Origin of the sequence: Apibacter sp. B2912 (assembly GCF_009827835.1) — a bacterium.
Classification (GTDB): Bacteria; Bacteroidota; Bacteroidia; order Flavobacteriales; family Weeksellaceae; genus Apibacter.
The window spans coordinates 115,343-160,413 of sequence record NZ_WINV01000005.1; the positions used below are offsets into that span (position 1 = coordinate 115,343).

At 30.2% G+C, this 45,071-nt stretch carries 39 protein-coding genes (1 of these 39 cut by a window edge); 14 read left to right on the forward strand and 25 right to left on the reverse strand.

Annotated features, from left to right (window positions below; all coding sequences use genetic code 11):
* From GFV01_RS08855 to GFV01_RS08865, 3 genes are all read left to right on the forward strand, one after another.
* On the forward strand, window positions 1–516 hold the end of the coding sequence (locus GFV01_RS08855) for a branched-chain amino acid aminotransferase (protein ID WP_160566631.1). The gene continues 534 nt to the left of window position 1, outside the view; 516 of the gene's 1,050 nt are visible here — the last part of the coding sequence; its start codon lies off the left edge, out of view; the stop codon is at window positions 514–516.
* A 130-nt stretch (window positions 517–646) separates the two neighbouring features.
* Window positions 647–2,308: a glycosyltransferase family 39 protein gene (locus tag GFV01_RS08860; RefSeq protein WP_160566634.1), complete on the forward strand. Its 1,662-nt coding sequence runs from the start codon at window positions 647–649 to the stop codon at window positions 2,306–2,308.
* A gap of 28 nt (window positions 2,309–2,336) precedes the next feature.
* A complete protein-coding gene (locus GFV01_RS08865; protein WP_160566637.1) occupies window positions 2,337–3,008 on the forward strand; it encodes an ABC transporter ATP-binding protein in 672 nt (223 codons plus the stop codon).
* Window positions 3,009–3,227: 219 nt separating this feature from the next.
* On the opposite strand, the gene GFV01_RS08870 is transcribed toward GFV01_RS08865, so the two are convergent.
* From GFV01_RS08870 to GFV01_RS08915, 10 genes are all read right to left on the reverse strand, one after another.
* On the reverse strand, window positions 3,228–3,548 hold the full coding sequence (locus tag GFV01_RS08870) for a DUF493 domain-containing protein (RefSeq protein ID WP_160566640.1): 321 nt from the start codon (window positions 3,546–3,548) through the stop codon (window positions 3,228–3,230).
* Between the two features lie 70 nt (window positions 3,549–3,618).
* Window positions 3,619–5,388, reverse strand: coding sequence for a long-chain fatty acid--CoA ligase (locus GFV01_RS08875; RefSeq protein ID WP_160566643.1), 1,770 nt, complete (start codon window positions 5,386–5,388; stop codon window positions 3,619–3,621).
* A gap of 193 nt (window positions 5,389–5,581) precedes the next feature.
* Complete coding sequence (gene glyA / locus GFV01_RS08880; RefSeq protein WP_160557395.1) at window positions 5,582–6,853, reverse strand: serine hydroxymethyltransferase; 1,272 nt, start codon at window positions 6,851–6,853, stop codon at window positions 5,582–5,584.
* Between the two features lie 13 nt (window positions 6,854–6,866).
* Window positions 6,867–7,889, reverse strand: a complete 1,023-nt coding sequence (galE, locus tag GFV01_RS08885) for a UDP-glucose 4-epimerase GalE (RefSeq protein ID WP_160566646.1) — start codon at window positions 7,887–7,889, stop codon at window positions 6,867–6,869.
* A 24-nt stretch (window positions 7,890–7,913) separates the two neighbouring features.
* A complete protein-coding gene (locus tag GFV01_RS08890) occupies window positions 7,914–9,908 on the reverse strand; it encodes a KUP/HAK/KT family potassium transporter (protein WP_255466928.1) in 1,995 nt (664 codons plus the stop codon).
* Between the two features lie 107 nt (window positions 9,909–10,015).
* Window positions 10,016–10,966: an endonuclease/exonuclease/phosphatase family protein gene (locus GFV01_RS08895; RefSeq protein ID WP_160566649.1), complete on the reverse strand. Its 951-nt coding sequence runs from the start codon at window positions 10,964–10,966 to the stop codon at window positions 10,016–10,018.
* A 79-nt stretch (window positions 10,967–11,045) separates the two neighbouring features.
* Entirely contained in the window at window positions 11,046–11,951 is a 906-nt protein-coding gene (locus GFV01_RS08900) for a DUF6576 domain-containing protein (RefSeq protein WP_160566652.1), read from the reverse strand.
* 9 nt (window positions 11,952–11,960) lie between these two features.
* Entirely contained in the window at window positions 11,961–12,740 is a 780-nt protein-coding gene (locus tag GFV01_RS08905) for a rhomboid family intramembrane serine protease (protein ID WP_160542676.1), read from the reverse strand.
* Window positions 12,741–12,775: 35 nt separating this feature from the next.
* Window positions 12,776–14,533, reverse strand: a complete 1,758-nt coding sequence (mutL, locus tag GFV01_RS08910) for a DNA mismatch repair endonuclease MutL (protein WP_160566655.1) — start codon at window positions 14,531–14,533, stop codon at window positions 12,776–12,778.
* Between the two features lie 137 nt (window positions 14,534–14,670).
* Window positions 14,671–14,982, reverse strand: a complete 312-nt coding sequence (locus GFV01_RS08915; RefSeq protein WP_160557400.1) for a hypothetical protein — start codon at window positions 14,980–14,982, stop codon at window positions 14,671–14,673.
* Window positions 14,983–15,335: 353 nt separating this feature from the next.
* On the opposite strand from GFV01_RS08915, the gene GFV01_RS08920 reads away from it, so the two are divergent.
* From GFV01_RS08920 to GFV01_RS08930, 3 genes are all read left to right on the forward strand, one after another.
* Entirely contained in the window at window positions 15,336–15,728 is a 393-nt protein-coding gene (locus tag GFV01_RS08920; protein WP_160566658.1) for a hypothetical protein, read from the forward strand.
* A 205-nt stretch (window positions 15,729–15,933) separates the two neighbouring features.
* Window positions 15,934–17,757 (forward strand): hypothetical protein, encoded by a 1,824-nt coding sequence (locus tag GFV01_RS08925; RefSeq protein ID WP_160566661.1) that lies wholly within the window; start codon window positions 15,934–15,936, stop codon window positions 17,755–17,757.
* A 9-nt stretch (window positions 17,758–17,766) separates the two neighbouring features.
* Window positions 17,767–18,429: a response regulator transcription factor gene (locus tag GFV01_RS08930; protein WP_160557403.1), complete on the forward strand. Its 663-nt coding sequence runs from the start codon at window positions 17,767–17,769 to the stop codon at window positions 18,427–18,429.
* A gap of 311 nt (window positions 18,430–18,740) precedes the next feature.
* Here GFV01_RS08930 and dinB read toward each other — a convergent pair whose 3' ends face one another.
* Window positions 18,741–19,832 carry a DNA polymerase IV gene (dinB, locus tag GFV01_RS08935; protein WP_160557404.1) on the reverse strand — a complete coding sequence of 364 codons (1,092 nt, stop codon included), beginning with the start codon at window positions 19,830–19,832 and terminating at the stop codon, window positions 18,741–18,743.
* A 563-nt stretch (window positions 19,833–20,395) separates the two neighbouring features.
* On the opposite strand from dinB, the gene GFV01_RS08940 reads away from it, so the two are divergent.
* On the forward strand, window positions 20,396–21,385 hold the full coding sequence (locus GFV01_RS08940; protein ID WP_160566664.1) for a polysaccharide deacetylase family protein: 990 nt from the start codon (window positions 20,396–20,398) through the stop codon (window positions 21,383–21,385).
* A gap of 135 nt (window positions 21,386–21,520) precedes the next feature.
* Here the strand turns inward: GFV01_RS08940 and pth are convergent, their stop codons facing one another.
* From pth to mfd, 4 genes are all read right to left on the reverse strand, one after another.
* Complete coding sequence (gene pth / locus GFV01_RS08945; protein WP_160566667.1) at window positions 21,521–22,087, reverse strand: aminoacyl-tRNA hydrolase; 567 nt, start codon at window positions 22,085–22,087, stop codon at window positions 21,521–21,523.
* Between the two features lie 37 nt (window positions 22,088–22,124).
* On the reverse strand, window positions 22,125–22,862 hold the full coding sequence (locus tag GFV01_RS08950; protein ID WP_160566670.1) for a glycosyltransferase: 738 nt from the start codon (window positions 22,860–22,862) through the stop codon (window positions 22,125–22,127).
* Window positions 22,863–22,884: 22 nt separating this feature from the next.
* Window positions 22,885–24,270, reverse strand: a complete 1,386-nt coding sequence (locus GFV01_RS08955; protein WP_160566673.1) for a DUF6056 family protein — start codon at window positions 24,268–24,270, stop codon at window positions 22,885–22,887.
* A 64-nt stretch (window positions 24,271–24,334) separates the two neighbouring features.
* Complete coding sequence (gene mfd, locus GFV01_RS08960; protein WP_160566676.1) at window positions 24,335–27,700, reverse strand: transcription-repair coupling factor; 3,366 nt, start codon at window positions 27,698–27,700, stop codon at window positions 24,335–24,337.
* A gap of 115 nt (window positions 27,701–27,815) precedes the next feature.
* Here mfd and GFV01_RS08965 point away from each other — a divergent pair, with 115 nt between their 5' ends.
* Window positions 27,816–28,676 carry a beta-1,6-N-acetylglucosaminyltransferase gene (locus GFV01_RS08965; RefSeq protein WP_160566679.1) on the forward strand — a complete coding sequence of 287 codons (861 nt, stop codon included), beginning with the start codon at window positions 27,816–27,818 and terminating at the stop codon, window positions 28,674–28,676.
* A 3-nt stretch (window positions 28,677–28,679) separates the two neighbouring features.
* Window positions 28,680–29,006, forward strand: a complete 327-nt coding sequence (locus GFV01_RS10210) for a hypothetical protein (protein WP_255448971.1) — start codon at window positions 28,680–28,682, stop codon at window positions 29,004–29,006.
* A gap of 71 nt (window positions 29,007–29,077) precedes the next feature.
* On the opposite strand, the gene GFV01_RS08970 is transcribed toward GFV01_RS10210, so the two are convergent.
* From GFV01_RS08970 to GFV01_RS08990, 5 genes are all read right to left on the reverse strand, one after another.
* A complete protein-coding gene (locus tag GFV01_RS08970; protein ID WP_160566682.1) occupies window positions 29,078–30,403 on the reverse strand; it encodes a S9 family peptidase in 1,326 nt (441 codons plus the stop codon).
* A gap of 420 nt (window positions 30,404–30,823) precedes the next feature.
* Window positions 30,824–32,143 carry an alpha/beta hydrolase gene (locus GFV01_RS08975; RefSeq protein ID WP_160566685.1) on the reverse strand — a complete coding sequence of 440 codons (1,320 nt, stop codon included), beginning with the start codon at window positions 32,141–32,143 and terminating at the stop codon, window positions 30,824–30,826.
* 233 nt (window positions 32,144–32,376) lie between these two features.
* Window positions 32,377–33,447 carry an endonuclease gene (locus GFV01_RS08980; protein ID WP_160566688.1) on the reverse strand — a complete coding sequence of 357 codons (1,071 nt, stop codon included), beginning with the start codon at window positions 33,445–33,447 and terminating at the stop codon, window positions 32,377–32,379.
* A 302-nt stretch (window positions 33,448–33,749) separates the two neighbouring features.
* A complete protein-coding gene (locus tag GFV01_RS08985; protein WP_160566691.1) occupies window positions 33,750–34,859 on the reverse strand; it encodes a CapA family protein in 1,110 nt (369 codons plus the stop codon).
* A gap of 44 nt (window positions 34,860–34,903) precedes the next feature.
* Window positions 34,904–35,086, reverse strand: coding sequence for a hypothetical protein (locus GFV01_RS08990; RefSeq protein ID WP_160557414.1), 183 nt, complete (start codon window positions 35,084–35,086; stop codon window positions 34,904–34,906).
* 47 nt (window positions 35,087–35,133) lie between these two features.
* Here GFV01_RS08990 and GFV01_RS08995 point away from each other — a divergent pair, with 47 nt between their 5' ends.
* Complete coding sequence (locus GFV01_RS08995; protein WP_160566694.1) at window positions 35,134–35,952, forward strand: DUF6427 family protein; 819 nt, start codon at window positions 35,134–35,136, stop codon at window positions 35,950–35,952.
* Window positions 35,953–36,090: 138 nt separating this feature from the next.
* Here GFV01_RS08995 and GFV01_RS09000 read toward each other — a convergent pair whose 3' ends face one another.
* Complete coding sequence (locus GFV01_RS09000; protein ID WP_160566697.1) at window positions 36,091–36,441, reverse strand: helix-turn-helix domain-containing protein; 351 nt, start codon at window positions 36,439–36,441, stop codon at window positions 36,091–36,093.
* Between the two features lie 159 nt (window positions 36,442–36,600).
* Here GFV01_RS09000 and GFV01_RS09005 point away from each other — a divergent pair, with 159 nt between their 5' ends.
* From GFV01_RS09005 to GFV01_RS09020, 4 genes are all read left to right on the forward strand, one after another.
* Window positions 36,601–37,128 (forward strand): NAD(P)H-dependent oxidoreductase, encoded by a 528-nt coding sequence (locus GFV01_RS09005; protein ID WP_160566700.1) that lies wholly within the window; start codon window positions 36,601–36,603, stop codon window positions 37,126–37,128.
* A 214-nt stretch (window positions 37,129–37,342) separates the two neighbouring features.
* Window positions 37,343–39,928 carry a DNA mismatch repair protein MutS gene (mutS, locus tag GFV01_RS09010; protein ID WP_160566703.1) on the forward strand — a complete coding sequence of 862 codons (2,586 nt, stop codon included), beginning with the start codon at window positions 37,343–37,345 and terminating at the stop codon, window positions 39,926–39,928.
* A gap of 250 nt (window positions 39,929–40,178) precedes the next feature.
* Window positions 40,179–41,750: an FGGY-family carbohydrate kinase gene (locus GFV01_RS09015; protein WP_160566707.1), complete on the forward strand. Its 1,572-nt coding sequence runs from the start codon at window positions 40,179–40,181 to the stop codon at window positions 41,748–41,750.
* A 33-nt stretch (window positions 41,751–41,783) separates the two neighbouring features.
* On the forward strand, window positions 41,784–42,830 hold the full coding sequence (locus GFV01_RS09020; RefSeq protein WP_160566710.1) for a glycerol-3-phosphate dehydrogenase: 1,047 nt from the start codon (window positions 41,784–41,786) through the stop codon (window positions 42,828–42,830).
* A gap of 153 nt (window positions 42,831–42,983) precedes the next feature.
* Here GFV01_RS09020 and GFV01_RS09025 read toward each other — a convergent pair whose 3' ends face one another.
* From GFV01_RS09025 to GFV01_RS09035, 4 genes are all read right to left on the reverse strand, one after another.
* A complete protein-coding gene (locus GFV01_RS09025; protein WP_160566713.1) occupies window positions 42,984–43,850 on the reverse strand; it encodes a hypothetical protein in 867 nt (288 codons plus the stop codon).
* 108 nt (window positions 43,851–43,958) lie between these two features.
* A complete protein-coding gene (locus GFV01_RS10215) occupies window positions 43,959–44,090 on the reverse strand; it encodes a hypothetical protein (protein WP_255448972.1) in 132 nt (43 codons plus the stop codon).
* A gap of 247 nt (window positions 44,091–44,337) precedes the next feature.
* Entirely contained in the window at window positions 44,338–44,586 is a 249-nt protein-coding gene (locus GFV01_RS09030) for a hypothetical protein (protein WP_160566718.1), read from the reverse strand.
* 165 nt (window positions 44,587–44,751) lie between these two features.
* On the reverse strand, window positions 44,752–45,071 hold a 320-nt coding region (locus tag GFV01_RS09035), incomplete at its 5' end, for a hypothetical protein (protein ID WP_160566721.1).

Consider the following 45,071-nt stretch of genomic DNA (forward strand, 5'->3'; position numbering starts at 1 on the left):
CGTGCAGTAGACGGAGGGGTTGGATTTACTAAATGCGCCGGTAATTACGGGGCATCTTTTTATCCTACATTTCTAGCTAATCAAAATGGTTTTGATCAGGTAATTTGGACCGATAGTAAAAATCACAGGTATTTTGAGGAATCCGGAACTATGAATGTTATGGTAAGAATCGGAAACACTATTTACACCCCCCCTACTTCCACAACGATTTTAAGCGGTATTACCAGAGACAGCTTAGTACATTTAGCCAAATATCACAATCTGGATATTAAGGAAGAACGGATATCTGTTGACGACATTGTAAATGCATATCAAGAAGGTAATCTAAAAGAAATATTCGGTTGTGGTACTGCCGTGGTAATTTCAAGGTATTCTCATTTGGGCTATCAAGATTCTATCATGGAGTTGCCTCAATTATCGGATGAAGAGAGTTATGCCGTTTTTCTTAAAAAACAGTTAGTGGGTATACAAACTAATGAAATTGATGATCCTTTTGAATGGAGATATAAAATTTAAAATTATAATTATTTATAACCAAAAAATATTTTTTTGCTAACTTCTGGAACAGTCTGTGATTCAGAAGTTTTTTATTACCTATGTATAAACCTATGAATCATTTTAACATTAAATCAATATTTAGTAAATAATGAAAGTTAATTCCATAAAAAACATCCAATTTATATTCATAGGTATTTTATTCATATTTAATATTTTTCAATCGGTAACACTTCCTTTAATTGATGATGAGGCTTATTATTGGGTTTGGTCGAATCATTTGGATTTTGGTTATTATGATCATCCTCCTATGATTGCTTTATTTATCAAGGCGGGATATTTATTTTTCAAAGGAACTTTGGGAGTTCGATTTGTATCGATTATATCTTGGATAGTCGTTTATTGTATTTGGTTGTTGATTCTTAAACCTAAAACGTTAAAAGAAAATTATTTATTTATAGGACTTTTTGGATCTGTCGGATTTTATCAAACGTTAGGATTTATATCTACTCCCGACACTCCTTTGCTTTTATTCTGTTCTTTATTTTTATGGAGATGGAAATCATTTACTGAGAAAAATAATTTACTAAATGCTTTATTTTTGGGCTTATCCATGGCACTTACCATGTATTCTAAATATCAGGGAGCATTATTGATTATTCTAACTTTTATTCCTTTTCTCCCTTCTTTATTAAAAAATAAATGGTTTTACTTCAGTTTGTTGTTTTCTTTGCTTTTATATATTCCTCATTTATATTGGCAGTATGATCACGATTGGGCATCTATAAAATATCATCTTTTTGAAAGGAGCAAACAAAAAGCTGTTACTTATCCATTCATCAAATGGATACTTGGCATACTTATATTAGGTAACCCTTTGCTTCTCTATTTTTACGGTAAAAGTATTTTCAAACGTTTGGATAGAAATAAACCGTGGATAAGATCTTTACAATGGATTAGCTTGGGTGGAATCCTTTTTTTTAGTTTATTTTCATTTAGCAGAGTAATTCAACCGCAATGGAACTTAATTATTTATATTGCGCTCATTCCTTTAACTTATTTAACGTTTAAAGAAAAAAACAATGTTTGGATCACCGGACTTTCTTTTGCTTATATTTTACTATTGTTTTTTGTGAGAATATTATTATTCTTTCCCGCTTTCATACACAAAAGTCCCATGTATAAATTGAAGGAATTTGTTTTAAATGCTAAAGAAGTAACGGAGGGATTGGCTGTTTTTGAACGCTATCAAAAAGCGGCTGCATACAATTTTTATACACAACAACCTTCTTGTTGTTTACAAGTTTATACTCATAGATATTCTCAATATGATATTTGGAATTCCGAACAAAATATTCAAGGAAAAACTATTACATTTTTTGGATTGGAAGAATTATCTCCCGTTTACCTTGTTGATGAGGATGGAAAAAACGAATATTATAAAACTGTAGATAAATTTTATTCTTATTCCCAAATAAAATGTGAAGTACAGCCCACTAGTATTTCATCCAAAGAAGAATCACAAACACTCGATGTTAAGTGGACAAATCCTTATAATAAAGAGATTAGTTTTGGTGATGGTACTCCTCAAGAATTAGCATTTTTATTTTTCAATACTAAAACTTTTGAACCACAAAATATAATTTCAATTAATAAAAAATTAATTCTTCCGCCTAAAAGCTCTACTGACCAAACTTTATTTATTGATGTCTCTCAAATTCCTCCCGGTACTTATAAGGTTTATTTGATTTTGAAACCATTTGGTATATCCGGAAAAATTATCTCTAATGAAATGAGCCTCCATATTCCTTAATTTTTTAGTATTTTTGATAAAATATTATATGGTACTTATTCAAAATATACATAAATCTTTTGGTTCACTTGAAGTTTTAAAAGGTGTTTCTCTCCATATAAAAAAAGGTGAAATAGTTACCATCGTGGGAGAATCAGGTGCCGGTAAATCAACTCTTTTGCAAATCATTGGCACTTTAGACAAACCGTCAAATCCGGAAAGATATCACAGCATTATTGAAATTGATAATTTACCCATTACTCAATTGAGAGATAAGGAACTTTCTTTATTTAGAAACCAGAATATTGGATTTATTTTTCAATTTCATCAGTTATTACCAGAATTTACTGCACTTGAAAACGTGATGTTACCCGGAATGATTGCCGGAAAACCTAAATCCAAATTAGTTAATAAAGCAAAGGAATTATTAAGTTACCTGAAATTATCTCACCGCTTGGAGCATAAACCCGGTGAACTTTCCGGTGGTGAACAGCAAAGGGTTTCCGTTGCAAGGGCATTAATGAATAATCCTAAAATTATTTTAGCGGATGAGCCATCAGGAAATCTTGATTCCGCGAATGCTGAAGATTTACATCAATTATTTTATCAATTAAGAAAAGAATTTAATCAGACTTTTATTATTGTGACGCATAATTCACATTTAGCTTCTATGGCAGATAGAAGTTTACTTATGAAAGACGGGATAATAGCCAATGATTAATGGTAAAATAGTATATTAATTGAATAGATTTAACGATATCAATTTATAACATTTTATTTAGCATTTTCTTTAAAAAAATTTTCAAATAAGATAGTAAGCAGAATGCTCAGTATTTTTGATTCCCTGCTTTAATCCAATTAAAAACTTATTTTAACTATATTCCAATAAAAAAGCATCAGAAAACTATTTTCTGATGCTTTTTTATTTTTAAAATTTTACTTATAACATAACTATTCCTTCAATGGAACTTGCTTCTTTATAATATTCAATAACTGAAATTGAATCCGTTACATACATAGTAATGGTTATGCTTGTATATTTACCGTTTTTACTTTCTTTCGTTGAAAATGAAGCTCCGGCATGATCAAAAATTTTATGCAATTGAGCTACTTTCTTGCTTTCCGTTGGAATTATAAACTTAAACATATAATTCCCCGGAAATGTATGTTCTTTGTCTAACTGTTCTTTAAATCTTGAATAAAAATCTTCAGGATTTTCGCCTTTATTGGCAAATATTTTTATATTGTCATTCCTATTCATGGTTACCCTTAAATCAAATCTAAAGCCAAATAAAATTTATGACAAAATATCATGTTGAAAATTATTTTAGTTATTTATCATACAATTTATTATATAAATTGATGTACTTTTCTTTAATAAATTTTCTTTTTAATTTTAAGGTAGGAGTTAATTCTCCTCCATCTACCGACCATACATTGGGGGTAAGCTCTATTTTTTTAATTTGCTCCCATTTTCCTAAATTTTTATTTACCTTTTCAACATCTTGCATGATTCTATCTTTAATTATCTTATTATTGACAATTTCTTCCGGCGAAGCAGTAGAATTTAATGGTAAATGTTTATAACTAATATATTTAGAAATAAAATCAAAATCAGGCTGTATAAGCGCACAAGGCATTTTTTCTCCGTCACCAACTACCATGGCTTCTCCTATAAACCGTGATTGCTTAAGGTTATTTTCAGTTACTTGAGGAATAATATATTTTCCTCCGGAGGTTTTAAATATTTCTTTTTTTCGATCGGTAATTTTTAAGTATCCATCCTTCATATAACCTATATCTCCTGTCTTAAGCCAACCGTCTTCCGTAAATATTTCTTTGGTTTTTTCTTCATCTTTATAATACCCTAAGAAAACATTCGGCCCTTTGGTTAGTATTTCTCCGTCCTCTGCAATTTTAACCTCATATCCGTCTAATAAAGGCCCCACCGTTCCTAATCGGTAGACTTCATCATTTATACCGTTTACTGAAATAACCGGAGAAGTTTCTGTCATTCCATATCCTTCCGTAACGAGCAACCCCGCGGCAGAGAATACTCGACAAAGATTCTCAGATAGCGCGGCACTTCCACATATCATTAACTGAAGATTATTACCTACAGCTTCTCTCCACTTTTTAAATACTAAAGCATCTGCTATTTTATGAGAAAGTCCGGCCGGTTTAAAGGGTTGATATTTTTTAGCCACATTGAGTGCCCATAAGAAGATTTGTTTTTTAATCCAACCGGAAGAAGTTCCTTTGTTATATATGGATGCATACAATTTTTCAATTACTCTCGGCACCACTAGAATTACATCGGGTTTAACTTCTTTAAAGTTTGAAGCTAATTTATCTATACCTTCTGCAAAATATATCCCATAACATTTATACATAAAGACATAGACTACCATTCTTTCTAATATATGACTGATGGGAAGAATACTTAAAATTCTGAATTTCTCATCATTTTTCATTAAAAATCTGGTATGGCATCCCATTACATTGGATAGTACATTTCCATGTGAGAGCATAACGCCTTTGGGTCTCCCTGTAGTTCCGGAAGTATAAATTAACGTCATCCATGTATCGGGTTTTATATTATTTTTTAAAGTTTCAACATCTTGTTGATTGGATTCCTCTTCACCCTTTTCTTTAATTTCCGACCAATGGGGAACTCCTTCTATCTCATCGAAGGTAAAAATATTTGAAAGCGAAGGGCAATTTTCCTTTATATTTTGTACTTTATCATATAACTTTTTGTCAGAAATCAGACAAAATTTAGCTTCACTGTTGTTGAGTATAAATGTTAAATCGTCATCGCTCATGGTTGGATATATAGGAACACTTACCGCTCCTATTTGTTGTATGGCAAAATCCATAATCATCCATTCTGTTCTGTTTACTGACGTAATTAAAGCTATTCTGTCTTCAGGTTTAATTCCATATTTTAAAAGACCTCTACTAACTTGGTTAACCTGATCTATAAGCGATTTTGTTGATATTCCTTCCCAAACTCCATTTTTTTTTGATGATAAGGAAACTTCAATCGGCCTATTTTCTAATTGATAATATAAAATGTCAAATAGCCTAGCGACTTTCATTATGTATTCATTTTAAAGCGCGAAAAATACAAAAAAATAATATATTAGCAAAAATCATCTTTTTTCCTGATTTGTTAATTAGAAATAAAAAATCATGTATTCTATCTTGTGTAAATGAAAACTGATTAAAACTTATTAATTAGAAGTAATCAGTTTTCGTAATTTAAATTTTTTTAAAATTCAATTTTTTTATTTACCATTGGAATAAAGGCCTAGAGTCCATTAAAGCATTGACTTCTTTTTTTACTTTATTTATCACCTTTTCGTTTTCCGAATCTGTGATAACTTCATTTATAAAATCCGCTATTTTTATCATATCGTCTTCTTTGAGACCTCTGGTGGTTACCGCTGCAGTTCCCAATCGAATACCTGAAGTTACAAATGGACTCCTGTCATCGTAAGGAATCATATTTTTATTACATGTTATGTCTGCTTTTTCTAATACTTTTTCGGCAGCTTTACCTGTAATATTTTTATTGTGTAAATCAATTAGCATAAGATGGTTATCAGTTCCTCCTGAAATTATAGTAAAATCTCTTTCTATCAATGCTTGAGATAAAGCCTCGGCATTTTTAACGATTTGATGGGTATAAGCAAGGTATCCATCACTTAATGCTTCAATGAAAGTTATCGCTTTTGCTGCTATTATATGCTCTAAAGGGCCGCCCTGAGTTCCCGGAAAAACAGCTCCATCTAGCACTTGTGACATCATCTTTATCTCTCCTTTAGGCGTTTTATGTCCGAAAGGATTTTCAAAATCTTTACCTAACATAATCATTCCTCCTCGCGTACCTCGTAACGTTTTATGAGTTGTAGTGGTAACTATATCACAATAAGGTAAAGGATCACTTAAAATTCCTTTAGCTATTAATCCTGCAGGATGTGAAATATCAGCCATTAATATTGCTCCTATTTCATCTGCTATTTCTCTAAATTTTCGATAATCAAAATCTCTGGAATAGGCTGATGCTCCCACGATGATCATTTTAGGCTTTTCTCTCCTGGCTGTTTCAATCATATCTTCATAGTTGATGCGCCCATCATCTTTATTTACTTTATAAAAAACCGGGTTGTAATTTATTCCTGAAAAATTAACGGGAGAACCGTGAGTTAGATGTCCGCCATGGGCTAAGTCTAACCCCATTACTTTGTCACCGGGTTTTAAACAGGCTAGAAATACGGCTGCATTTGCCTGTGCTCCGGAATGCGGTTGAACGTTTACATAAGAAGCACCAAATAACTTTTTAGCACTTTCTATGGCGATTTCTTCTATTTGGTCTATTACTTCACATCCTCCATAATATCTCCTTCCCGGATATCCTTCTGCGTATTTGTTTGTTAATACAGATCCGGCGGCTTTCATTACTTCGTCGCTGACAAAATTTTCTGAGGCTATCAATTCAAGCCCTTTGGTTTGTCTTTGTTTTTCTTTTTCGATCAGTTCGAATATTGTTTTACTTTCCATAACATAGTTTACTTTATTTTCTATATGATTTTTCCCAATTCCATGCATCTTTAACCATATCTTCTAAAGAATGCTTAGCTTTCCAATTTAATATTTGATTGGCTTTATCGCAACCGGCATAGATGCTTTCTACGTCTCCATTTCTTCTGCTTCCTATAACATAAGGTACTTTAACCTTATTAACTGCTTCAAAGGTATTTATTATTTCTAAAACAGAATTACCAAGCCCTGTTCCTATATTAAATACATCATGCGACAAATCTCCTTTATCTGCCAGTAAATACTCACAAGCATTTACATGAGCTTTCGCAAGATCAACCACATGAATATAGTCTCTTATACATGTTCCATCGGCGGTGTTATAGTCGTTACCAAATACTGTCAATTCTTTTCTAATTCCAAATGCTGTTTGTGTAATAAATGGCATTAAATTACCGGGAATTCCTTTCGGCAATTCTCCAATTAAGGAAGATGAATGGGCTCCAACCGGGTTAAAATATCGTAAAGAAAGTGCTTGTAAGCTACCCGTTGCCGAAACCTTTTCTATTATATCTTCCGCCATTTGCTTGGTACTTCCGTAAGAAGATAGGGCTTTTTGAATTGGAGAGGTTTCTGTAACAGGTAATTTTTCGGGCTGTCCATATACGGTTGCAGAGGATGAAAAGACCAATTTTCTTACCTTAAATTCATTCATAACTTCCAATAGGTTCATAAGAGATATTAAATTTGACCGGTAATAGGTGAGAGGAATTTCCATAGATTCTCCTACTGATTTTTTAGCTGCAAAATGTATACAGGCAGAAATATCGTTATTATCCGTAAATACTTGATGTAATTTTTTATAATCACCTATATCGTATGAATAGAATTTGGGTTTACATCCCGTAATTTTTTCTATTCTTTCTAATATAAATAATTCTGAATTACTCAAATCATCTATAATTATCGGTTCAAATCCTGATTGAATTAATTCAACTACCGTATGAGAACCTATGAATCCTAAGCCCCCAGTAATTATGATTTTAGTTTTATTCATAAGTCATGAAATTTATCTAAATATTTATTTATAATTCTTCACTCTTTTTATCCTGCTTTTATATATTACATCCGTAAGCATAGGTACTTCTTCCACTTCTACGTTATAAGTATCTAAGCCTAAAGCAGCGGTGTCAGATATTCCTATATATTTGACCATGTTATAAAAGCGTAAGATAAACCTTTCTTTTAATGAAAACAAATATTCTTGATTGAAAACTCTATCTATAAGGATATATTTAAAATCTGCAGGAATATCATATTTTTTCAAAGATGGATAATTGCTTGACAAATCTATTTTTCCTGAGATTTTTAAATCTTCAAGTACCTGACTAAAATAAATATTTATTAATGGAACTACTTTGAATCCTAATTTAAAATTAACTTTATATAAGGTATTGGGTATTAATTCTAATACATCATATTCAAACGTATAAGGGTTTGTATCATTTTCAACTCTAAGGAACCAATAGTAATCTGCTCTTTTAGGGTTTTTATTGACTATAGAAAATAAAATTTTTGCTTCTATTTCTTCTGATTTACCTGCTCTACTTATATATACTAAATGGGTTGAATATTTCGATATGTCTGTATCGGTTTTCATATCTTGTATAATAGGCAGATAAGGTTTTATATTTACGTATTGTACGTATTTATTCTTCAATTTTCGTCCATTATACCAAATGTACATAGAGAAAGCAATCAAACCGGCCAACATCATGGTAATCCATCCGCCTTCTTCAAATTTCAACGCATTGGCATAGAAAAATCCTCCTTCAATGATAAAATATATGATTGCAAATAGTAAAATAAAAAATATATTTACTTTTTTGCTATATAAATAGAAAAGTAATAAAATGGTTGTCATCAGCATAGTGATGGTAATTGCCAAACCATAGGCCGCCTCCATTTTAGAAGATTCTTTAAAATAAAATACAACAAAAATACAGGATATGAGTAATCCCCAATTTATGGCCGGAACATACATTTGACCTTTTTCATGGGTGGGATATTCAATTTTTTGCCTCGGCCAAAAGTCCAACGACATAGCCTCGCTAAATATAGTATAAGATCCTGTTATTAAGGCCTGGCTTGCTATAACCGCTGCCAAGGTAGCCATTCCTACTCCAATGATTACAAAGTTATCGGGCATCATCATAAAAAATGGATTTCCTCCACTAGCTGCTTCTACAGGATGTGACAGAATCCATGCACCTTGTCCGAGATAATTTATGATTAAACAAATTTTTACAAAGCCCCAACTTATCCTGATGTTTTTAATTCCACAATGTCCCAAATCGGAATATAATGCTTCGGCTCCGGTTGTACACAGAAATACAGCACCCATAATTAGTAAAATCATATGTTTAGCTTCTAATGCAGTTTCTGCGCTGTCTCTCACAATAAGCATTAATTTAACAGCGTAATAGGGATTTATTGCTTTTATTACATATAAATTTGGTATAAATTGAATAGCCCCCAGTAGTAACAACATGATAAACCAGAGGGTCATGATCGGTCCGTAAAATTTACCTATAGATTGGGTTCCAAATTGTTGGACGACAAAAAGAACTATAAGTATAAATATGGTAATGGGTATGACTTCTGTATTGGGATTATAACTTTTAAGTCCTTCTACTGCCGACATAATGGTCATTGAAGGAGTAATTACCCCATCAGAAACTAACGTTGCGGCTCCTAAAATGGCTACAATATACAGCCATTTATTCTTCATCTTTTTGACCAACGAATACAAAGCTAGAATTCCACCTTCTCCATTATTATCAGCTCGTAACGCTATTACCACATACTTTAGGGTTGTTTGCAATGTTAACGTCCAAATGATGCAAGATAAAGCCCCTATGATAAAATCTTCTGAAATATGATCTGTGTGATTGGCGGCAACTATGGCTCTCATTACATATAATGGAGAGGTTCCTATATCACCAAAAACTATCCCGATGGTAACTACTAAACCTATAAAAGTAAGTTTAGATTTCTTAGAATCAATCTGCTGCACAATTAGTTATTTTAATTTACTACTAATTTGCAAAGTTATATTTTTTTTAAGTTAAATTTTTTTATATACTGTTAATTTAATTAAAATAGAACCGGAAATTTAGCTCATTAATTTAACTTCAATGTTGCCAGTACCGGATAATGATCGGAAATTGTAATTGTTTTATCTACATAACATTGCATCGGCATAAAGCTATTACTTGCAAATATATAATCAATTCTGATGGGATAATAATAATCATAAAAAGTCCATCCTAATCCTTTCCCACTTTCTTCAAATACATCTGTCAAATCTTTTTTCAAGGTAAAATATTCATACGATAAGGGTACCGAATTTAAGTCTCCACACACAAGTACGGGATAGGGTGATTCTTTTATATATTTTGAAAGTAAACCTATTTGAACTTGATGTTTTTGAAAGCCTTTTATTAATTTTTCCGTTATCAGTTCTAAATTATCTCCAAAATGTTTTAGGCTGTTGGCTTTGAATAAATTTTTAGAAAGATTCATGGGTTCTAAATATATGCTGAAACATCTTATTATATCCTGATCTTTCTGTATATCTACCAAGCATGCAAATCCATTACCCGGCAGTATTATTTTTTGTTCATTTATAATGGGATATTTTGATGATATGCCAATTAAATCAAAGGCAGCATTATATCGTTCAGCTAAAAATATTTCTTTTGATCTCCACTGTCTGGTATAGATTTCGTGAAAAAATGCAATGTCAATATCTTTTTGATGGATATAGTTTTCCAGGGCTCGTAAGTCTTTATTATCGTTTGCATATCTAATATTATAGGTTAAAATTTTAAGTTCATTATTCCGAATCGGTTGATTATTCAATTCCCCAAAATGAACGTATTTTTTTATAGGAAACAGTAAAAAAAGGGTGATAATAAAGAAGGGTACAAAAATTAATTGTCTTTTAATAAGCCAAAATATAGTGAACAAACAATAAAGAGCAATTAGTATGGGATATATAAGAGCCAGTAAGCCTAAATAAGGAAATGTCTTGGGTTCAATAAATTTATTAAAATAAGTCAGACACAGCAATATAGTTATACTAAGATGTATTATAAGAATTAGATAATTTAATTTGCTCTTTTTTATAAACATCATATTCTTAACTATTTCATTTGGAAGAATTAAATAAAAATTCTTTTTCCTGTTTCGTCAAACTATCATATCCGCTTTTTGAAATTTTATCCAATATAGTATCGATCTGTTTTTGTTTCTTTACTTTGTTATAATTAAATTCTTCATCCGATAAAGGTCTGGAGTGATGCGATGTATATTGCTTTTTATCGCTTTTTTCAATTTTAAATTTAGGTTTATCTAGTTTTTTAAAATAAGCTCCGACATGGCTGACAATCTTCTTAAAATTGGGAATAGGAAATACTAGAAAATCATTTCCTTTTTGGAAAGACTTCATATAAAAAAATCCAAAACTTGCAGCTGCTATTCTTGCTATAAATACTCCGATAAGTTCATTATAGTTGAGCAAATTAACAACATCAAAAAGCACAAACACTATTCCAACGACATAAAGAGGTAGTTGATAGGGTATGGGAAATAGGGATATTTGCATTTTTGGATTGTATGAAATTATTGCAAATAAGCAACTATAAACACCCAACATTCCACCTTCTAAAAGGGTATATTCCTGATCGGCAACTACATTTGTAAGTAAAAAAGCTATACAACCGATTAAATTGCCATAAATGAAAAATTTTAAAAAACTTGATCCGCTAAAATATATTCTGAAAATTTTTTCCATGAAATAAATAATCATTGCGGCAATTAATAAATCCCAAAGATTAATATATATAAATGGAAAGGTTATAATAGTCCAAATAAATGGAAAAAAATTATTTACAGAAACCAAAACATATGAAGTTATTGAAAAATCAAACGTTTTAATTAATAAAAAGTTTAAAATCCAATAAAAAAATGAAAACAACACAGAGATGAAAATAAGTTTAACTCCTTCTGTTCCATTTTTATAATAATCCCATATATTTATCATCTTTTTGTCCATACAATTGATTTAATTCCAACGATATCTGTTTTTTAGCCAATGACGAGTCAAAAAATATCCAAAAACGGCTCCTCCTAAATGAGCGAAATGTGCTACATTATCTCCTTGCGATTGTTGAATTCCTAAATATAATTCTAATAAAACCATAATCGGAATAAAATATTTAGCCTTCATTGGGATCGGTGGAAAGATTAACATTAATACGGAATTAGGAAACATCACTCCAAAGGCTACTAAAATCCCATAAATGGCTCCACTTGCTCCCACCATTGGGGTGACTAAATCTACATATAGCTTGCTTGCAATGTATTGATTAGTCCCTTGAGGCAAAGTATTCAACCATGCATATGCTTTTTGTTCCACATTATTATTTGATATTTCATAACTTAATTTTGCGTATTTGCCAACTTCGTTTAAAGGAACATTGGCAGATACTAAAGAATCATACACTTGCTTGAATTCAAAGTAATTAACTAAATTAAATAAAGCAAAAGCTCCTAACCCACAAACGAAATACAAGATCAAATATTTTTTAGCTCCTAAAGACTGTTCTACAGCAGATCCAAACATCCACAGAGAAAACATGTTGAAGAAAAAATGTGTAAATCCTCCATGCATAAACATATGAGAAATTATTTGATACCAATGAAAATTGGGGGATAAAGGGAAATATGCTCCAAAAAGAACCGTGAGATCTATCCCGCGAGTAGATAATATATATGTTGCTATAAAAAACAGAGTGTTTAATAGTAAAAGATTTTTAGTTACCGCTGGTATGGTTCTATTCATTATTTTAAAAAATTAATTGTTCTAAATGATGGTTATTAATCGAAATTTGGCATGGGCAATATTTCATAATTTCTTTTTCCAAAAGGATTAAATTTAGGACATCCTAAAGTTATGAAATTCTCCCAAATAGGTAAGAAATGAGAAGGTTGTATAAATTCATTTCTTTTTCTGGCAGAAACTTTTGAAATGGTTTTACTAAAAAATATAGAAAATTCTTCTTCGGAATGTTCAGATAATTCACTTAATAAATAGTCAATTAATTCAATTATTTTTTCTTGCATAACATCCGATGGTATTGCTGTTATCGTCAGTAAATCTTCTTCAATTTCCATATCCAAACCCTCTGCAAATAATGCGGTTTTAATTGAATCTAATTTCTCTTTTTCAAGATCATATACCGGTCTTTCTATGGGAAACAATAATTGTTGACTTAAGACATTCCCTTTAGAGTTTTTCATATGATTTTCATATAAAACTGTCTGATGTATTCTATAGGGATCTAAAATCCATACATTGGAATCTTTTTCAGTAATCCATCTCCCATTGGATAATCGTAATAGTGACGATTCGGTAATAGTTTCACTAGGATTATCAAACATTTCAGAAGTTAAAATTTCTTGTCTGGAAGATGCATATAATTCGTTCAAATTGACTTTTTCGGCACGTGATGGTTTACCGGGTTTAGTATCAAACGGATTATAGGATGAATTAATATTTATTTTAGGTTCAACAACGGGAATATCTTTTTTATTTAAGGAAAAACTCCAATCAGGATTTTGATCAAAATCTAAGCTTGGTACAACATTATAAACCCCAAGGGATTTTTTTATGGCTGTTCTTAATAATGCATATATTGACGCCTCGTCTTCAAATTTAATTTCTGTCTTAGTCGGATGAATATTAACATCTATTCTTTCCGGATCAATCTGTATATAAAGAAAAAATGAAGGCAAAAACCGTGGCGGGATCAATCCTTCAAAAGCATCCTGTACCGCTTTATTTAAATAGGTCGATCTAAAAAACCTTTGATTAACGAAAAAAAATTGTTCACCTCGTGCTTTTTTAGCACCTTCCGGTTTTCCTATAAATCCATTTAATTTTATCCAATCTAATTGTTCTGCAATTGGGATTAATTGATGTTGAATTTTCCTGCCGAAGATTTCTGAAATTCTTTGCAACAAACTTCCTGAACGAAGCCTGAACATTTCTTCGTCATTATTAAATAATTGGAACTGTATATCTTCATGTGCTAAAGCAACTCTATGGAATTCGTCTAAAATATGCCTAAATTCAACGGAATTGGATTTTAGAAATTTTCTTCTTGCCGGCACATTAAAAAATAAATTTTTAATTAAAAATGTGGATCCAACTGCTGTATTTACGGGAAGTTGAGAAATGATGTCTCCCCCTTCAATAATAATATGAGTACCCAATTCATCTTCCTCTTTACGAGTTTTTAATTCAACTTGAGAGACTGCTGCTATGGAGGCTAATGCTTCTCCTCTAAAGCCTTTGGTATGAATATGAAATATATCTTCTGTAGTTGTTATTTTTGAGGTTGCATGTCTTTCAAATGACATTCTTGCATCAGTTACGCTCATTCCCACCCCATTATCAACTACCTGAATTAGATTTCGACCCGCTTCTTTTATGATAAGTTGAATTTGCGTTGCTTTCGCATCGATAGCATTTTCTAAAAGTTCTTTTACTACAGAAGAAGGTCTTTGTACTACTTCTCCTGCCGCTATCTGATTGGATACATTATCCGGAAGTAAGTGTATTATATCAGGCATACTACAAAGTTATTAAAACTATTAGAAACCTCAGCACATACTTTTACTTAATAAAAAAAGAAAGAACTATTATTTAATTAGCATTAATTTAAAAAATGCTAAATTTATTTAACAAAAACTAATCAGTTACCTATATCTTAAATAATCTGCTTTTTTACAGGCAATTTTTTCTCTTTATTATAAAAGTCAACAAAGTTTTCATAGCCAATATATTTACATAAGAAATCTAATATATGCCTATTAGGTTCTCCTGTAGCTTTTTCTCTTCCTCCAATATATTTATCGTAATATCTTATAAATGTCTTTTCACTAATACATGTCTTATATTCTTTCTCAATCTTAGAGGAAATATGTTTTGAAAGAGGTGTTTTTAACACAAGTAATGATTCATTTTTAGCTTTATTAAAAGCCTCATAAATGATCTTCTTAATTACATCCTTATTCCCCATATCTTAATTCTAATAGTTAGTAAATTCCTTATTGCAAGTAGTAACAAATGAAGCAAAATTTGGAAAAAGTCTTAAAAAAGTCTTTAGTATGTCTTTATTTTACTTTATATTATCAGTTACTTTGTATTTAAAATTTTTTAATATATTTTATAGCAAATATACTAAATGTATTCTAATAAGAAATAAAGAAGTTGTAGTGTTTTAATAGATTTGGGAAGCCTGTTAATTACTGCACTTAATATTTCTTGCTTCCCTAATACATAATAGTATTTTAAATGCTAGAAAATAGTTAAAATTAGTTAGTAATCTAAAAATTTTATCTCAAATTTTTAACAAATAAAAATTAAATAAACATGAAAAAAATAACAGCATCCATAGTAAGTTTATCTTTAAGCTTATTCATGGTATCATGCAACGACGATTATAGTGATATACCTATGCAAAAATCTCTATCTGCTGAAAATACATTAAACAGTCAGACACAAAAAGAGGAAAATAATTCCGAAAACAAGGAAATTGGAAATTATTTAGTAGATATGGACATCAGCGGTGAAACTGCCCAAAATCCTGTAAGAAGAATGGACATTAGCGGTGAAACTGCTCAAAATCCTGTGAGAAGAATGGATATTAGCGGTGAAACCGCCCAAAATCCTGTAAGAAGAATGGATATCAGCGGTGAAACTGCTCAGAATCCAGTAAGAAGAATGGATATTAGTGGGGAAACTGCTCAAAATCCTGTGAGATAATATTAAATTCATAATAAAAAAATGATAAAATTACAAATTATATAAGACGTTTAATTTTATCAATAATTTACAATTTTATACGGCAAGGAATATGTATATTCCTTGTCTTTTTTTATAATTATCTATAAATTACTTAACAAATATATATTTTTCACGTATAATAAGTTTCAATATTATAAGTTTATATTTTTATATTTAGGGAATAATGAAAACTTTTATCATATTTTTATCCTATATCTTTATTATATTGCTAAATTTATCTTCGTGCAAGGATTTAATTACACGAAAAAAGAAATCCAATGAATTAATTAATCCAACAAAAGCACTCCCTTCTTCAATAATCGACTATTCTAATGAAACAATACAATTAACTCATAAAGAGATTTTTAAGCTAATAAAAGAAAAAAATAATAAATCTTTGGCCAACATATATTTTCAAATGGGTCATTATTATTTAAATAAAAATAAAAGTGATAGTGCATTTTATTATTTTAATCATGCAAAAGAAGCCTATTTACTTGATAATAATAATGTCTTTATCGGTAAAAGTTTAATCGACATGGCCATCATCCAAGCAAATGAAGGAGATTACATAGGAAGTGAAGAGACCGCTGTTGAAGCATTACGATATATTAAAAAATCTCAACATAATGCTTCCTTATCTGCTGTATATAATTGTTTAGCCATATCTAAAACAGAACAAAAAGATTATGATCAAGCAATAATTTATTATAATTTGGCTTTAAAATTTTCAACTAACAAGATATCTGTTATTAACATAAAAAATAATGGTGCTGTAGTTAATATTAAAGCCGGAAATTATGACAATGCCATTAAAATTTTAACCAAATTAAGCAACGATCCTTTTTTAAATAATCTTCCTATTCAAAAAGCACGAATAACTGATAACTTAGCTTATGCAAAATGGTTATATAATCCAAACTATAAGGCAGATAAAATTTTATATCAAGCCCTAAAAATGAGGGAAAAGGCTTCTGATTCCATTGGGCAAATTGCCAATCATTATCATTTATCGGAATACTATGAAAAAATAAGCTTTAAAAAAGCTATTTTCCATGCAATTAAAATGTATGATATTGCCTCAAAATTAGGAAATATAGATGATCAACTAGCAGCGATGCAAAAAATTATTCTTTTAGATACTCCTTCTACACGTGAAAAAAATTATTTTAATTCCTATATTAGATTAAATGATGAAATAAATTTGAAACGAATTAAAGCAAAAAATCAATTTGCTTTAATTCGTTATGAAGTTGAGAGAAACAAAGAAGAAAACGCTTTATTAAAGGCAGATAATGCCCAGAAAAACTATTTACTTTTAAAGCAAAAAGTGATGTTTGGTTCTGTTATATGTCTTACCATTTTAATTTTAATATTATTAATATTCTGGTATCAAAGAAGAAAGGCTAAATTTAGACAAGAAAAAATTGAGGAAGTTCATCGAACCAAATTAAAATATTCAAAAAAAATTCACGATGAGGTTGCTAATGGCATTTACTTTTTGATGGTTCAACTAGAAAATAATTCAGATGCAAAACCAACAAAAATAATTGATGAATTAGAGCTTTTATATCATAAATCAAGAGATATTTCTCATGATGAAGAATTTAAAATTGATTTGAAAGAAGAGTTTTCTATTACTTTACGAAATTTGATAAAACCATATGGAGCTAAAAATACTCGCATTATTCTGATTGGCAACGAACCCCATATTTGGAAAAATATTTCAAACAATAAAAAGGAAGATATATATTATATACTTAAAGAATTAATGACTAATATGAAAAAACACAGTAAAGCTGATATTGTTACGTTAAAATTTAAAAAAGAATATTCAACCATTTCTATAGAATATTCAGACAATGGCGTTGGCTTAGCTGGTTCTAATGGTGGAAATTTTAAAGACTTAAAGAACATAAAAGATAGATTGGATCCTACACAAGGGTGTTACTTTATTGATAAAGGAAAATTGACAGGTTACTCAATAAAAATTATTTACTCAATCTAATTTATATTAATGTTTAAAAAAATACTTATTACAGAAGATTTTGACAGTTATAACATTGGCATTAAAAAAACTGTTGAAGAATTAAAAATTCCTATTATTGACCAAGCTTTTTATTGCGATGACGCTTTGCTTAAAATCAAAAGAGCAATTATAGATCATGATCCCTACGATTTGTTAATAACTGATTTATCTTTTGCTTCTGATTATAGAGAACAAAAATTGGAAGGGGGTGAAGATTTAATACTTACCATTAAAAATGAACAACCTGAACTTAAAATTATAGTTTTTTCGATTGAAAATAGATTTCATAAAATTAAATCTATGTTCGATAGATATAAAATAAACGGATATGTGACTAAGGGAAGAAATGACGCAAAAGAATTGCAAAAAGCAATAGTGTCGGTATTCCAAAATGAATCTTATATCTCTAATGATAACTATAAAACAACTCAAAACAATTTATATGAATTAACGGAATATGATATCAATTTATTAAAATTACTTTCTCAAGGATATACCCAGAAAGAGGTTGAACAGAATTTAAAAGAAAATCAAATAGTGCCTAATAGTGAAAGTTCGATTGAAAAAAGGCTCGCTTTACTTAGAGCATCTTTTAATGCAAAAGATACTAAACAATTATTAAGCTTAACAATTGAATTGGGCATTATTTAAAAAGATTTTTTTGAATTACGGATATCCTTAAAATTTTTAAAATTACTAAACATATATTTGCTACTGATTTCATAATTAAATAGATAAAAATATAATGTTTAAGCAAATTGATTTATTTATATCTTTTTTATATCTCTAATTTATATATAAAAATTATTTAGAGGATTTATTAGTTAGTTAAAAAAACATGGTTAATAAAAATTAACCATGTTTTTTTGAAATTTAACAATAATTATATATATGTTTTAACTTAATTTTAAGTTAAAAAGTAATTGTAGAATAAAATCATTCACTGATATAAATATTTATTTTTATTTAAAAATATTAAATTCTTTAAAAGGAATTTTTAATTGAAAATTTTTAGGAATATCATTTCCTAAATCCGACTCCGAATTTTTAATGCTTACCCCTATCAATCTAATTTTCTTATCCAAGTCAAGTGAATAGAGTAATTCCAGAGCAATTTTATAGAGTTGAGGAAAATCCGTTATAAAACTCGTTATTGTTTTACTTCGCGAAATTATTTTAAAATCAGAGAATTTTATCTTTAAAATAACGGTACGGCCTTTAAAAGAATTTTTATTCATTCTATGGATTACATCTCTACAGATAGTTTCTAATTCCGCATACAATCGAGGTAAAGAATTTGTATCTTCCATAAATGTATTTTCTGAACCTACTGACTTTCGTATCCTATTGGGATTAACTTCTCGATTATCGATTGCTCTCGCATTTAAATAGTATAAACTCCCGTGTTTACCAAATAGCTTTATAAGATCATCTTCAGATTTTTTTTTCAAATCTAAACCGGTATTAATTCCTATTTGATGCATTTTTTCCGCAGTTTTTTTTCCTATTCCGAAAAAATCTTCAATTTTAAGGTTTTCTACAAATTTTTCTGCTTTTTGAGGAGTAATAATAAATAAGCCATCGGGCTTATTATAATCTGAAGCTATTTTTGCAAGGAATTTATTGAAGGATACACCTGCTGAAGCTGTCAATCCGGTTTCTTTAAAAATTTTATTTTTGATTTCTTTTGCAATATCCCTGGCAAATTCCATATTTTTAAGATTATGGGTTACATCTAAAAATGCTTCATCTAACGATAAGGGTTCTACTAAATCCGTATATTGAAAAAAAATGTCTCTAATTTGTTTTGAAACAGAACGATAAATTTCAAAACGGGCGGAAGTAAAAATCAGGCCGGGACATTGTTGAATTGCCTGTTTGGAGGACATTGCTGAACGAACGCCAAATTTTCTGGCTTCATAACTGGCTGCAGCAACTACTCCTCTTTCTCCTGCAAATCCAACGGCCAAAGGTTTTCCTCTAAATTCCTCATGATCTCTTTGCTCGATTGAAGCATAGAATGCATCCATATCTATATGAATTATCTTACGCACAATGACAAAGTTACAAAAGGGGTTAATTTAAAATCAACAAAAATATTATTTTTGTGTAAACTTTATTAAGTAAACACTATTTTTAACAACAGATTTTATATTATCCTTTTTAAATAAATTTCAAATATGTTAATCAAAAAATAATTGAATTTACCTATGATTTATTTCTTACGAATTATAATTTAATCTTTATAGTACTGATTTTATGAGTAATTCACTTTAATAATAGTTGTATTTTTTTAACATTTCTTAAAGCAAAGTATAGTAGTATTCGTTTTGTTTAAATTATACTATTATTTAAAAAGTTAAATTATTAAAATCTATTAAATAATTGTATCTTTATCATTTAGGATTTTTTATTAAAAAACATTTAAAAAAAAATTATTCATTACATAAAAAATAATGATATCATATTTCTGTATTTTTCAAATAAAAATAAAGTTACCATAAAAATGTAACCATTTTATAATAAAAAAGTTATAATATATTTTATAAAATAAAATGGCATGATTTATGACAAAATTATTTTTTAAAATTTTTTAAAAAATTTTAGCTATTCATATATGAAATTATATTGTTTTACCGTCATATTACTTATTAGTTTACTAAGTTGTAAGAAAGAAGATAGCAAAAAAATAAATGCTTTACCTGAAAAAAATGTTACTAATGTAACTTCTATTTCAGACACAACCGGCACACATCATAATAATTCAAAAAAAGATACTACTATACATCACGGTAAAAAAGATTCTTTAATTAAACCTGTTCACCAAAAAAATAAACATTCTTATAAATCAGACAGTGTCGCTAAGAAAAATAAAGATCAAGATAAATTTACCGAAACAAGACATAATCATAAAGGAATTGTAAAAGATTCCTCAGATAAATTCTATATTTATCTATCCTTAGATGATGGTCCTCAGTTACCGGGCACGCATAATTGTAAAAGTATTTTGGAAAAGAACAATGTTAGAGCTACTTTTTTCATGATAGGTGTTCATAATACGGGAATAGTAAGAGAACAGTTAGTGGATTCCTTAAACAATAATCCATTATTTATCGTTTGCAATCATAGTGATACCCATGCAAATAATAAATATAGTTTATTTTATAAGAATGCTAAAAGTGCTTTACAGGATTTTTTACGGGCTGAAGGTAAATTAAATCTAAAACATAAAATAGCTCGACTTCCCGGCAGAAATACTTGGGCGGTTAATCATCAGATTAAAGGCGAATCTTCTGCCTTCAATGTTGCCAAAAAACTCGATTCTATAGGTTATTCTGTATATGGTTGGGATTTGGAATGGAGATTTGTTCATAGTAACATTCCGGTTGAAAGTGCTACTGAAATGATAAAAAAAGTTAAAAATACTTTGAAAAACGGTAGAACACATAGTCCTAATTCCATAGTAATTCTAGTTCATGACAGAATGTTTGATAAACCGCAATATGCTGATTCTTTACAGAAATTTATTTCTGTATTGAAAAGCGATAAACATTACATATTTGAAACTCTTGATAAATACCCTATTTTATCTTTAGAAAAAAATTAATTATACTTTTTCGATAAGTTTATTAATATTTTTTAATAAATATTTGCTTAAAAATTAGTAGTGGATTTTAGTATTAATTGTATTTAAATTTTAAAAATTTTTATTTTTAGTACTAAATACTTTTATAAGGATTTTTTATTTTCCGTTATAGTGATTCATAGCATTATTTAAACCTGAAAAAATAAAGGATAGTATTGCATCTGTACTAATATCGATTCTTTCATTAAGAACCTTTTTTTCTTCTTCGTTCCACTCCCCTAAAACATATTCAATTTGTTTACCTTTTACATAGTTATTACCGATTCCAAAACGAAATCGCGGGTATTGTTGCGTTTGTAACTTTTCTTCGATACTTTTCAATCCATTATGACCCGCACTGCTTCCTTTGGATTTTATACGAATAGTTCCAAATGGTAGGCTTAAATCATCACAAATAATTAAACAATTCTCGAGCTTAATTTTTTCTTTAGTAACCCAATAATTAACTGAATTACCGCTTAAATTCATATAAGTATCGGGCTTTAATATAAAAGTTTTTCGCCCTTTATATGAAGTTTCACAAACTTGACCGAAATTTTGTGCTTTAAAACTACCTCCAAATTTTTTAACTAATCTATCAACCAGTAAAAAACCTATATTATGCCGTGTATTGCTATATTTTTCTCCTATATTCCCTAAGCCTACTATCAGGTATTTATTCATAAAATTTCGATTTTTGTCGTACTACTATAAGAAAAAATCAGTATTTTTTCTTATAGTATTTTTTTATTCTTAAAAGTTCAAAAGGAAGTTTTAACGAATAAGAAAATTTAACTTTGGAATCTCCCACATCTCTCCAGGCTTCTAAAGGAATTTCTTTTGCTCTTTTTTCAACATTTTCTTTACCAACTATATTCATGAATTTAAAGAAAATTTCAATATCAAAACTCCAATTAGATATAAACGGATCAGCAAAAATCTTTTTAGCTATTTCTTGAGAGAATGCTTTGGCTCCACATTGAGTATCATAAACAGGTAAATCTAACATGGTACTGGATAAGGTAGCAAAAATTCTTCCAATTAAATGACGATGCAATTTTCTTTTTATTTTCGAACCAATTCTCCTGACTCTTGATCCGAATACAAAAATAATATTTTCGTTCATGTATGAACATATACGACTATATTCTTCAACAGAAGTAGCCAAATCGGCATCTAAATATCCTAAAATATCAAAATTTTTCCACGTAAAAGCTTCATTGATCCCGGTAAAAATTGCTGCTGCTTTCCCTGCATTTTGCTTTTTATCCACAACCAAAACTTTATCAGGAAATTTTTGATACAATTCATTTAATATTTTTAATGTTTGATCCGAACTGCCATCATTTACAAAACAGAAAGAAAGATTATTTTCTTCTGCTAAACTTTTTTCAAATTCTTTGACAGGCAACCTGAATTCTTCATTATAACAAGGAACAACTACACAATTAGTTTTCATGATTTATACTATTATATATTAATTATTTAATTATGATCGCTTTTTTATTAAAATATTCAGCCATAGATGCATTATAAAAATGCTTGGGATCAGGGCTTAAATCTGTATGATATATAGTTCGTGGTTTTGTTTGTATTGGAGATAAAAATATTGTATCTTCTTTAGATCTTTGAATAATTTTGTATCTTTTTTGAACTTCCTCTTTATATTTTTGAGCTTTACCATTAATGATATCATCGTATGAATAATAAATATTATTGGTTAAATTATAAATTTCACGATCTCTAACAGCAAAAGTATAACCTAAAATTAAAATTAGCAAAGAAATATTTACTAAAAACTTTGGCACATAAACTTTACTGATAAAAGGTTCTCTAATTAATTTACAACATAAAATCATTAAAATTATCAAAACGCTCAAAAAGATGACGTTAACTGTTCGTAAAGGTGGATTACTCCCTAAAGTATATATACTTGGAAAGCTTCCTATAAATATGATAAGTATAAATAAAAGTATATAAAAACAATAAGGAAGTGTAAGTAAGGGTAATTTCATTTTTTGTAATGGATTTCTAATGCTGTAGAATGCCATAAATATAATTAAAAATGAAAGTATTGAATATCTAATAATTATGATAATTGTTTTTCTTAGAGATTTTAAAATAATTTCCGAAAAGGAATAAGGGTTATGAACAGAATGGGAACGCACGGAATTTCCTGGTGCGATTAGTATAAAAATCGTTAACAGGACAGTCCAAAGTAATAGATAAAAATATATATTGAATAATTTTCTGGTTTTAAAGAAGTTGTAAGCAAACAATAAGAAATTAAGGATCAGCAAATATATCATGGATATTTCATTACAGCCTATAATAAGAAATATCAATAAATAGAGTAATACATTGCGTAATTTTAATTTCTTGATACTTTTAGTACAAATTCCTATATAAAATATAAATAAGATGTTGCCCAAATGATAGGTAGCAGAACCGGAAAGCCAATAAAAGGCTGAATTTATTTCGGGTAATTGAAATATATATATAAATGATAGTGTAGAGGCGAGTGTAATCGATAAAATTTTATCTTTTACCAGCTGATAAAACATAAAATAGGAACCAAAAATAAATAAAACTATCATTAAAAATGAAATAATTTTATATCCCAAAAAACTCCCCCAATGGATAGGGTTTGTAATTAAAACTGCTGTTGCGGTATACCTGCTTCCCCAATGCATATATTCATAATATTCTATACCCCAAAAAGTATCTTTACCTAATTTTATAGCATAATTATAATCATCCGCCGAAGGTTCATCATAAAAAGAAAGATATAACAAAGGGAGGGTTGCCACAAATAACAATAAGGTTATGAGTTTATCAAAAATACTTAATGTGCGCGATTGACTCATATATTACGTTTAAATCAATAATGAATAATAAATGCTAAGATACATTTTTTTATATGATTCCCATTTATTGATCAATAAATGTATTAATTCTTTCCAAAAAATACAATACATCGTCTATTTTCAGTATCTTGTCTTTTTTAAAATAAAGTTGTAAATTATCGTGTACGTTTTTTTGTTTTAATGAAGCATCAGAAGGATTATTTTGTAAATATTCCAGAACTTTCTTAAAAATATCTGATTGATAATATTTAGATTGAGCATTAATTGGAAAATAGGCCAATAAAACATTATTTTTAATTAATAATTTTTCAAATCCAATATATTTGGAAATCCATTTTAACTTAATACTCTTTAATAAATCTTGAGTTTGATCAGGTAATTTCCCAAAACGATCTATAAGCTCGTTTTTAAAATTACTAAGTTCCTCTTCATTAGTAATTTCAGATAATTTTTGATAAAGTGAAAATCGTTCTTCTACTTTGTTTACATATTGATCGGGTATTAATAATTCAAAATCGGTATCAATTTGTACGTCTGTAATAAATTCCTTCTTTTCGTTTTCTTCAATAAACAAATCTGAAAATTCATCTTCTTTTAATTCTTCTATAGCTTCATTTAAAATTTGTTGGTAAGCCTCAAATCCGATTTCTGCAAAAAAACCGCTTTGCTCAGCACCTAACAAATCACCGGCTCCTCGTATCTCTAAATCTTTCATGGCTATATTAAACCCGGAACCCAGATCTGAAAATTGTTCTATTGCTTGTAAACGCTTTCTGGCTTCGGATGTGATAACGTCCAAAGGCGGAGTGATGAGATAACAAAAAGCTTTTCGATTGGATCTTCCTACCCGCCCCCTCATTTGATGTAAATCTGCTAAACCGAATCTTTGAGCATCATTAATAAAAATAGTATTTGCATTTGGAACATCTAAACCGGATTCAATAATTGTTGTTGAAATTAAGACATCGTAATTCCCCTCCATAAAGTCAATCATAATTTTCTCAAGTTTCTTCCCCTCCATTTGGCCATGTCCAATAGCCACTCGGGCCATAGGCACCAAGCGTTTAATCATCCCTGCGAGTACATCCAAATTTTCAATTCTATTATTGATAAATAATACTTGTCCTTCTCTGTTTAATTCATAAATAATGGCATCCCGGATTTGTTCTTCATTAAAACCAATAAGTTGAGTCTGAACGGGCTGCCTATTGGGAGGCGGAGTCTTAATAACAGACATATCTCGAGCCGCCATTAAAGAAAATTGTAAAGTTCTGGGGATTGGAGTGGCGGTTAACGTTAACGTATCTACCGTTGTTTTTAATGTCTTTAATTTATCTTTTACGGATACTCCAAATTTATGCTCTTCGTCAATAATTAATAAGCCTAAATCTTTAAAAACGATATCCTTACCGATAAGTTGATGAGTCCCTATAATAATATCAATTTTTCCTTCGGCAAGAGATTTGATTATTTCTTTTTTTTGTCCGGCAGTTTTAAATCGATTTAAATATTCAATACGTACAGGAAAATCTTTTAGTCTGGACATAAAAGTTTTATAGTGTTGCAAAGCCAATATGGTGGTCGGAACCATAATAGCGCTCTGTTTTCCATCGATAGCCGCTTTAAAAGCTGCCCTTATGGCAATTTCCGTTTTACCAAATCCTACATCCCCACAAATAAGCCTATCCATAGCAATAGGTTTTTCCATGTCGCTTTTAACGTCTTGGGTAGCTTTTTCTTGATCCGGAGTATCTTCATACATAAAAGAGGCTTCCAGTTCATTTTGTAAATATCCGTCGGGTGAAAAAGAAAATCCTTTCTTAGTTTTCCTGTCGGCATAAAGTTTTATAAGGTCAAAAGCAACTTCCTTAACTTTTCTTTTTGCCTTATTCTTAAGATTTTTCCACGCTGCCGATCCCAATTGGTTAAGAGTTACTTCTGCTCCTTCTTTTCCTGAAAATTTTGAGATTTTATGCAAGGAATGGATATTTACATATAAAATATCATTATTTTTATATACCAGCTTGATGGTCTCTTGTAACTTATCATCATTTTTAATCTTGACCAATCCCATGAATTTACCGATCCCGTGATCAATATGGGTTACATAATCTCCTACTTTCAAGTCTGTTAACTCTTTGAGTGTTAAGGATTCTGACTTAGAAAATGAATTTCGTAAATTATATCGGTGATATCTTTCGAAAATTTGATGATCCGTATAGATAAGAAATTTAGAATTATGATCTATAAATCCTTTACTTAAATTAGCATGAAAACCTATAAAAGGCACTTCTTTTTCAATTTCTGAAAAAATATCTTGTAATCTACTTTCCTGTTTTTCGGATTGAAACGCAATGTAATTCTTATAATGAGATTTTTCTTTTTCAAGCAAATCTTGCCCTAACAAGTCAAATTGTTTATGAAAACTCGGTTGCTCTGTTTGATCCAGCCGTACTGTTTTAAATTCATTAAAATAAGGGATTGAGGAGAATTCAATAAATGAATTCTGAACTATTTTAGAAATCAGCTCATGGGATTGTATATAAAGCTCTTTAGGCTCACTGCGTTTTATATTTTGCGATAAGGTAGCATAAACCTCTTCTGCCTTTGAAAATTTTTTTTCAATATTAGCTAAAGTCAAAGAAAAATCTTTACTTATAAATATAGTGTCCGAAGGCAGGTAATCTAAAAATGAAACTTTCATAGTTTCTCTGTGCGAATGATCTATATTGGGAACAATCATAAATTCATCAACCTTTTCTTCGGAAAGTTGAGTGTCAATATTAAATTTACGTATAGTTTCCACTTCGTTACCAAAAAGACCTATACGATAGGGTTTTTCATCAGAATAAGAGAAAACATCTACAATCCCTCCTCTTACAGAAAATTCACCGGGTTGAGTTACAAAATCGGTTCGTTTAAAATGAAAACTGAAAAGCGTTTCATTAAGGAAATCTGCATCAATCTTTTCACCTGTTTTTATTTTAAAACTAATCGAATGTAATTCAGATTTAGTAATTATTTTTTCAGATAAAGCATCAGCATAAGTAATAATAATTTTGGGATTTTGCATTTGCGTGATGCTGTTAATCACTTCCGTTCGTAAAACCACATTTGCGTTTTGGACTTCCTCAATCTGATAGGGAGTTAGATGAGAGGTAGGATAAAACAAAACTGTATCTTTCCCGAATATATCTTCAATTTCATTCAAAGCATACGCTGCTTCTTCTTTATCGGAAAAGAGTAACAATACCGTTTTTTTCAAAGAATTATATAAATAACTGCTGTAAATGTTAAGGTACGATCCTGCCGCACCTAATACAGATAGTTTTATGATACTTTTTTCTTCTAAAAAAATGGATACTTCCGAATTTAAAATACTCTTTTTTAAAAGCGGAAAAATTGAGTGTATAATGGAATTTGTTTTCAAAACAAAGTAAAGGTACGAATTTTGTTAATAATTTATTCAATCACTTTTTTAACCAATCAACATATAATTTTTATATTTTATTTTTTATATTTAATTAATTAAAAATTTAATATGAATGAACGATAAAAAGATAGTAATATTAATCCACGCTCATAAAAATATTGAATGTTTAAATAAATTGATAAAATCACTAGTTTATGATAATTTTGTTATCTATGTCAACTTAGATAAAAAATCCGACATTAATCCACAACAAATTGATTCTAGCGCTATTTTAGTAAAAAAAAGAGTAAATGTAACTTGGGGAGAATATTCCATAGTAAATCAAACTTTACATTCACTTCAACAAATTGTGGATGAACAAGAAGATTTTTCTCATGTTCTACTAATTTCCGGTCAAGATTATCCAATAAAAAGCAATCAATATATTGATGATTTTTTTAAAAAATATAAGGAGATTAGTTTTATTGAGTGCTTGTTAATTACTGAAAACAATAAATATAAACCTTATATATGGAGATATGATCGAAGGCATTATCCCGCGAATCGAATTTTTGAAAGAAAAATCCATACGACATATAAATTAGCTTATAAATTTATTACGGGAAAGGAATATAAAATCAAAATGATTCACAATCTTACCCCCTACTGGGGCAGTCAATGGTGGAATCTATCCAAAGAAGCAGTATATTATTCACTTGAATTTGCAAAAAACAAAAAAATAACTACTTTTTTTACTACAACCTGGTGTTCAGACGAGGTTTTCTTTCAAGTTTTATTGATGAATTCAAATTTGAAAGATAAAATTATTAATAAGAATTTCAGGTATATAGATTGGACTAATTGCATTAATAGTCCGAGAGTATTAAGTGAAGAAGATTTTAATAAGATTATTGACTCCGATAATTTATTTTGCAGAAAAATTGATAAAGAAATATCCGATTCTTTAGTTGAAAAATTAGAAAATAGAAGATAATAAATGGTTATATATTTTCCCTATATATTTTATGGTGATTTTCAAGGAATTACTATATTCCCGTTTATTTTTATACGCTATAAACATTTAAAAAAGAATAAAATATTAATCAATCACGAAAGAATACACCTAAGACAGCAACTTGAAATGCTTTGGGTCTTTTTCTTTATTTTTTATATCGCTGAATTTATAGTAAATCTAGTAAAATATAAAAATGCGTCTATCGCTTACAGTGAAATCAGTTTTGAAAAGGAGGCATATGCCAATGAATTTAACTTAGACTACTTAAAAAAAAGGAAGTTTTGGGCTTTTATGAATTATATAAATTAACAAATATAAATATGTAAAAAGCAGACCCAATTAAATTGAATCTGCCTCTTTTTACAATTAATTTAAAAAAACTATTTATAAAGAGCAGTATAAAAGGTCGCTTTATTTAAATAGGGAACTAAAGCGATAATGTGATCTCCTTCAGTAGAAATGAAGGTTACATTACCTCCAAATTTTTTCTGTTGTACAGAGAAATCATAAGCATTTTGATAATATACAGATACATCAGAAACTCCATGCGTCATAATAAATCTACATTTATTTACCCAAGGGGTTACGCTGTTTTCATGAAGAATATCATTCATATAAGCTAAAGAAGGGTCTGTATCAAGATCTTTGATAAATTTTTCTGTATACATTTCTTTAGGATATTGTGAAAAATATGCATTTACTTCTATATCCCAATGAGTTCCGTCGAAATAAGACAAAGAGGTTGAAGCATACGGTTCTTTAAGAAAATCTCTAATATTTATATTAGGATACGCATTTTGTTTATACCCCCACAAACCATATGTTAAAAAATAAGTATGTTGAGTTTTTTCTGAATTTCTAACAATATCCGCAATTTGTTTTAAATTACATGGAGTACCTCCGGTTAACAATAAATTTACAGAAAGTCCTAGTGAAGGGGTAGTTTCAATTTTGCGCCCTATGGATGCCGCTACGAAACCACCTAAAGAATAACCGGTAACGATTAAATCTGTTTTATATCTATATCCTTCTCCCGAAAGTGTAAGTTTAGCCGCATTCAATAAATCTAATGTTGAATTAACCATTGATTTTGAATCTAAATAGGGATGCTGACATTGTCTGTAAGATTCACCGAATCCAGGATAATCAGGCACAAATACTATAAATCCGTTACTTGCATGAAGAGTCCAATAAGCTAAGAAATCATTATCAGGTAAATTCACATCTTTAAATAAATTGGATGGAGCTGTTTTATTATTGGTATAAGTAGGTGGAGTAGCCACTATAATACGATATTTGGTTAAATCCGAAATAACAGTTCTTGGAGGAAGTAATAAAACCCCTGAAACATCTATTAAGCCTCCTAAACGATTCGGATGCGCTGTTTTAGTTGTAACTTTTATAACTTTTACACTAGGAATAATTTTAGATGTCGGTTCATTTGATGCTTTTAATTTATCTAATTGAAAACTTGAAACATCTACCCCATATTTTTGTAATTTATTTTTTAAATTTAATAAAGCACTCGAATCAAAAGTAGCTATTACTTCTGATTTTACAGGAACATCAGCTGAAGAAGCTTTAGACAAGTTCTCTACTGAACTTGAAGAAGTATCAATGAAACTATCTTCATTATTACATGATTGGATTGTAAAAGTCACTCCCAATATGAAAGCGATTAAAATCCTTGAAAAATTTTTTTTCATGATTTATGTATATTTTATTTTTTTATAAACAAAAATAATAAATTTTATCTTATAAATTATATCATTAGATATATTTTTTTCCCTAAAATATATACATAATTTTTTTTATATATCTAATTACTATTAAAACAAAACATTTATTTACAATTAGAGAATTTTTAAAAATACTAATATCATTCCTTATATATTCAGAAAAATGCAATGCAATTATCGTTAATAGTTAACCTATCCATTTTATATAGCCCTATATGACAGCTTATTCAAAAAAAGTTTATTTTATTCTTAATTTTCAAAAAGATTTTCTATTAAGTTACATTTAATAATTAACTATAATTTGAAACTAGGGGAGCATTATAAAAAAGCTCTATAAAAAAACAGGCCTCGTTTAAGGCCTGTTTTTTTTATATTAATATATAAATGCTATTTGTATAGCAAGGTATAAAATGTAGCTTTGGTATAATAAGGAATCATACCAATAATATGATCACCTACAGTAGATATAAAGGTAACATTTCCTCCCGATTGATTCTGTTGTTTTGAAAAATCATATGCATTTTGATAATAGACAGAAATGTCTGAAGTTCCGTGAGTCATAATAAATCTACATTTATTTTTCCACGGCTTAACACTGTTTTCATAAAGAATATCATTCATATATGAAATACTCGGATCTGTATCGAGATTTTTAATAAATTTTTCGGTATATATATCCTTTGGTCTGTTTGAAAAATATAGATTTACAATTAATTCATAATGAGTTCCATCAAACCAAGAAAGAGATTTAGAAGCATAAGGCTCTTTTAAAAAATCATTGATATTTATATACGGATATGCATTTTTTTTGTATCCCCATACACCATATGTTAGAAAAAAATGATGCTGGGTTTTTTCAGCACTTCTAACTAAATCTGTAATTTGCTTTAAATTACAAGGCGTTCCTCCTGTTAATAATAGGCTAACGGATTGGCCATGTGAAGGGTTAGTTTCTATCTCCCGAGCTAAAGATGAAGCTACAAAACCACCTAAAGAATATCCGCTGATTATTAAATCTTTTTTAAATCTATATCCTTTTTTAGTTAAAGTTCTTTGCGCTGATTTTAGAAGATCTAATGTTGAATTAACCATTGCTTTAGAATCTAAATAGGGATGTTGACATTGTTTATATGAATCTCCAAATCCGGGATAATCCGGGAAGAAAACAATAAATCCATTTAATGCTTGAAGGGTCCAAAATGCCAAATAATTAAAATGCAAATCGTTATCCATCCACTTAAATCCTTGAAAAACATTAGATGGCGCCATTTTATTATAAGTATAAGTGGGTGGCGGAGCAACAATTATGCGGTGTTTAAAAATGGAATTAAAAATGGTTTTTGCCGGTAATAACAATACTCCTGACACATCAATAGTTCCTCCTAATCGATTGGGATGAGCGGTTTTAGTTTTTACTTTTAATACTTGAACTTCGAGTGGTGATTTTTGTGTTTTAGAAGGTTCATTTATCTTTAAATCAGAAACATGGATCCTTGATTTGATTAAATTTTCCCTTATTTCTAATAAGGTATTGTAATCTAAAGTACCTAAATCTTCATATTCGCCAGATCCCCAAGATAAAGATTTAGATAATGTTTGATCTGAGTCTACTGATTCATCAAGGCTATCCTCATTTGTACACGATTGTAGGGTTAATAGTAAACCCAATAGAGAATAAATAATAAGTCTAAAGGTAAATTTTTTCATGATTTTAATCTATTAAATTTATTTTATTAAACAAATTTAATAGATTAAATTATATAATATACTCATAAAATAATGAATATTTAAAATAGTAAAAGGATTTTTTTTAGACTGATATAACATTATATAACATAATAATAAATATCATAAAAGAAAAAAGCCCTAAAGAATTCTTAGGGCTTTAATAAATATAGCTACTATTAATATATCAATCGTAAATTATTTAAAATTTAGTATCAAGGTTTTTTTATAATTTTAAAAGATTGTTCACCTTTTTTAGTTACTAACTTAATATAGTAGATTCCCACTTGGTTAGGAATCGGTATTTGAGTATCATCAAAATTTACAATATAATTTATTAAATTTCCTGAAATGTTATAAATATATATTGCTTTAATATCTCGGCCTTTAACATATACAAAATTTTCAGAAGTAACGGTTGGGTAAACCTTGTATTCTTCAGATTTAATTACTTCATCCATTAACAAACACCCCCAAGTATTTAAGGCTCTGGGCCCACCCCATATGAGAGTTGCAATGTAAGGGTTATCAATAAATGGATTTCTATTTCCTTGAATGTTGTAAATAACTTCATTTCTAAGTTTTTCAAAAAGGGTTGGATCTTTTTCAGCATTCCACTTCAAATATAAATCGGGCATTTCAACGCTGTAAGTATACGTGCTTTCTGCTGTATTTTTTGCTTCGCATTGACCGGGATATCTAACATGCATATACATTATAATTCTTGCTACAGATCCCTTCCATTCATCCCCCGGATAAAATCCTGTGGATGAAACATTACCGGAATTACCGGTGCCTTCTGCAAAATTGCGATTACTTCGACGGATATTATATTGTTGATCTACAGCTCGTAAGTTATGTGCATCAGTACCGGGACCTCTAGACGAGGTAACCAATTTGGGATTAGCCAATGATTTGGCAAAAACATGCTCTCGAGTCCAAAGTCCTTTACAAGAAGATTTGTGACAAGAGGAATCAACACTTCTTATTCGGTTATGCATTACATCTTGCGGATCGTCATTATAGCCATAAATTAATAAAACAGTATTTTGATCCGAATTTTCAGGATCTATATCCGACAATTTTAAGGTCTTCCAAACATCCGGATTTTTAGTGCTGCTGTAATACAACCAGGTAGTATGAGTAGCTGTAACTAAAGATGAGATATCTGATTTTAATTCCTCTCCGTCTTTTGAAAAATCAATAGAATCGTAATAATTAGGAATTTGAGCAACTAGCATTACATGGGCTATTGCCCATAATAAAAGGATAAAATTTTTCTTCATAAAAGTATACTTAGTGAGACTGGTATAAAAATAAAAATATTGGTTGAGATAAAAAAATAAATATGTCGTTCTTATTCAACTTTACTTGTTACATTCAATCTGACTACGTTTTTTATGAAGATCATTGTCCATAAAACCCGGCAAACCACTATCTTTCAAATAAATAAATGTAATTAAAAAATTTTGCCGGTATTAAAATTACCTTGATTATTAAAATTTAATAATTAAAAATATTTTTTAAAGAATAATCAAATAAGATAGCTGATTGTACCTTATAATATATCGCAAAAAATATAATTAAATTATCGCTTATTAATCTTAATTTCACCTGATGGAGAGAAAACAAAATGATTATTAGGAAAGTCTGTATAGGTTAAATATTTAATATAATTATACGCTTTGTGATTAGTATCGATTTCAGGTCCTTTTTTTGATCCTTTACTTTGAATGACGGATATAACACGACAAGAAATAAAATTACCTTTAGTATCTGTTTTAATTTTCAAAATAGGAGCATTGCCATTGGGTCCAGTTAACGTAATCTTTCCATACGTGGCAAAATTACCTAAACTGTAAGCAATAAATTTATTATTATAGAGCTCAACGGCCCGGGCAACATGGGGTCCGCTTCCTAAAATAAGATCTGCTCCTGCATCAATGCAAACATGGGCAAATTCTACGACATTGCCTCGATTTTCCCCGGCATAAAATTCATTTTTAAAAGGTATATGCTGATAAGAAGCCCCCTCTCCTCCTCCATGAAACATAACAATAACTATATCAGCTTTAGGTCGTACTTCTTTAATGACTCTTTTAATATCTTCGTAATGAACCGAACTTATTAAGCCCTGACTGTGTCCGGCTCCTATAAAAGCATATCGTATTCCATTTTTTTCTTTAATAGCATATTCACAATGATTCAATACACCGGCATATTGAATACCTAAATTCTTTAAATTTTTTTCGGTTGCATTTCTTCCAAAAGTACCAAAATCATTACTGTGATTATTTGCTATGCTTAAAAAATCAAACCCGGCTTCCTTTAAATAGTTTCCATACGCAAATGGAGATCTGAACACAAAACAAAAATTCGGATCGGAACATTTTTTTGGTTTTCCTCCGGAATCAAATAGAGTACCTTCTAAGTTACCGACGATTAAATCTGTTTTTTCTTTAAGTACAGGAACTATTCCTTCTAATATATTGACACCCGGCAAGAAAGAGGCTGAAGGATAGTTACTTCCTAACATAATATCTCCCACTGCAGTAATGGTAACAGTATCGGAATTAGCGGATAGGAGATCTTTGGATTCAGTGACAGGATAAGATTTTTTTTCTGATTCTTTGACCTTATTTTTCTTACAGGCAACCGTAATCACCAAAAAGGTCAAGATAATTGAAAAAAATCTCATAAGAGCTTCTAAATGGTTACGATACTAGTTTTTAAAGACAAAAATTATAAATGATCTCCATCATATTTATGGTCTTTCTGTGTAAAACCAATAATTCTTTTACACCAATACAAAAGAAATAAACAAAGAATAGCCACATACAACCAATCAACAAAATGTCCAATGACAGGTAAAATTTTGTAAGACCATGTAAATAATTTGCCGATACCTAGTATTAATTCTGTCATGATTTAATAGGTTTTTATTTATATTTTTGTAACAAATATATAAAAAAATGTACTCGAACTCTCCTTCTATCAAATATTTTTTCCCCATTTTTGGCCTGTGGATCATTTTTTTAGGAGTCTTTATTTATTATCTTAATTTACAGGTTACATCTATTTTAAAATTGTGGGAGATAGTTGTTGTTAGTTCATTGTCATATATTTTAAATACCCTCACAATTTTATATTCAAAATTTAAGAAAAAAAGGAAAATTTGGGCGTTAGCCATTTATAATCTTTTATTTATTCCTTCTTGTGAAGAATTTATAAATTTACCTATAGGTCTGTCTTACTTACTTCTTTCTATGGCGCTTTTATTATTGTTAGATATTTTCAGCAAATCTTCTCATTTGAAATATTTTAACATTGGGATGTTCGCTTCTATAGCAAGCTTATTATATTTTCCAACCATTTCAATAGTTTTTTTATTTTTATTCATGACTATTGTATATTATAAGGAAAAAATAAACATATCCCAGTATATAGCAGGTGTATTGGTAACCGTTATACTTACTCTTGAAATAACATTTATTACCGATTCTTTTTCATATATTACTAATTGGATAAATCAATTAACCATTCCAACATTTCATTTTGAATATCAAATCCCTATTTTATTAATACTTCTTGTTGTATTAATTTTAGGATGGATCAGTCAATATTCAAATAAAAATATTTCTGAAGATTTAAAGATTTCTTCGCAACATACTATTTTAGTTTTTTATCTTTTGTTCTGGATTTTAATTTATGCTTTCTTCATGGGAGATAATTATGCCTTGTTGATATTCGTTAGCCTTCCGGTGAGCCTGATCACATCAAGATGTATTTAATATCGATTCCATTTTAATAAAAACCATACGGAATGTAACAATAAATTCAAGAAGCATTTACTTTTATATTAATTTAAAAAAAATTGAAAGTTAATTTGATTAAGATTATTTAGACTACAGCCATTTCAATAAAATAAATTAGCTTTGTTTTATTTCAAATAAATTGGCATATAAATTCCCCCAATCTTCAATTTGCTCAAGAAGAGGAATGATAGTAATCCCTAATTCAGTTAAGGAATATTCAGCCCGTAAAGGAACTTCCGGATATATGGTTTTTGATATCAATCCATCCATTTCCAATTCTTTTAGTTGTTGCTGTAATACGCGTTTATTAATATTTGTTATCTTTTTATTTAGGTCCCTAGGTCGTGAAATACCTTTGTTTATCAATTCTATAATACACAATTTCCATTTTGAACCTATGACTTTTAATGCCACATTAATCCCGCAATTTATATCAATAGGTATTTTACGTTTGTATGAAGACATATGAACTATTTTTTTCGAAAATACAAATTAAAAACTTTACAAATCCATAGAGATAAAATTATCACTATACGATAAAATTAACAGTTATAGTATATTCATATGAAGGTTTGTAATTTTGTATCAAATAAAAATGAATTACTAACTAAATCTTTAAAAAAAATGAAAACATTAATACTTGTAGCCCATCCTCAAATTGAAAATTCAATCATAAATAAACGATGGATCGAAGAACTTATGAAATATCCCGATACTATTTATGTTCATCAGATTTATAAAGAATATCCCGATGAAAATATTGATGTTGAAAAAGAGCAGAAATTAGTTGAAAAATATGATAATTTAATACTTCAATTTCCGATGTATTGGTTTAATTGTACCCCACTCCTGAAAAAATGGATGGATAAGGTTTTAATATACGGATGGGCATATGGATCTAAAGGTAATAAATTAAAAGAGAAAAAAATATCTATAGCCGTTTCAATAGGTTTAAATGAAGACAAATTTTCTAAGTTTTGGGATTCTGAAACCAATATAATTGACCAAATATTATCTCCTTTTAAAGCTGCATTTACATATACAAAATCAGATTTTCGTCCTTGTTTTAAATTTTTTGGTACTAATGAAGCTACCCATGAACAAATCGAAGAAAAGGCTATAGAATATATTGATTTTATACAATCTCTATAATTAAAAACTTAACTATTTAACTAACTTTCTTAATATTATTTTTTAATACATTTTTATTAAATTTTAGGATAGGAAATACAATTTCACAATTAAAAAGAGTAGATCCTATCAAAAAATGAAATACGTAAACCCATTGAGCATTTTTAAAAACCATTAATAAGTACTAATTTAGCAAATTCATGTAAATTAATACCTACTATAATCTTCGAAAGCAATGGGTAAAACAAAAGAAACTCCTTTGATGAAGCAATACAACAGTATAAAAGCCCGATATCCGGATGCTATGTTGCTATTTCGAGTTGGAGATTTTTATGAAACATTTGGTGAAGATGCGGTTAAAGCTTCCAAAATTTTAGGAATTGTACTTACAAAAAAAGCAAACGGCCAAGCAAGTCATATTGAGTTGGCCGGTTTTCCTCATCATTCAATAGATGTTTATCTACCCAAATTAGTACGTTCGGGTCTTAGAGTTGCTATTTGTGATCAATTAGAAGATCCCTCCATGGCAAAAGGTATTGTAAAACGTGGAGTTACGGAATTGGTTACCCCGGGAGTAACTTTTAATGATAAGGTTTTAGAAGCAAAAAGTAATAACTTTTTATTATCCGTTCATCAGGAAAAAAATTTATACGGAATGGCTTTATTGGATATTTCCACCGGAGAATTCCTGATTTCTGAAGGAGATGAACACAAACTTCGACATCTTATCGATAATTTTAAGCCGACCGAAATAATCCATCAACGAAGACATCCTTTACCCTTTGATCATCAAGCCTATTCATTTCAATTAGAAGATTGGGCATTTCAATATGATTATTCGTACGATAAACTAACTTCACATTTTAAAACCAATTCTTTAAAAGGTTTTGGTATAGAATCAATGAAACTGGCGATCACTGCAGCAGGTGCGGTTTTTGCTTATTTAGTTGAAGATACTCATCATAAATTATTGGACCATATAACCAATATTCAGCGATTATCACAAGATACCTTTGTCTGGATGGACGATTTTACCATCAAAAATTTAGAATTAATCCATACAACTGAATCTCAATCGGTTTCCCTGTTAAAAATATTAGATAAAACCCATACCAATATGGGAGGGAGAATGTTACGCCGATGGATTCTCACTCCTTTAAAAGAAATATCCGTAATTCAGAGGAGGTTGGAAGTAGTAGATTTCTTCTTAGAATTTTCCGAAATTGCTTATGAGATCCGAGAATTGCTTAAAGGGATATCCGATGTAGAAAGACTTCTAGGCAAATTAGCCGGTGAACGTATATCACCTAAAGAATTAGGATATTTAAAAGATTCTTTGATTAATTACTTAAAAATCGAAAAAATCTTAAAAGAAAAAAATCATCCGACCTTTACTAATTTTGGAGAATTTAAAAATTTAGAAGAGGTTGTATCCTTATTGCAAGAGCAATTAAATGATGAGTTACCGGTTATTTTGTCAAAAGGAAACGTAATAAAAGAAGGAATTTCCGAAGAATTGGATGTATTGCGTAATTTAAAAAATCATGGCAAAGAATATTTAGACAATTTATGCATTAGAGAATCTGAAAAAACCGGTATTCCCAGCCTAAAAATTGATTTTAATAATGTGTTCGGCTATTATTTGGAAGTTAGGAACACCCATAAAGATAAAGTTCCTACCGATTGGATCAGAAAACAAACATTGGTTAATGCCGAAAGATATATTACAGAAGAATTAAAAGAATACGAAAGCCAAATTTTAGGCGCTGAAGAAAAAATAGGAATATTGGAATCTGAACTTTTCAAAAGTCTTTGTTTACAAATCAAAAACAGTCTTACGGATATCCAGCATAATACTTCCAAAATTGCGACCATCGATACCTTACTTTCTTTTGCGGAAACAGCGCAAGAAAACTCTTACACACATCCTAAATTAACCGATTCCAAAGTCATCGACATAAAAGACGGAAGACATCCCGTCATTGAAAAACAATTGCCTTTAGGAGAATCCTATGTAGCGAATTCGGTCTATATGGATGACGAAAAGCAGCAAATACTCATGATTACAGGCCCTAACATGGCAGGAAAATCCGCATTGCTCAGACAAACGGCATTGATTGTTCTCATGGCTCAAATTGGAAGCTATGTTCCTGCCAAGGAGGCAACGCTGGGAATTGTGGATAAAATATTTACTCGCGTAGGAGCTTCTGATAATTTATCAAAAGGGGAATCAACCTTCATGGTTGAAATGAATGAAACGGCGAGTATTCTAAATAATATTTCAGATCGCAGCTTAATATTGCTTGACGAAATAGGCCGAGGAACCAGCACATACGATGGCGTTTCCATAGCCTGGGCAATTGCAGAATATCTTCATGAACATCCCACACATCCTAAAACGCTTTTTGCTACACATTATCACGAACTTAACGAAATGACGGAGTCATTTCCAAGAATTAAAAATTTCAATGTGAGCATCAAAGAGGTCAATGGAACGATAGTGTTCCTTAGAAAATTAATTCCGGGAGGAAGTGAGCACAGTTTCGGTATACATGTAGCTAAACTGGCAGGAATGCCCGAAATAGTAACTCAACGTGCCGAGCAAATTTTAAAAACTTTGGAAAATAACAGTTCTAAAAAAGAGCGGAAAGAAAATGCAAAAACATCTACCGATGAAAATATGCAATTAAGCTTTTTTCAACTGGACGATCCAATTTTAGAAAATATTCGTGAAGAAATAGTAAAAACTGACATCAATGCGTTGACTCCTTTAGAAGCTTTAATGAAATTAAACCATATAAAGAAAATGATTGGCGGCTGATTGTTCATTTTTTAATAATATATTAAGATTTTCAACCTATTTTTTTTATATTTTTTACTGTATAAAATCATGCATATGGGTCATAATTTTAAAAAATTCTTTTCTTAGAACGACTTACTTTCGATTTGCATTTTAAACTATTGAATATTATAAAAAAAGTTTCGTTTAACTCTTGCTTACTTTCGATTTAGTAAATATATTTGTTTGATTGACTTTCAATTAAACTAAAACCACAAAAAAATTATAAACTATGGACACAAAAAAAGCAAAAGACGGTCCTTTAGTAATTGCCATTGACTCCTCAACCACTTCCTCCAAAGCAATTATTGTTGATGAAAACGGACACGTTTGGCAAACTGCAAAAAGAAATATACAACTTCATACTCCTGCCATGGATTTTTATGAACATAATCCGATTCGATGGTGGGAAACAACCAAAGAATGTGTAGGAGAAGTACTGTCAAAACTATCTTCTAAAGACAGAGAACGAATTTCGGCTATTGGAATTACTCATCAACGAGAAAGCTTTGCTCCTTTTGATGAAAACGGAATGCCTCTACGTAACGGAATTCTTTGGCTGGACGGTCGCGCAACGAAACAAATTAGAGCCTATGGCTCTTATCATATCCATGACCTCTCAGGTAAGCCGCCCGGTGTAACTCCCGGTATCTATAAAATTGCTTGGTTAAAAGAAAATGAACCCGAAGTGCTGAAAAAAGCGTTTAAAGTTGTTGAAGTACACGGTTATATCACTTGGAACCTTACCGGTAAATGGATATCTTCAGTAGCAGCAACAGATTCTTTAGGATTATTGGACATCCGTAAATTTGATTACAGCGATGAACATTTACAAATAGCCGGAGTAACCCGCGAACAAATGGCCGATTTAGTTCCTCCCGGAGAAATTATGGAAGAATTAAAACCAGAATTGGCAGCAGAATGGAAACTATCTAAGCCAATACCTGTAATTGCAGGTTTGGGAGATGGTCAGGCAGCAGGAATAGGTGCAGCTGCCGTATCTCCTGATATTGCCTTTCTAAATTTAGGAACAGCTGTAAATGCGGGAGTTGAAAGCTCTGATTACAGGTGCGATCCCGTATTCAGGACTCATGTTTCAGGAATTAAAGGAAATTTTGTTTTCGAAATTTTACAGTCTTCAGGGTCATATTTGGCGGGATGGTTCCGACAATCCTTAGGAGATCCTAAATTATTGGGAGAACCGGATCCAAAGTTGGATCACGAAGCTTCTCATATTCCCCCGGGATGTGAAGGACTCGTAACCTTGCCTTACTGGAATGCCGTACAAAGTCCCTATTGGGATTCTGTAGCAAGAGGTGCAGTGGTAGGCTGGAGAGGAACTCATTCCAAAGCGCATATGTATCGATCAATTTTAGAATCCATCGGCTTTGAGATGAAATTTAATTTAGAATCCATTGAAAAAGGAACCGGTGTTAAATTAAAATCGGTTCGGGCTATGGGAGGGGGAACTCGTTCTCAGTTGTGGCGTCAAATAATGGCCGATTCCCTGGGATTACCCATTACCATTTGTTCTGAAGATGAAATTTCCGCCTTAGGAGCCTCCGTTGTTGCCATGGCAGGAATAGGCGCACATGGATCCAACAACGTAGCTCATGCTGCTAAACACATGGCACATTTTGGAGAAACTATTGAACCGGATGTAACGCAATCAGAAAGATATAGAGAAGTCGCCGAGATACAGCATAAACTATATCCGCAACTAAAAAATATTTTTGAACAACTTTATGAGTTGTCGGAAAAATACCCTTCAACAAAGCCGGAATCACCAAAATCAGAATTATAAAAACTAAAATCACAAATCGTAAAATAAATAAAAATGGCAATAATCACCATATTAGGCGCCGGAGCCATGGGCTCCGGTTTATGTACACCGGTAAGTAAAGCCGGTTGGGAAGTTAGATTATGGGGCACCTGGCTCGACGATCATTTATTGGATGCCTGTGAAGCAGGTAAACCTCATCCAAGAACACAAATACCTTTAGCAAAAGGAGTTAAACTATTTCGTTCCAATGATTTACATAACGCTTTGGAAGGAGCAGATGTCGTGGTGATGTCGGTTGCCTCAGTAGGAGTTCCTAAAGTTACTGAAATGGCATTAGAAGGAATATCCAAAACAAAAGCACTTTGGTTGACCTCTAAAGGATTTTGTCCCGATGAAAAAGGAAAAATCCAACTTCTTCCCGAAGCTATTCGCACCCTAGCTAAACAAAAAGGAATACAAATCCCTCCTGTCGTTGCAATTGCCGGACCGGTAAAAGCCAACGAGTGTGCAGACGGTAAACCCACAGCTACCATTTTCGGATGCAAGGATATTGAAGTTTCACGAAAATATGCCAGAGAAGCAAGAACAGAGGTTTACTGCATTGAAGCGACCGATGATGAAATTGGAGTAGAAATCTGTGCGCCCATGAAAAATGTGTACGCCATAGCTCTGGGAATTGCTGACGGACTGGAAGAAGGTACCGGATTTCCTCATCATAATTTAAAAGCTGCTACTTTCAGTCGTGCTATAAAAGAGATGTCTTTATTGGGTCAAGCTTTGGGTGCTCGTATGGAAACAGCCTTCGGACTTCCCGGAGTGGGTGACCTGGAAGTTACCGGATTATCGGGAAGAAATAAAGTATATGGGGTACGTATAGGAAGAGGTGAACACGCAAAAGATGCTCTGAAAGAAATGGATCGTTTGGAACAAACGGTGGAAGGAGTACCGGCAGCGGGTCTTGCGGCTAAATTAGTCGAGCAATCGGCTCCTCAACTTAAAGAAGAACTGACTTTGTTGAAAGCTGTTAATGAAATTTTAGCCGGAACTAGTCGACCTGTAGTCAATGTGCTATCAGAAGCTGTACTTCCTAAAAAGCCTTAAAGTTAATCTTTGAAAATTTCAATATACTTGTACTATTTAGTCAAAAAAGTTCCTGGTAATTCAGGAACTTTCTGTTTGCTATTCATTTTGATTTTTAATTATAGTTTTTAAGTTGTATTAATTGTATAGGTTTATTAATTCATCAATTCTTTTTTATAAATTTAAAAATGATCGTTGACTTCTTGCGGGATTTTTTTCCATTCTGATACTGTGAAATTTTATATCGATTTTTTCTGAATAGGTAATTTCTTTATCCACCGTGTAGATATTTATTGAGGCCGTTTTGGAAAGTAATTTACCACTGTCTTTTTCCCAATGGGCCGTCACTTTGCATTGGGATTTTATGTTTTCCTTAGTTATATAGTCTCGGGTATATTTTTTTATGTCTAATAAGTAATTAATATTTTCGATAAATTTATCCTCTAGTTGTTTCGGACATCCATCATAACTACTAAAAATTTCATTTCCTTTTATTTCATTATGGACCGCTCCCAAAAAATACACAGTTCCTATCTTATGCAGACTCCAACGTAAGCTTTTCTCATTTTGATTTTCTGATACACCAAAAAAATACAGTCTCCAAAAAGCTTCTTCTTGTATTTTTTGTTTCAGTTTCTCTTCTGTTTCTATTGCTTGTTTATATTGGTCTCTTAGCTGTCTTGCTACCCCTTCTTGATAGTTAGTATTTAGTAAAGCACCTGATTTTTTTAGCCACTTTTCTTTCCAAAGATTATAAGATACTATTTGTACATAATTTTCATATTTATTTACCTCAACTGTTAACGGATACATTGCCAATTCTAAATTACATACCATATCAGTATTGGGATCATGGGAAGGTTGAGAACTTATTTTAAGATTTTCTTTAGTAAACATTCTTTGAAGTCTCTTTCCATTGGTAATATAACTTATAGCCATATCATAATTGATCTTGCTTTGCTTGTGTTGAGATCGTTCTTTTATATCCAATGTATGTTCTACTTTATATAGGCGCGTGTTTTTCGGATTATTTATCTGCATTTGTAGTTAGTTTTTCAGTGCATTAAAATACAATTTTTATTTTATCTTTTTGTTTGATTCATTCTAAATTATTACTGAATAATTCTTTTATGGCTCTTCTTATTGTTTTTACTTGTCTAATTTAATACAAGAAACTTTCTGTCCCTTTTCATCAAAAGGTCCGTCAAGTTTTACCACGCGCAAAGGCGGTGGAGGGTTATAATTATTTAGATATTCAACTTCTCCCTGCTCTCCTATCATTTCTACTTTTTTGGAAGAATATAAGATCAAATTAACATGGGTTGCCTCTAAATATAAGAGATTCTTTTGCTCGTCTTATACTCTCTCCCCCTATTTTGCGTACAATATTTCCTCCTTGCATAATCCTTAAGTATTAATGAATTAGAATTATTTTAACTATAATGAATATAACTTTTATTTTCAAGTAAAATTTATTTTAACTCTAGCAATCTCTTACACTGATGAAATTTGTATTCATAAACGCATATTATTTTTTCTTTGTTTTTTTATATAAAATGAAAAATATTCCAATACAAATAAGATCTCCAATTAAGTAAATTATACCTAACCCAAATAAAGCACCTACCATAGCTGAATCATCTCCCGGGATAGTTTTTTCCGGATGAAAATAATCATACCAATTAAAGCCAATTAATATAATAGATGCTAAACTTGTATATAAGATTGCAATAATTAAAATTATTTTAGCTATCTGTATAACTATTTTTTTATTCATGTAAAACTTCTTTTGGTTATAAAAGGTTTATAACCTCTAAAATGTTGTAAAATAAACCAAGCAATAAAATATTATAATCATATTTTTCAATGTCCGGATAATCTAAACAAAATGATCAAACATTTCAAATATTAATTATTCATGAGGTTTCATACTAATTATTACCTATATAATTTCAACCTCAAACCATTCTCCTTTATCATGATAAGTGATCACTACTTTTTTTTCTTTATCTTTATTATACAATTCATATATATAAGTGTCTATTTCTTTTTTTTCTTTATCCTGTTCTGCGAAATCTAACAGATTTTGTAAAATATTTAAGTTTAGAGTTTCAAAATTATAATATAAGGAAAGAGTTTTAGAATTAATTTTACTTGCTTCTTCTTCATAATCAGAGGCAGATACTTTTATTACAGGAGGCTCATATGGTTTTACTTCTTTTCCTTGTTCATTTTGAAATTGGATTGGAATATTTTTAAGAA

Excerpts from the sequence above, each read along its gene's own strand:
- GFV01_RS08860 (WP_160566634.1), top strand. The coding sequence starts at position 647 with ATGAAAGTTAATTCCATAAAAAACATCCAATTTATATTCATAGGTATT.
- GFV01_RS08865 (WP_160566637.1), top strand. The coding sequence starts at position 2,337 with ATGGTACTTATTCAAAATATACATAAATCTTTTGGTTCACTTGAAGTT.
- GFV01_RS08870 (WP_160566640.1), bottom strand. The coding sequence starts at position 3,548 with ATGAATAGGAATGACAATATAAAAATATTTGCCAATAAAGGCGAAAAT.
- GFV01_RS08875 (WP_160566643.1), bottom strand. The coding sequence starts at position 5,388 with ATGAAAGTCGCTAGGCTATTTGACATTTTATATTATCAATTAGAAAAT.
- glyA (WP_160557395.1), bottom strand. The coding sequence starts at position 6,853 with ATGGAAAGTAAAACAATATTCGAACTGATCGAAAAAGAAAAACAAAGA.
- galE (WP_160566646.1), bottom strand. The coding sequence starts at position 7,889 with ATGAATAAAACTAAAATCATAATTACTGGGGGCTTAGGATTCATAGGT.
- GFV01_RS08900 (WP_160566652.1), bottom strand. The coding sequence starts at position 11,951 with ATGGACAAAAAGATGATAAATATATGGGATTATTATAAAAATGGAACA.
- GFV01_RS08905 (WP_160542676.1), bottom strand. The coding sequence starts at position 12,740 with ATGAATAGAACCATACCAGCGGTAACTAAAAATCTTTTACTATTAAAC.
- mutL (WP_160566655.1), bottom strand. The coding sequence starts at position 14,533 with ATGCCTGATATAATACACTTACTTCCGGATAATGTATCCAATCAGATA.
- GFV01_RS08915 (WP_160557400.1), bottom strand. The coding sequence starts at position 14,982 with ATGGGGAATAAGGATGTAATTAAGAAGATCATTTATGAGGCTTTTAAT.
- GFV01_RS08920 (WP_160566658.1), top strand. The coding sequence starts at position 15,336 with ATGAAAAAAATAACAGCATCCATAGTAAGTTTATCTTTAAGCTTATTC.
- GFV01_RS08925 (WP_160566661.1), top strand. The coding sequence starts at position 15,934 with ATGAAAACTTTTATCATATTTTTATCCTATATCTTTATTATATTGCTA.
- GFV01_RS08930 (WP_160557403.1), top strand. The coding sequence starts at position 17,767 with ATGTTTAAAAAAATACTTATTACAGAAGATTTTGACAGTTATAACATT.
- GFV01_RS08940 (WP_160566664.1), top strand. The coding sequence starts at position 20,396 with ATGAAATTATATTGTTTTACCGTCATATTACTTATTAGTTTACTAAGT.
- pth (WP_160566667.1), bottom strand. The coding sequence starts at position 22,087 with ATGAATAAATACCTGATAGTAGGCTTAGGGAATATAGGAGAAAAATAT.
- GFV01_RS08950 (WP_160566670.1), bottom strand. The coding sequence starts at position 22,862 with ATGAAAACTAATTGTGTAGTTGTTCCTTGTTATAATGAAGAATTCAGG.
- GFV01_RS08955 (WP_160566673.1), bottom strand. The coding sequence starts at position 24,270 with ATGAGTCAATCGCGCACATTAAGTATTTTTGATAAACTCATAACCTTA.
- GFV01_RS08965 (WP_160566679.1), top strand. The coding sequence starts at position 27,816 with ATGAACGATAAAAAGATAGTAATATTAATCCACGCTCATAAAAATATT.
- GFV01_RS10210 (WP_255448971.1), top strand. The coding sequence starts at position 28,680 with ATGGTTATATATTTTCCCTATATATTTTATGGTGATTTTCAAGGAATT.
- GFV01_RS08970 (WP_160566682.1), bottom strand. The coding sequence starts at position 30,403 with ATGAAAAAAAATTTTTCAAGGATTTTAATCGCTTTCATATTGGGAGTG.
- GFV01_RS08975 (WP_160566685.1), bottom strand. The coding sequence starts at position 32,143 with ATGAAAAAATTTACCTTTAGACTTATTATTTATTCTCTATTGGGTTTA.
- GFV01_RS08980 (WP_160566688.1), bottom strand. The coding sequence starts at position 33,447 with ATGAAGAAAAATTTTATCCTTTTATTATGGGCAATAGCCCATGTAATG.
- GFV01_RS08985 (WP_160566691.1), bottom strand. The coding sequence starts at position 34,859 with ATGAGATTTTTTTCAATTATCTTGACCTTTTTGGTGATTACGGTTGCC.
- GFV01_RS08990 (WP_160557414.1), bottom strand. The coding sequence starts at position 35,086 with ATGACAGAATTAATACTAGGTATCGGCAAATTATTTACATGGTCTTAC.
- GFV01_RS08995 (WP_160566694.1), top strand. The coding sequence starts at position 35,134 with ATGTACTCGAACTCTCCTTCTATCAAATATTTTTTCCCCATTTTTGGC.
- GFV01_RS09000 (WP_160566697.1), bottom strand. The coding sequence starts at position 36,441 with ATGTCTTCATACAAACGTAAAATACCTATTGATATAAATTGCGGGATT.
- GFV01_RS09005 (WP_160566700.1), top strand. The coding sequence starts at position 36,601 with ATGAAAACATTAATACTTGTAGCCCATCCTCAAATTGAAAATTCAATC.
- mutS (WP_160566703.1), top strand. The coding sequence starts at position 37,343 with ATGGGTAAAACAAAAGAAACTCCTTTGATGAAGCAATACAACAGTATA.
- GFV01_RS09015 (WP_160566707.1), top strand. The coding sequence starts at position 40,179 with ATGGACACAAAAAAAGCAAAAGACGGTCCTTTAGTAATTGCCATTGAC.
- GFV01_RS09020 (WP_160566710.1), top strand. The coding sequence starts at position 41,784 with ATGGCAATAATCACCATATTAGGCGCCGGAGCCATGGGCTCCGGTTTA.
- GFV01_RS09025 (WP_160566713.1), bottom strand. The coding sequence starts at position 43,850 with ATGCAGATAAATAATCCGAAAAACACGCGCCTATATAAAGTAGAACAT.
- GFV01_RS10215 (WP_255448972.1), bottom strand. The coding sequence starts at position 44,090 with ATGATAGGAGAGCAGGGAGAAGTTGAATATCTAAATAATTATAACCCT.
- GFV01_RS09030 (WP_160566718.1), bottom strand. The coding sequence starts at position 44,586 with ATGAATAAAAAAATAGTTATACAGATAGCTAAAATAATTTTAATTATT.